The organism is Alkalimonas mucilaginosa (assembly GCF_036327005.1).
GTDB lineage: Bacteria > Pseudomonadota > Gammaproteobacteria > Enterobacterales > Alteromonadaceae > Alkalimonas > Alkalimonas mucilaginosa.
Genome location: NZ_JAUGZK010000004.1, coordinates 1 through 55744 on the forward strand (window position 1 = coordinate 1; position 55744 = coordinate 55744).

General features: G+C 50.8%; 62 protein-coding genes and 1 riboswitch (1 of these 63 cut by a window edge). Of the genes, 30 read left to right on the top strand and 32 right to left on the bottom strand.

The genetic code is table 11. The annotated features are described in order from the left end of the window. The coding region (locus QWF21_RS06280; protein ID WP_330087201.1) for a hypothetical protein at positions 1 to 204 on the top strand (204 nt) is incomplete at its 5' end. 125 nt (positions 205 to 329) lie between these two features. Here the strand turns inward: QWF21_RS06280 and QWF21_RS06285 are convergent. Together QWF21_RS06285 and recQ are read right to left on the bottom strand one after the other, a co-directional pair. After that, positions 330 to 3173 (bottom strand): EAL domain-containing protein, encoded by a 2844-nt coding sequence (locus QWF21_RS06285; protein ID WP_330087202.1) that lies wholly within the window; start codon positions 3171 to 3173, stop codon positions 330 to 332. 90 nt (positions 3174 to 3263) lie between these two features. Then, positions 3264 to 5078 carry a DNA helicase RecQ gene (gene recQ / locus QWF21_RS06290; RefSeq protein ID WP_330087558.1) on the bottom strand — a complete coding sequence of 605 codons (1815 nt, stop codon included), beginning with the start codon at positions 5076 to 5078 and terminating at the stop codon, positions 3264 to 3266. A gap of 128 nt (positions 5079 to 5206) precedes the next feature. Here recQ and QWF21_RS06295 point away from each other — a divergent pair, with 128 nt between their 5' ends. Then, positions 5207 to 5659 (top strand): thioesterase family protein, encoded by a 453-nt coding sequence (locus QWF21_RS06295; protein WP_330087203.1) that lies wholly within the window; start codon positions 5207 to 5209, stop codon positions 5657 to 5659. A gap of 63 nt (positions 5660 to 5722) precedes the next feature. After that, on the top strand, positions 5723 to 6628 hold the full coding sequence (gene rarD, locus QWF21_RS06300) for an EamA family transporter RarD (protein ID WP_330087204.1): 906 nt from the start codon (positions 5723 to 5725) through the stop codon (positions 6626 to 6628). Here the strand turns inward: rarD and recG are convergent. The 6 genes from recG to QWF21_RS06330 all read right to left on the bottom strand — a co-directional run bounded on the left by recG (position 6625) and on the right by QWF21_RS06330 (position 13003). Then, positions 6625 to 8706 carry an ATP-dependent DNA helicase RecG gene (gene recG, locus QWF21_RS06305; RefSeq protein ID WP_330087205.1) on the bottom strand — a complete coding sequence of 694 codons (2082 nt, stop codon included), beginning with the start codon at positions 8704 to 8706 and terminating at the stop codon, positions 6625 to 6627. The genes rarD and recG overlap by 4 nt on opposite strands. A gap of 130 nt (positions 8707 to 8836) precedes the next feature. Continuing rightward, positions 8837 to 9229: a RidA family protein gene (locus QWF21_RS06310; protein ID WP_330087206.1), complete on the bottom strand. Its 393-nt coding sequence runs from the start codon at positions 9227 to 9229 to the stop codon at positions 8837 to 8839. 1 nt (position 9230) lies between these two features. Then, positions 9231 to 11348 carry a bifunctional GTP diphosphokinase/guanosine-3',5'-bis pyrophosphate 3'-pyrophosphohydrolase gene (gene spoT / locus QWF21_RS06315; protein ID WP_330087207.1) on the bottom strand — a complete coding sequence of 706 codons (2118 nt, stop codon included), beginning with the start codon at positions 11346 to 11348 and terminating at the stop codon, positions 9231 to 9233. A 128-nt stretch (positions 11349 to 11476) separates the two neighbouring features. After that, complete coding sequence (rpoZ, locus tag QWF21_RS06320) at positions 11477 to 11752, bottom strand: DNA-directed RNA polymerase subunit omega (RefSeq protein WP_330087208.1); 276 nt, start codon at positions 11750 to 11752, stop codon at positions 11477 to 11479. A 45-nt stretch (positions 11753 to 11797) separates the two neighbouring features. After that, positions 11798 to 12430, bottom strand: coding sequence for a guanylate kinase (gmk, locus tag QWF21_RS06325; protein ID WP_330087209.1), 633 nt, complete (start codon positions 12428 to 12430; stop codon positions 11798 to 11800). Between the two features lie 87 nt (positions 12431 to 12517). After that, positions 12518 to 13003, bottom strand: a complete 486-nt coding sequence (locus tag QWF21_RS06330) for a PaaI family thioesterase (RefSeq protein WP_330087210.1) — start codon at positions 13001 to 13003, stop codon at positions 12518 to 12520. A gap of 47 nt (positions 13004 to 13050) precedes the next feature. Here QWF21_RS06330 and QWF21_RS06335 point away from each other — a divergent pair, with 47 nt between their 5' ends. Beyond that, the gene (locus QWF21_RS06335) at positions 13051 to 13392 is read left to right on the top strand and encodes a winged helix-turn-helix transcriptional regulator (protein ID WP_330087211.1); all 342 of its coding nucleotides are present in this window, start codon (positions 13051 to 13053) and stop codon (positions 13390 to 13392) included. A 456-nt stretch (positions 13393 to 13848) separates the two neighbouring features. Here the strand turns inward: QWF21_RS06335 and QWF21_RS06340 are convergent, their stop codons facing one another. Further along, on the bottom strand, positions 13849 to 14709 hold the full coding sequence (locus QWF21_RS06340; RefSeq protein WP_330087212.1) for a YicC/YloC family endoribonuclease: 861 nt from the start codon (positions 14707 to 14709) through the stop codon (positions 13849 to 13851). A gap of 138 nt (positions 14710 to 14847) precedes the next feature. Here QWF21_RS06340 and rph point away from each other — a divergent pair, with 138 nt between their 5' ends. The 3 genes from rph to QWF21_RS06355 all read left to right on the top strand — a co-directional run bounded on the left by rph (position 14848) and on the right by QWF21_RS06355 (position 16694). Continuing rightward, positions 14848 to 15561 carry a ribonuclease PH gene (gene rph, locus QWF21_RS06345; protein WP_330087213.1) on the top strand — a complete coding sequence of 238 codons (714 nt, stop codon included), beginning with the start codon at positions 14848 to 14850 and terminating at the stop codon, positions 15559 to 15561. Between the two features lie 10 nt (positions 15562 to 15571). Then, positions 15572 to 16216 carry an orotate phosphoribosyltransferase gene (gene pyrE / locus QWF21_RS06350; RefSeq protein ID WP_330087214.1) on the top strand — a complete coding sequence of 215 codons (645 nt, stop codon included), beginning with the start codon at positions 15572 to 15574 and terminating at the stop codon, positions 16214 to 16216. Positions 16217 to 16319: 103 nt separating this feature from the next. Next, on the top strand, positions 16320 to 16694 hold the full coding sequence (locus tag QWF21_RS06355; RefSeq protein ID WP_330087215.1) for a diacylglycerol kinase: 375 nt from the start codon (positions 16320 to 16322) through the stop codon (positions 16692 to 16694). A 55-nt stretch (positions 16695 to 16749) separates the two neighbouring features. Here the strand turns inward: QWF21_RS06355 and dut are convergent, their stop codons facing one another. Both dut and coaBC read right to left on the bottom strand, forming a co-directional pair. Next, positions 16750 to 17208, bottom strand: coding sequence for a dUTP diphosphatase (gene dut / locus QWF21_RS06360; protein ID WP_330087216.1), 459 nt, complete (start codon positions 17206 to 17208; stop codon positions 16750 to 16752). Between the two features lie 18 nt (positions 17209 to 17226). Then, positions 17227 to 18456, bottom strand: a complete 1230-nt coding sequence (coaBC, locus tag QWF21_RS06365; protein WP_330087217.1) for a bifunctional phosphopantothenoylcysteine decarboxylase/phosphopantothenate--cysteine ligase CoaBC — start codon at positions 18454 to 18456, stop codon at positions 17227 to 17229. Between the two features lie 94 nt (positions 18457 to 18550). On the opposite strand from coaBC, the gene radC reads away from it, so the two are divergent. The 5 genes from radC to mutM all read left to right on the top strand — a co-directional run bounded on the left by radC (position 18551) and on the right by mutM (position 21220). Next, positions 18551 to 19225 (top strand): RadC family protein, encoded by a 675-nt coding sequence (gene radC / locus QWF21_RS06370; protein ID WP_330087218.1) that lies wholly within the window; start codon positions 18551 to 18553, stop codon positions 19223 to 19225. A gap of 188 nt (positions 19226 to 19413) precedes the next feature. Then, a complete protein-coding gene (rpmB, locus tag QWF21_RS06375) occupies positions 19414 to 19650 on the top strand; it encodes a 50S ribosomal protein L28 (RefSeq protein WP_091339331.1) in 237 nt (78 codons plus the stop codon). A gap of 11 nt (positions 19651 to 19661) precedes the next feature. Then, positions 19662 to 19817, top strand: a complete 156-nt coding sequence (gene rpmG, locus QWF21_RS06380) for a 50S ribosomal protein L33 (protein WP_008219722.1) — start codon at positions 19662 to 19664, stop codon at positions 19815 to 19817. 123 nt (positions 19818 to 19940) lie between these two features. Further along, the gene (locus QWF21_RS06385; RefSeq protein WP_330087219.1) at positions 19941 to 20411 is read left to right on the top strand and encodes a hypothetical protein; all 471 of its coding nucleotides are present in this window, start codon (positions 19941 to 19943) and stop codon (positions 20409 to 20411) included. After that, on the top strand, positions 20411 to 21220 hold the full coding sequence (gene mutM / locus QWF21_RS06390; RefSeq protein ID WP_330087220.1) for a bifunctional DNA-formamidopyrimidine glycosylase/DNA-(apurinic or apyrimidinic site) lyase: 810 nt from the start codon (positions 20411 to 20413) through the stop codon (positions 21218 to 21220). Before QWF21_RS06385 ends, mutM begins: the two co-directional genes overlap by 1 nt. A 1-nt stretch (position 21221) precedes the next feature. Here mutM and QWF21_RS06395 read toward each other — a convergent pair whose 3' ends face one another. Genes QWF21_RS06395 through QWF21_RS06405 form a run of 3 tightly spaced genes read right to left on the bottom strand, consistent with a single transcriptional unit; the run spans position 21222 to position 24557 of the window. Then, positions 21222 to 22844 carry a BamA/TamA family outer membrane protein gene (locus QWF21_RS06395; protein WP_330087221.1) on the bottom strand — a complete coding sequence of 541 codons (1623 nt, stop codon included), beginning with the start codon at positions 22842 to 22844 and terminating at the stop codon, positions 21222 to 21224. 18 nt (positions 22845 to 22862) lie between these two features. Next, the gene (locus QWF21_RS06400; protein WP_330087222.1) at positions 22863 to 23726 is read right to left on the bottom strand and encodes a mechanosensitive ion channel family protein; all 864 of its coding nucleotides are present in this window, start codon (positions 23724 to 23726) and stop codon (positions 22863 to 22865) included. Between the two features lie 12 nt (positions 23727 to 23738). Then, on the bottom strand, positions 23739 to 24557 hold the full coding sequence (locus tag QWF21_RS06405) for a hypothetical protein (RefSeq protein WP_091339317.1): 819 nt from the start codon (positions 24555 to 24557) through the stop codon (positions 23739 to 23741). A 286-nt stretch (positions 24558 to 24843) separates the two neighbouring features. Here QWF21_RS06405 and mgtE point away from each other — a divergent pair, with 286 nt between their 5' ends. Continuing rightward, complete coding sequence (mgtE, locus tag QWF21_RS06410) at positions 24844 to 26187, top strand: magnesium transporter (RefSeq protein WP_330087223.1); 1344 nt, start codon at positions 24844 to 24846, stop codon at positions 26185 to 26187. Positions 26188 to 26192: 5 nt separating this feature from the next. Here mgtE and QWF21_RS06415 read toward each other — a convergent pair whose 3' ends face one another. From QWF21_RS06415 to QWF21_RS06425, 3 genes are all read right to left on the bottom strand, one after another. After that, entirely contained in the window at positions 26193 to 27449 is a 1257-nt protein-coding gene (locus QWF21_RS06415; RefSeq protein WP_330087224.1) for an alkaline phosphatase family protein, read from the bottom strand. 179 nt (positions 27450 to 27628) lie between these two features. Next, a complete protein-coding gene (locus QWF21_RS06420) occupies positions 27629 to 28882 on the bottom strand; it encodes a hypothetical protein (protein ID WP_330087225.1) in 1254 nt (417 codons plus the stop codon). 40 nt (positions 28883 to 28922) lie between these two features. Continuing rightward, positions 28923 to 29537 (bottom strand): hypothetical protein, encoded by a 615-nt coding sequence (locus tag QWF21_RS06425; protein WP_330087226.1) that lies wholly within the window; start codon positions 29535 to 29537, stop codon positions 28923 to 28925. Between the two features lie 162 nt (positions 29538 to 29699). Continuing rightward, positions 29700 to 29810: riboswitch (TPP riboswitch) on the top strand. On the opposite strand from QWF21_RS06425, the gene QWF21_RS06430 reads away from it, so the two are divergent. From QWF21_RS06430 to QWF21_RS06445, 4 genes are all read left to right on the top strand, one after another. Next, a complete protein-coding gene (locus tag QWF21_RS06430; protein ID WP_330087227.1) occupies positions 29793 to 31922 on the top strand; it encodes a TonB-dependent receptor in 2130 nt (709 codons plus the stop codon). Its footprint overlaps the riboswitch before it by 18 nt. Before the next feature lie 21 nt (positions 31923 to 31943). Further along, positions 31944 to 32192, top strand: a complete 249-nt coding sequence (locus QWF21_RS06435) for a hypothetical protein (RefSeq protein WP_330087228.1) — start codon at positions 31944 to 31946, stop codon at positions 32190 to 32192. After that, positions 32189 to 32836, top strand: coding sequence for a nicotinamide riboside transporter PnuC (gene pnuC, locus QWF21_RS06440; RefSeq protein ID WP_330087229.1), 648 nt, complete (start codon positions 32189 to 32191; stop codon positions 32834 to 32836). The genes QWF21_RS06435 and pnuC overlap by 4 nt, the downstream gene beginning before the upstream one ends. Then, on the top strand, positions 32776 to 33717 hold the full coding sequence (locus QWF21_RS06445) for a phosphotransferase (protein WP_330087230.1): 942 nt from the start codon (positions 32776 to 32778) through the stop codon (positions 33715 to 33717). Before pnuC ends, QWF21_RS06445 begins: the two co-directional genes overlap by 61 nt. Here the strand turns inward: QWF21_RS06445 and QWF21_RS06450 are convergent. Beyond that, the gene (locus tag QWF21_RS06450; protein WP_330087231.1) at positions 33703 to 33885 is read right to left on the bottom strand and encodes a helix-turn-helix domain-containing protein; all 183 of its coding nucleotides are present in this window, start codon (positions 33883 to 33885) and stop codon (positions 33703 to 33705) included. The two genes, QWF21_RS06445 and QWF21_RS06450, sit on opposite strands and share 15 nt — an antisense overlap. A gap of 209 nt (positions 33886 to 34094) precedes the next feature. On the opposite strand from QWF21_RS06450, the gene QWF21_RS06455 reads away from it, so the two are divergent. Beyond that, on the top strand, positions 34095 to 36218 hold the full coding sequence (locus QWF21_RS06455) for a S9 family peptidase (protein WP_330087232.1): 2124 nt from the start codon (positions 34095 to 34097) through the stop codon (positions 36216 to 36218). 44 nt (positions 36219 to 36262) lie between these two features. Here QWF21_RS06455 and QWF21_RS06460 read toward each other — a convergent pair whose 3' ends face one another. The 11 genes from QWF21_RS06460 to QWF21_RS06510 are packed head-to-tail and all read right to left on the bottom strand — an operon-like array spanning position 36263 to position 43988. Beyond that, positions 36263 to 36538 (bottom strand): HPr family phosphocarrier protein, encoded by a 276-nt coding sequence (locus tag QWF21_RS06460; RefSeq protein WP_330087233.1) that lies wholly within the window; start codon positions 36536 to 36538, stop codon positions 36263 to 36265. After that, a complete protein-coding gene (gene rapZ / locus QWF21_RS06465; protein ID WP_330087234.1) occupies positions 36522 to 37385 on the bottom strand; it encodes an RNase adapter RapZ in 864 nt (287 codons plus the stop codon). Before rapZ ends, QWF21_RS06460 begins: the two co-directional genes overlap by 17 nt. Further along, positions 37386 to 37856, bottom strand: a complete 471-nt coding sequence (ptsN, locus tag QWF21_RS06470; protein WP_330087235.1) for a PTS IIA-like nitrogen regulatory protein PtsN — start codon at positions 37854 to 37856, stop codon at positions 37386 to 37388. A 5-nt stretch (positions 37857 to 37861) separates the two neighbouring features. Continuing rightward, positions 37862 to 38149 carry a ribosome hibernation promoting factor gene (hpf, locus tag QWF21_RS06475; RefSeq protein ID WP_091339274.1) on the bottom strand — a complete coding sequence of 96 codons (288 nt, stop codon included), beginning with the start codon at positions 38147 to 38149 and terminating at the stop codon, positions 37862 to 37864. 25 nt (positions 38150 to 38174) lie between these two features. Further along, positions 38175 to 39659: an RNA polymerase factor sigma-54 gene (locus tag QWF21_RS06480; RefSeq protein ID WP_330087236.1), complete on the bottom strand. Its 1485-nt coding sequence runs from the start codon at positions 39657 to 39659 to the stop codon at positions 38175 to 38177. A 48-nt stretch (positions 39660 to 39707) separates the two neighbouring features. Then, positions 39708 to 40430 carry an LPS export ABC transporter ATP-binding protein gene (gene lptB / locus QWF21_RS06485; protein WP_330087237.1) on the bottom strand — a complete coding sequence of 241 codons (723 nt, stop codon included), beginning with the start codon at positions 40428 to 40430 and terminating at the stop codon, positions 39708 to 39710. Then, the gene (gene lptA / locus QWF21_RS06490; RefSeq protein ID WP_330087238.1) at positions 40427 to 40945 is read right to left on the bottom strand and encodes a lipopolysaccharide transport periplasmic protein LptA; all 519 of its coding nucleotides are present in this window, start codon (positions 40943 to 40945) and stop codon (positions 40427 to 40429) included. Before lptA ends, lptB begins: the two co-directional genes overlap by 4 nt. Beyond that, positions 40935 to 41489 carry an LPS export ABC transporter periplasmic protein LptC gene (gene lptC, locus QWF21_RS06495; protein ID WP_330087239.1) on the bottom strand — a complete coding sequence of 185 codons (555 nt, stop codon included), beginning with the start codon at positions 41487 to 41489 and terminating at the stop codon, positions 40935 to 40937. Before lptC ends, lptA begins: the two co-directional genes overlap by 11 nt. Continuing rightward, entirely contained in the window at positions 41486 to 42043 is a 558-nt protein-coding gene (gene kdsC, locus QWF21_RS06500; protein ID WP_330087240.1) for a 3-deoxy-manno-octulosonate-8-phosphatase KdsC, read from the bottom strand. Before kdsC ends, lptC begins: the two co-directional genes overlap by 4 nt. Continuing rightward, the gene (locus QWF21_RS06505) at positions 42044 to 43012 is read right to left on the bottom strand and encodes a KpsF/GutQ family sugar-phosphate isomerase (protein ID WP_330087241.1); all 969 of its coding nucleotides are present in this window, start codon (positions 43010 to 43012) and stop codon (positions 42044 to 42046) included. It lies immediately after the preceding gene. A 10-nt stretch (positions 43013 to 43022) separates the two neighbouring features. After that, positions 43023 to 43988, bottom strand: a complete 966-nt coding sequence (locus QWF21_RS06510; protein WP_330087559.1) for a calcium/sodium antiporter — start codon at positions 43986 to 43988, stop codon at positions 43023 to 43025. A 287-nt stretch (positions 43989 to 44275) separates the two neighbouring features. On the opposite strand from QWF21_RS06510, the gene mlaF reads away from it, so the two are divergent. From mlaF to murA, 7 genes are read left to right on the top strand one after another with little or no spacing between them, the layout of a single operon-like run. After that, positions 44276 to 45076: a phospholipid ABC transporter ATP-binding protein MlaF gene (gene mlaF / locus QWF21_RS06515; RefSeq protein WP_330087242.1), complete on the top strand. Its 801-nt coding sequence runs from the start codon at positions 44276 to 44278 to the stop codon at positions 45074 to 45076. Further along, on the top strand, positions 45076 to 45858 hold the full coding sequence (gene mlaE, locus QWF21_RS06520; RefSeq protein WP_330087243.1) for a lipid asymmetry maintenance ABC transporter permease subunit MlaE: 783 nt from the start codon (positions 45076 to 45078) through the stop codon (positions 45856 to 45858). The genes mlaF and mlaE overlap by 1 nt, the downstream gene beginning before the upstream one ends. 1 nt (position 45859) lies before the next feature. Next, positions 45860 to 46321, top strand: coding sequence for an outer membrane lipid asymmetry maintenance protein MlaD (gene mlaD / locus QWF21_RS06525; protein ID WP_330087244.1), 462 nt, complete (start codon positions 45860 to 45862; stop codon positions 46319 to 46321). Positions 46322 to 46323: 2 nt separating this feature from the next. Then, positions 46324 to 46974 carry an MlaC/ttg2D family ABC transporter substrate-binding protein gene (locus QWF21_RS06530; RefSeq protein ID WP_330087245.1) on the top strand — a complete coding sequence of 217 codons (651 nt, stop codon included), beginning with the start codon at positions 46324 to 46326 and terminating at the stop codon, positions 46972 to 46974. 3 nt (positions 46975 to 46977) lie between these two features. Beyond that, positions 46978 to 47268, top strand: coding sequence for an STAS domain-containing protein (locus QWF21_RS06535; RefSeq protein ID WP_330087246.1), 291 nt, complete (start codon positions 46978 to 46980; stop codon positions 47266 to 47268). Positions 47269 to 47279: 11 nt separating this feature from the next. Next, positions 47280 to 47537, top strand: coding sequence for a BolA family protein (locus QWF21_RS06540; protein ID WP_330087247.1), 258 nt, complete (start codon positions 47280 to 47282; stop codon positions 47535 to 47537). A gap of 6 nt (positions 47538 to 47543) precedes the next feature. Beyond that, on the top strand, positions 47544 to 48797 hold the full coding sequence (murA, locus tag QWF21_RS06545) for a UDP-N-acetylglucosamine 1-carboxyvinyltransferase (protein WP_330087248.1): 1254 nt from the start codon (positions 47544 to 47546) through the stop codon (positions 48795 to 48797). A gap of 32 nt (positions 48798 to 48829) precedes the next feature. On the opposite strand, the gene QWF21_RS06550 is transcribed toward murA, so the two are convergent. The 3 genes from QWF21_RS06550 to QWF21_RS06560 all read right to left on the bottom strand — a co-directional run bounded on the left by QWF21_RS06550 (position 48830) and on the right by QWF21_RS06560 (position 51980). Next, a complete protein-coding gene (locus QWF21_RS06550; RefSeq protein WP_330087249.1) occupies positions 48830 to 49915 on the bottom strand; it encodes a trypsin-like peptidase domain-containing protein in 1086 nt (361 codons plus the stop codon). Between the two features lie 108 nt (positions 49916 to 50023). Continuing rightward, complete coding sequence (locus QWF21_RS06555) at positions 50024 to 51385, bottom strand: Do family serine endopeptidase (RefSeq protein ID WP_330087250.1); 1362 nt, start codon at positions 51383 to 51385, stop codon at positions 50024 to 50026. 136 nt (positions 51386 to 51521) lie between these two features. Further along, a complete protein-coding gene (locus QWF21_RS06560) occupies positions 51522 to 51980 on the bottom strand; it encodes a YhcB family protein (RefSeq protein WP_330087251.1) in 459 nt (152 codons plus the stop codon). 134 nt (positions 51981 to 52114) lie between these two features. On the opposite strand from QWF21_RS06560, the gene zapE reads away from it, so the two are divergent. The 5 genes from zapE to QWF21_RS06585 all read left to right on the top strand — a co-directional run. Beyond that, complete coding sequence (gene zapE, locus QWF21_RS06565; RefSeq protein WP_330087252.1) at positions 52115 to 53206, top strand: cell division protein ZapE; 1092 nt, start codon at positions 52115 to 52117, stop codon at positions 53204 to 53206. A 208-nt stretch (positions 53207 to 53414) separates the two neighbouring features. Further along, the gene (rplM, locus tag QWF21_RS06570) at positions 53415 to 53843 is read left to right on the top strand and encodes a 50S ribosomal protein L13 (protein ID WP_228612410.1); all 429 of its coding nucleotides are present in this window, start codon (positions 53415 to 53417) and stop codon (positions 53841 to 53843) included. Between the two features lie 12 nt (positions 53844 to 53855). Then, entirely contained in the window at positions 53856 to 54248 is a 393-nt protein-coding gene (gene rpsI / locus QWF21_RS06575; protein ID WP_091339226.1) for a 30S ribosomal protein S9, read from the top strand. 183 nt (positions 54249 to 54431) lie between these two features. After that, a complete protein-coding gene (gene petA, locus QWF21_RS06580; protein ID WP_330087253.1) occupies positions 54432 to 55022 on the top strand; it encodes a ubiquinol-cytochrome c reductase iron-sulfur subunit in 591 nt (196 codons plus the stop codon). Then, positions 55022 to 55744: the 5' portion of a cytochrome b gene (locus tag QWF21_RS06585; protein ID WP_330087254.1), read on the top strand. Its footprint extends 546 nt past the window's final position; the window shows 723 of its 1269 coding nt (coding positions 1-723); the start codon lies at positions 55022 to 55024; its stop codon lies off the right edge, out of view. Before petA ends, QWF21_RS06585 begins: the two co-directional genes overlap by 1 nt.

Consider the following 55744-nt stretch of genomic DNA (forward strand, 5'->3'; position numbering starts at 1 on the left):
ATAAAGCCAAGAGCCCACTCATTCGAGTGGGCTTTTTGCGTTGAAGCGCCTGACGGCGCACAGCTCACCCACGGCAGCCACCGAGGTGGCATTGCGAAACACTTCCCTGTGTTTCGCCCTTCGGGCCTGCAGTTTGGTCGCCATGCCGGTTCGGTGCATCACCCATCTATCTGCGATAGCCTGAAGGAGCGTCTCTGCCTGTAACTTGTAACAAATGCAGTCTTCCCTGACCGGTGGGCCTTTTTACGTTGAAGCGGGAGCTGGGGTTTCGCTAAGCTAACTGTTTGGCATGGTGCCGGCTGAGCGCCCTGAGCTTTGCAATGTTGCATCTACTGCTGTAGATAAGCTTCAGTCAGCAAGCATGGTTTGCTAAGGTGGAAACCCTGGCAGAGGCTTAGCCCGTATGATCTGATCAGTTGATAAGCTTCTTCTGTCTCAATGTGAGTAGCTATCGGTTGAATTTTCATACTGCCTGCCAACTCAATAATACAGCGGAGCACTGCCTGATTAAGTGGATCTGTGGTAATATTTTTGGTGACGCTTCTGTCAATTTTTAACATGTCAATGGGCAGCTGTTTCAGGTAGCTGAAAACAGAAAGGCCACTGCCAAAGTTATCAAGGCAGACAAGACAACCTAGCTCGTGTACATGCTTGATAAAGGCAATGGTGTCATTTAAATACTCTACCGCAATGTATTCATCAAATTCGAAGCAGATCTTTGTTGTTGGGATCTTGTAGAGCCTTAGTTGTTCTGTGATAAAAAATTTGAAGTCTGGGTCCATGATTGAAGCAGCAGAGATGTTGATATGACACAGGCTGCTTTGTTCAAGATGTGCTGGATGTTGGTACAACCAGGCAAAATAGCGTTCGATAACCCAGCGATCAAGGCGTTGAGTAAGGTTCGCTCTGCGAGCTGCGTAGATAAAGTTAGCCGCTGGAATAAGGTGACCGGCCTCTGCTCTTAGGCGTAACAGTACCTCGTAACGAGATTGTACCGGCTGCTCTGGCTGATGAATAAACTGAATGTTTAGAATCAGCTGATTGTTGGTTAGTGCTGAGCGGAGCTTATGCTCCCATTCTTGCTGTGCAAATTCGCTCACGGAGTCTATCTGGTCCGCTGGATGGAAAAGGTGGATCCGATTGGAACCTTTATTCTTAGCCTGCTGACAACTCTGCTCAAGTATAATTAAAGCCTGCTCTGCGTTATCACTAAGGTGTTCTTTACTGACAACTCCGATAGATGCATTCATCCGGAAAATATGTTGCTGCCAAATAAATCGATATCCTCGTAACACATCAAGTAAACGATAAGACAGCACAAATATTTCCTGTGAGCTCTTACCTGGCAACAGAACCCCAAATTTGTCTGCAGATAACCGTGCAAGGGTGGCTTCGGGCAATTCGTGACGCAATTTTGTAGCTATCTGGCGAAGCAATGCATCTCCGGCGGCCTGATCACATTGTTCGTTTATCCGCTTAAAGTCGATTAAATCAATTTGTAAAAGGCAGCCAGGCTCGGCAGAATGCAGCCAGCTGTCCAGCTTATTATGAAATGCAGTCTGATTAAGTAAAGTTGTAAGATTATCAAGCTCATTCAATTGGCTTATTTTTGTCTTTGCAAAGTCTTCGTCACTCAGAGGCTGGATTTTAATGCAAAACATTTTCTCCAGAGCCGGCCCGAAAAACATATCCGTTGTTGCCGTGATGAAAAAGGAATCTCCGTATGTATTCTGCAACTCTAGAGTCAGAGCGGCTGTTGATTCCACTCCCTGTGTTTTAGGTAGAGGCCATTCTGGCAAAAGCTCATCAAGCTGAAGATCCAGCTTGGCTGTTGATTCGGTGGTGGCGCCGATGAGATTATAAAAGCTATCATTTGCTAGTAACAGTCGTCCAGTTTCTGATGCTATTACAACGGCTCCTTGCGATTGTGCAAATAGTGCTTCTCCACACAATTGTTTGATTTGTTGTGTTCGGGAGCTTGGCAGCAGCGCATCATGATTGTTCTGATGCCCGTAATGGTAGCTGATGCATGCGATGCTAAGAATCAGAGCGGCTAAAGCGACTTCATACCACATCATCGGCAGTTGCAGTAACCCAAACTCTGAAAGCATGATAAGACCACCGCTTATCAGCAAGAAAAGCCAAAGTAATGCAAAGAAACGTGCTTTGCCGTGGCCTTGCAGAAAATGGGCGAAGGATACAAAACAGTTGCTGATTAGTACGGTTAAAGCACAAGTAAGCAGCAGATGCACACGCAGTTGACCGCTTGCGTAGAGCGGGGTAAATAACAGGATCAGACTCAGCGCTTGATTCAGCAAAAAAAGTATATACCAGGGTTGTCGTTTGAATGAGGACAAAGCCTGGTAAGTAAATTGATTCAGACACAACAATGTTGAGCCTGCGAGAATATATAGAATGGCTGAATTAATTTCAGGTTGGTTGGGCCATATATAAGCGAACGCTTGCCCATTCAAGGTGGCGATGATTAAGCCAAAACTAAAATAGCAGCCAGCTTGATACAAATAAGAAATATGTCGGCGCCGGATCAGCAAGTAGAGGTTGTACAACACAACAGCAATCAATAATCCATAGATAATACCGGCAACAAGATTTAGTTGATTCTGAGCGGCTCTGAAACTGTCTTGTTGCCATAACTCTAACCGTAAAGGGACCAGGCCTGCATCCTGGATCTTAAGAAATACATCGATTTCCTGGCCTGGATTTAGATGAAGTGGAAACGCAAAGCTGGGGTAGGGCAATAGGCGTTCATCATAAGGGTAGTCGCTGCCAGTATGGTAATGGTGCTGGAAGCGATTTGATTGTCTATCCAGTAGCACCTTGGTCACTTGATCCGCGAGCGGAAAGTCATAATGGATGATAGTGTCCAAGGGGATTTCTCCATGGTATTGGAGCCGAACGAACAGCCAAACTGCTTGCCCAGTGTCAATTTGTAGCTTTTCTTTTTCCTCTACCAGTTGGAATGCGTGATGGCGGGCCGGATTTAGCAAGAACTCCTCAATCTCCAGCGTATCGTCTGTGATCTGATAATAAAGTGTCGGGCGCAGAGACAGGCTCTCAAGCTGCGGATCTACCTGAATACTTCGGGCATAATGCGCCTGGCTGGTAAAAGATATCCCGACGCAAAGCAGGAAAAGTACAATTCGTGCAATCACAGCATCCCTCACTGCTTACCTGGTAGTCACCGCGGAGTTTTATGGTATAGGCTGACAGGTCTATGGTTGCATAGCCTTATCACGTTTTTATTACTTTGCCAATGTATCATGACTGAGCGAACTTGTCAGATAGTCGCTTATCTCCAATAAAAATGTTGTTCCATAGCGACTTAGCTTGGTAAGGCCAACGCCACTGACTTGTAACATAGTCTGTTCATGTTCGGGAAGGCGTTGGCACATATCAATGAGTGTTGCATCACTGAACACCATATAGGGGGCGATATCTTCTTGCTCTGCCAATTGCTTGCGCAGTCGTTTTAAGCGAGCGAACAGTACTTTATCGTAGTTTTGTGGTTTGCGTTTATCTTTACTGCTACTGGCATGCAGCCGGGGGACAGCCAACTGCAAAGGTTGCTCTCCCTTCAATACTGGTCGTGCCGCAGGCTGTAACTTTAAGGCCGCATGTTGCGTGATGTCTTGCTGTAAAAAGCCAAAATGTACTAGCTGACGTAAGATACTAAGCCAGAAATCATGGCTGTAATCCTGACCTAAACCCCAGGTGGATAATCGATGGTGGCCGTATTGCTGTACTTTTTGGCTATTGCTACCGCGTAATACCTCGATGACATGGCCCATACCGAAACGCTGGCCAACCCGGTACACGCATGACAACGCTTTTTGTGCCAGCTCGGTACCATCAAATTGTTTGGGTGGAGACAGGCAAATATCACAGTTGCCACAGGGGGTTTGTCTTGCTTCGCCAAAGTAGTTCAGCAGTACCAACCTACGACAGGTCTGAGCTTCGGCAAAGGAGGCCATAGCAGAGAAACGCTGACGGGCAACCCGTGATCGCTGTTCGTTCTCTTCCTGATCAATCCAATGATAGATACGGGCAACATCAGCCGGATCAAACAGCGTTAATGCTTCTGCTGCTACGCCATCTCGCCCGGCTCTGCCAGTTTCCTGATAGTAAGCCTCAATCGTACGGGATAGCTCATAGTGCACAACGAAACGGATATTGGACTTATTGATGCCCATGCCAAAGGCTACGGTGGCAACTATGACCTGAATATCATCGCGTTGGAAGGCATCTTGCACCCGACTGCGGCTGTCAGAATCCATGCCTGCATGATAAGCGGCTGCACTGAAGCCTCTCTCAAGCAACTGGCTTGCCAGTTCATCCACTTTGCGTCTGGAGTTGCAGTATACTATGCCGCTTTGACCATCCTGCTGTTTCAAATAGCTGACCAGTTGCTCCAGCGGCCGGAACTTTTCCTGGATGGTATAGCGAATGTTGGGACGGTCAAAGCTGCCAACGTATTCCTGGTGTTGCTGCAAGCCAAGTTGTTGCACAATATCCTGTCGGGTGGCTGCATCGGCTGTCGCTGTTAGTGCCATTACAGGCACCGCAGGAAAGCGCTCTTTGATCAGTGCCAGTGCCATGTAATCCGGCCGGAAATCATGACCCCACTGTGAGATGCAATGAGCTTCATCAATGGCAAACAAACTGACGCCAAGTTCACTCAAACGTTCTAAAAATTGAGGCTGTAGCAAGCGTTCCGGTGCAACGTAGAGCAGCTTGAGTTGTTGTTGCCGCAGTTTGTTGTAAATAGCCAGTACTTCTTCGCGGCTCAGGCTACTATTTATAAACTCGGCGGCAATGCCGTTGGCTTTGAGTGCATCCACCTGATCTTTCATCAGTGACATCAGAGGGGATACTACGACAGTAACGTGCGATAGCATCAAGGCCGGCAACTGGTAACATAACGATTTGCCACCGCCAGTTGGCATCAGGACAAAGCTATCCCTGCCAGCCAGTGCTGCATCCATTACCTCCAACTGTCCGGGGCGGAAGCTGCTGTAGCCAAAGTAAGTTTTCAGATGCTGGAGTAGAGTATCGTGCACAGGTGATCGCAGCTCGCTGGTTAAAGTGGCATTGTAATCAAAACGGACGCTGCTGTCTGCCCCAGCCCCCTTGCTTAGTACGGCAAAGCCAGTTAGTCTTGACAGGTCCAACCAGAATGGTGTGCCTCATGAAACATGCTGATTTATTGCCGCTTATTGCTACAACCTTTGAGCAAATGCCGTTTAACCAATTGTTAGGCTTGCAGGTAACCCGCTTCGATCTGGAGCAGGCGGAGGTCTGTTTTAGCTGGTCTGAGCAATTGATTGGCAATCCAGTGCAAATGATTATGCACGGCGGTGTTATCGCCACCGTACTGGATGTGGTTGGCGGCATTATGGCAGTATCCAGTGCGCTCAGCAGGATGCAGAGCATTCAGCAGGATGAGTTGATGAGCCGCTTAGGAAAAATGAGTACCATTGACATTCGTACCGATTACCTGCGCCCCGGCCGGGGCGCGCATTTTACTGCCACGGCTCGCGTTATTCGAAGTGGTAACAAAGTGGCTGTGTGCCGGATGGAATTGCATAACGACAGTGGTGTACACATAGCACTGGGGACTGGTACCTACTTAGTTGGTTAAATGCTGTCGTACTACGTAGTGCTTTTGGTTAGAATACAGGCCTGATTTCCTACAGGCATAGTCATGTCACTGACGCGTGAACAAAAGCTGGGTGGTCTTGCCGCCATCTGTGCTTACACTCTTTGGGGCATAGCTCCGCTCTACTTTAAGCAAATTGCTGAAATCCCATCGCTGGAAATACTGGTGCACCGCATTGTTTGGTCCTGTCTGCTGCTGTTGCTTGTGGTGGTAGCAATAAGGCAGTGGTCGCAAGTGCTGGCTGTGGTGAGGCAACCCAAACTGATGAGCTTGCTGTTGCTAACCTCTTTGTTACTTGGCTTTAATTGGTGGTTGTTTATCTGGGCGGTGAATCAGAATCATATGTTGGATGCCAGCCTTGGCTATTACATCAATCCACTACTCAATGTGTTGTTGGGGATGGTGTTTTTAGGTGAGCGACTTCGAAAAATGCAGTGGTTTGCCCTGGGGCTGGCCGCTTGTGCTGTGCTCTATCAGGTACTCAGTTATGGTGCCTTCCCCTGGATAGCTCTGGCGCTGGCAGGCTCTTTTGCCGTCTATGGCTTGCTGCGTAAAAAGCTGGCGGTAAATGCCATCATTGGTTTGCTGCTCGAGTCCTTACTGCTGCTGCCACTGGCCGTCTGGTATTGGTGGTTTGTTGCAGACAGTTATGCCGTTAACCTGCTGCAAAACAGCTGGACGCTGAACCTGTTGCTGATGGCCGCCGCCTTGGTGACGACCGTGCCGTTACTGTGTTTTATAGCCGGTGCCCGGCGTCTGCAGTTATCGACCATGGGCTTCTTTCAGTACATCGGGCCCAGTCTGATGTTTGTGTTTGGCGTCTGGCTGTATCAGGAGCCTTTGGCTCAGGAGCGCTTGATCACCTTTGCTGTGATCTGGACTGCCTTGCTGATCTACAGCCTGGACGCCTTACATGCCAACCGAAAAGCCCACCCCAAACGCTTGGTTTAAGCATTGGCAAATTGTTCGCGATTGGGCAGCCAGCGCCTTAGTAATTGCTGGCAGGCTGGTTGATGGTGCTTCCACAGCTCAGTCGCCAGCTCACGGGCTACCGGCAACAGGTACTCATCCCGCTCTAAATCGGCGATTTTAAGCTGTGCCAGTCCGGTCTGGCGGGTACCCAGCAACTCACCCGGGCCGCGGATTTCCAGATCCCGCTGCGCAATCACAAAGCCATCGTTGCTGTCCCGAAGCACGGCCAGTCTGGCCTGAGCGGTTTGCGACAGGGGAGCGTGATACAGCAGTACACAATGTGAAGCAGTACTGCCACGACCAACCCTGCCACGCAATTGATGCAGTTGCGCCAGGCCAAGCCGCTCGGGGTTTTCAATAATCATCAGGCTGGCATTGGGGACATTGACGCCAACCTCAATCACTGTGGTGGCGACCAGTACATCCAGCTCACCCTGACTAAAAGCTTGCATCACCTGCTGCTTTTCCGCAGGTTTTAAGCGGCCATGCACCAAGCCAACACGTACATCCGGTAAGGCCTCCTGCAAGGCGGCACAGCTTTGTTCTGCGGCCTGGCATTGCAGTACATCCGACTCTTCAATCAGGGTGCAGACCCAATACACCTGTCGCTGTTCTTCGGTGACCGATGCTTGCACACGGTCAATCACCTGTTGTCGCCGTGTGTCCGGTATCGCAACCGTAGTGACTGGTGTCCTTCCCGGTGGCAGCTCATCGATGATTGATGTATCCAGATCGGCATAGGCCGTCATGGCAAGTGTGCGGGGAATCGGGGTGGCGGTCATTATCAACTGGTGCGGTGCGCGGTTGTCGATGCCGCCCTTTTCACGCAAGGCCAGCCGTTGGTGGACGCCAAAACGGTGTTGCTCATCAATAATCACCAGCGCCAACTGATGAAAGTGCACATCCTGTTGAAACAGCGCATGGGTACCTATCACCATGGCAGCCTCACCGCTTTGGATCAAGTGCAACTGCTGTTGTCTGACTTTGCCTTTGCTTTTGCCTCCCAGCCAGGCTACGGTGAGCCCTAAGGGATCGAACCATTGACGAAAGTTTTCGGCATGTTGCTCTGCCAGGAGTTCAGTCGGCGCCATCAAAGCTACCTGATACCCGGCAGCAATAACCTGCAAGGCAGCCAGTGCTGCCACCAGAGTTTTGCCTGAACCCACATCGCCCTGTACCAGCCGAAGCATTGGCACTGTATTGGCCAAATCGGTATGGATCTCCGCCACTACTCGTTGCTGCGCGCTCGTTGGTGCAAAGGGAAGTTGTTGTAAAAATTGGTGAATAAGCTTGCCATCAGGCTCTGCTACGGCAATCCCTTGTTGTGCCTGGCATTGCTGCCGAAGCTGGAACATACTGATTTGCTGGGTAGTCAGCTCTTCTAAGATCAGCCGCTGCTGCGCCGGGTGTTGGCCCTGCTCTAATTGCTCCAGGCTGGCATCTGGCGGTGGGCGGTGTAAGTAAAACAGCGCATCCGTTAGTGTCCAGCCTTGCTGACCACTGGCTGGCAGATACTCCTGTGGACTAAAGCGTTGCAGGTAACCAAGCGCCAGCTCGGTCAGATTGCGCCAGCTGGCTTGCTTTAATCCTTCTGTGCTGGGGTAAATGGGGGTCAGGCTTTCCGCCACCATGATGTTATCTGTACCCTGAACTAGTTTGTATTCAGGATGCATCATCTCGAGACCACGCAAGCCGCGCCGGGCTTCTCCGAAGCAGCGTAGTTCTACCCCTGGAGAAATAGCCTCTTTTTGTGCGGCACTAAAATGAAAAAAACGCAGTGTCAGACTGCCGCTGTGATCGCGCACTTTAACCAGCCAGGAGCGGCGTTTGCCAAACTGGATCTCGCTGCTTTGTACTGTACCGAGGATAGTGGTGTGCATGCCTGGTAGCAAATCGGCAATGGCGCAAACTCGGGTTCGGTCTTCATAGCGTAACGGCAAGTGAAACAACAGGTCCTGCACACTATGGATACCAAGCTTTTGCAGCCGCTCAGCCATTTTACTGCCAACGCCTTTTAATTGCGTAATGGCCAGGTTATCCAGTTGTGTTGCTGCCACGAAGCGATCTCTTATGCTTGCTGAATGTAGCCAGTGTACCCTGTTCAGCCAGGAAAATACCAGTGACTGAGGTGGTTGTAGCTGGCTAGCCCCTGAAACGATGACGGTGTCGTTTCAGGGAAGAGGTGGGTTAGTAGGTTGATGGAACTTCCATCACTCCATCAATTTCAATTTGGGCGCCGCGCGGTAAGGCACTGACCTGGACCGCAGCTCTGGCTGGGTAGGGCTCGTGAAAATACTGACTCATGATGCTGTTCACGGTAGCGAACTGGCTTAAGTCGGTCAGAAAAATATTCACCTTCACCATGTCATTCAGGCAGCCGCCGGCAGCATCGCAGACAGCTTGCAGGTTTTTGAATACCTGGTGCGTTTGTTCGCTAAAGTCTTCCGAGACCATCTCCATGCTGGTTGGTACCAGTGGGATTTGGCCGGATAAATAGACCGTAGTACCTATTTTTACGGCCTGGCTGTAGGTACCAATGGCTGCAGGAGCTGCATCGGTACGGATAATGACTTTGGACATCTTACTTCCTTCTGTAAATTTTCTGCACGTCCGGCATGACACGGATTTTCCGCATCACATTGGCCAGATGCACCCGGTCGCGAACCGACAGGGTAATGTTAATAATGTATTCACCGGTATCCCGATCATCGGTCGCTAAGTCCTGAATATTGGAATCCTGGGTTGCTATCAAAGCGGTCAGTTTCGCTAATACGCCCTGGCGATTGATAATATAGACTCGGATATCACACAGGAAGTGCTTATCCTGAGTTTGATCCCAGCGCACCGGGAAGTACTTGGCCGGATCTTTTTCCCAGCCTTTGATATTCCGGCAATCGCTGCGATGCACATTCAGGCCTTTACCGGGCGAAGCATTGGCAACAATAGGATCGCCCGGAATGGGGCGACAGCATTTGGCAAAGGTTAATAACATGCCTTCTGAGCCGACAATCACAGCTTTGCTATGGCTTTGCTCCTGGGTTGGAGCTGCATCATCTGGTGTATCGAAGTCGCCAAGCAAACGCCGGGCAATGGCAATGGGTAACTGGTTGCCCAGGCCAATCTCTACCGCCAGTTCATCCATCGATTTTTGCCGGGCACTTTGCAGTACTTGCTCCACACGATCGGTCGCGATATCTGCCAGCTTGACATCACCCAGTGCCGAGTTCAGCAGGCGATAACCCAAACTGGTTGCTTCACTTAACTGCTGTTTCTTCAAATAGTTGCGAATGCCCAAAATGGCCCGGCTGGTCACCACATAGTTTAGCCAGTTGGCGTTTGGTTTCCCGCCTGGGCTGGTGATGATTTCTACCGTCTGGCCGGTTTCCAGCGGCCGGCTCAGTGGGTAAGGCTTGCGATCGATCCGGGCACCGACACAGCGATTGCCAACATCGGTATGCACCGCATAGGCGAAATCGACGGCAGTGGCATCAATCGGCAGCTCAATAATTCGCCCCTTGGGGGTAAAGACATAGAGTTCATCCGGGTACAGCTCGGATTTGACGTTTTCGACAAACTCATGGGTGGAGCCTGCACTTTGCTGTAGCTCCAGCAGGCTTTGCATCCAGCGGCGGGCACGGATTTGTGCGGTGGTGCCGCTGTGCTCACTGCCGGCTTTGTACATCCAGTGGGCTGCAATACCCTTGTCGGCCATTTCATCCATCTCGGAGGTGCGGATCTGGATTTCGACCGGAATGCCGTGCGGGCCAATTAACGAGGTATGCAGTGATTGATAGCCATTTTGCTTCGGAATGGCGATGTAGTCTTTAAAACGAATCTCAATCGGTTTGTACAAATTGTGCACCACGCCTAAGGTGCGGTAACAGTTGTCGATGCTCTGTACAATGACCCGAAAAGCATAAATGTCCATCACATCGTTGAACATCCGCTCTTTGTTTTTCATTTTTTGGTAGATGCTGTACAGGTGCTTTTCACGGCCGGATACTTCAGCTTCAATGCCGGCATCGGCAATGCGGCTGCTGATTTCGCTTTTAACCTTCTCCAACAGTTCACGGCGATGGCCGCGCGCCTGTTGCACGGCCGATTGCAACGCGCGGTAGCGCATCGGGTACAAGGCCTTGAAGCCAGAGTCCTCCAGTTCGTTTTTGATGTTGTGAATGCCCAGACGATTGGCAATGGGGGCATAGAGTTCCAGCGTTTCGCGGGCGATGCGACGGCGTTTTTCCGGGCGCAGGGCACCAATGGTGCGCATATTGTGGGTGCGATCGGCCAGCTTGATCAGGATCACCCGGATATCCTGCGTCATGGCCATAAACATTTTTTGCAGGTTGGTAACTTCAAATTCCTGATAATCTTTGAATTTGACCTTATCCAGCTTGCTGACACCCTGCACCAGCTCAGCCACGGTATTACCAAAGCGTTCGGCTAGATCTTCTTTGCTGTAGGGCGTGTCTTCAATCACATCATGCAGCAGGGAGGCCATCAGAGTTTCATGATCCATCCGCATATCGGCGAGGATACTGGTCACGGCAACCGGGTGGGTGATGTAAGGTTCGCCACTGGAGCGCATTTGTGGGGCATGCGCCTCTCTGGCCAGCAAGTAGGCTTGCTGGATCTGCGCCACCTGGTCGGCGGGCAAGTACGCTTGAATTTGCTGCTTTAAACCTTCAAACAAATACACCTGAACCCCCCATACCGCATCAGGAAAAACCAGCGAAGATGCTGCTTACTGCATTTATATCAGAATCGGGCGGTGTTGAGTAGGTTACCAGCAGCAAAAACGCTGCTGGTCATCAAGAAAAGAGGGTTTTATTCGTCGCCGCCAATAATAGCTGCAACGGCGGCCATCTCGGTCGCTTCCTGCTTCATTTGGTCCTGACGCTCTTGCTGGTCCAGAATGGACTCAGTGATCAGACCTTGTTCAATTTCACGCAGGGCGATGACGGTACTTTTGTCATTTTCCCAGTCCACCAGTGGATCTTTACCTTCAACACTGATTTGACGGGCACGGCGGGCTGCGACCAGGATCAGGTCAAAGCGGTTGCCAATTTTATCCACTGCATCTTCAACGGTTACGCGAGCCATTCGCTACTCCAAGTCAACAAGTTGTGCAAGACCCGCTAGTATACGCTAATCCGCTGACTTCGCCAACAGTTGATCCAGCAGATCCTGTTGCCGCTGTTGTTGCCGGATAAGGCGGTTGCGCTGACACAGCACGATGGAGCGCAGCTCCAGCAAGGCTTGCTGAAAATCATCATTCACAATCAGATAGTCGTATTCATCGGCATGGCTCATTTCATCCTGTGCCTTGCTCATTCGGCCGGCAATAATGTCGGCGCTGTCCTGGCCACGACTTTGCAGTCGCTGCTGCAGCACATCCAGGCTGGGGGGCAAAATAAAGATGCCAATGGCGTCAGGCAATTGCTGCCGGATCTGACGAGCTCCCTGCCAGTCGATATCCAGAAACACATCAATACCCTGCTGCAGGGTGTGTTCCAGCGTGGTGCGTGAGGTACCGTAGTAATTGCCAAATACCTCGGCCCACTCCAGAAACTCACCGGCTGCAATACGGGCTTTAAAATCATCTACTTTGACGAAATGATAATGGACCCCGTTTTGCTCACCAGGGCGTGGTGCCCGCGTCGTGTGCGAAACGCTGACCTGCATATCGGCATGCTGCGCCAGCAGCGCCTGGATCAGGCTGGATTTACCAGCCCCGCTCGGGGCCGATACAATGAATAAATTTCCGGAAACCTGCGCCATCTGTCTGTCCTGTGGCCATAAAACCGCAATTTTACGTTGCCAAAGCGCTGGCTGCAAATACCGCGACAAATACAAGCCTAAGCGCCGCTACTTTTTCGTGGGTTTGGCTTTGACCGATAGCGTCAGGGTAAAAGTGGCCATTGGCTCATTCCCATGCAGGCTGGGGCAGGTCACCACCACCGACACCGGGCGGTTGATGCGCTCACCGCTGGCCAGGGATTCATCAATCATCTGGTCAATCACATCGCCATCGTGGCTGGTAAAATGCACTTTGGCTTCAGGGCGTTTTAAAAAGCTGCCCTGCACATCTTTAAAGGCAAAATTGGCATTCACGCCACGGGCTTTGGCTTTACTAAAGACCAAAAAAGCCCCCGCCAAATCCGCGCCAATCGCCAAAGCACCAAAATAAATGCTGCCCAAATGGTTTTTGGTGCGCCAGGTGTGCGGCATGGTGACTTCCAGCGTTTTGCTGTCCATTCGCACAATTTTTGGTGAGCAAAAACCAATCAGCGGAATGTACCGCCAGGCAAAGAATTTCAAGCCCCAGTTGGCTTTACGAAGGGAAATGGCCATCTTGCAACTCCAAATAGTGTATCGGGCCAGCTTATACTGGTCAGACCATGAAGGCAAGGGTGTTTGAGCAGGCAGATGAGCAAGCCGATAGCACCGTTTTTATTCATTTCATGCTCAGCACTATTGCGAAAACGCTAGCGCAAGCACTGGCACAAAACGCCTCTGTAAACGCCCCTGTAAATGCCCCTGTAAATATTGCTGGCTTAAAAACACATGAGGCGATTGTGTTATTGCTGCAACACAACCCGCACTTAACGCGCCAGCAGTTAGCCGATTTGATAGGTAAAGATCTGCGCACTATAGGCCGAGCCATTAGCAAGCTACAACAAGACAAGCAATTAAAGCGTATAGGCTCCGACAAAACTGGTTACTGGCAAGTTCCACCATAAAAAGCTTTTGGCATTAGCTGAATTTGTGGCTTTCGCTTGCTGTTATTTGGGCTCATTAATAGGCCAACCTTTTTTTGTATTCCTAAGTCTAATGTCGCTCACTGAGCTGATAACCTTGCTATTCGCCTCAAGAATAGAGAGGCATAGCCAATGTGGATCTGGCAACAAGCCGACTGGCCCAGCAGGCAGCAAGATGCATCGCAGGTGTTTCGTTATGATGCTGCGGTTTTGACAAACGATAAGCCGTTTCCGTCAGACGTTTTACTTGGACCACCTTTCGCAAGAGCTTCGACTTTCTTTACTGTTAAATTTGGCATTTTCTCACCCCATGCACTCACCACAATACTCACCAATTAGATAAAACAAAATGAAAAAATATGGAACTAGAAAAAACGAAACCTCGCCATAAGCGAGGTTTATCAGTTGGTTATGATGCTTTATGAACCGTGTTGAGCTTTATTCAATATTCTGGATCTGCTCCCGCATCTGCTCAATCAATACCTTAAGCTCCACCGCAGCATTGGTGATCTCGGTGCTGATGGATTTGGACGACAGGGTATTGGCCTCGCGGTTGAACTCCTGCATCATAAAATCCAAACGCCGGCCGCAGGCGCCGCCTTTTTTTAGCGTGTGGCGGCTTTCTTTGATGTGGGCTTCCAGTCTGTCCAACTCTTCGGCCACATCGGATTTTTGTGCCAAAAAGGCCATTTCCTGCTCCAGCCGACTTTGATCCAGCTCGCTTTGAATGTCTTTTAACCGGTTGGTGATGCGATCGCGCTGCCATTGCATGGCAACGGGCAGGTGGGCGCGCACAGTGGTAACGTGTTCGCTGATTTGGCTTAAGCGGTTTTCAATCAGCTCGGCCATGGCTTTGCCTTCGCGCGCCCGACTGGCGATAAAGTCATTCAGTGCCAGCTGAAAGCCTTCGAGCAAGTCACTTTGCACTGCATCCAAATCGGCCTGAGGGGTATCCATCACGCCTGGCCAGCGCAGTACGTCCATAATATTGAGCTGAGCACCGTTGGCCTGACTTTGCAGCGCATTGGCATGGTTAATCAATTGGCTGGCCAGTTGCTGGTTGATCTGCAGTTCGGTGACGGCTTCGTTGATGCTGTAGCGCAGGCTGACTTCGATTTTGCCGCGCTGCAGCTGCTGGCGCAGGGTTTCGCGCAATTTGGTTTCCAGACTGCGGAATTGTTCTGGCAAACGGAAAAAGGTTTCCAGGTAGCGCTGATTGACCGAGCGGATTTCCCACTGGGCATTGCCCCAGTTGGCTTGAATGTCGTGACGGGCGAAGGCGGTCATGCTGTGGATCATGGGCTGGTTTCCAATCGGAGCTGAAAACGTCAGTATACCTGAATGCAAGTCGTGCTGTCAGCTTAGGTGCAACTTGACCGGCATTCGGTATAATAGCACCACAACTTATCGACGATTACATCCAGCAGGAGAGATGCCATGCGTCCCAGCGGCCGAACCGCCAGTCAGATCCGCCCTTTAACCTTTACCCGCCAGTTTACCGCCCATGCCGAAGGCTCGGTGCTGGTGGAGTTTGGCCACACCAAAGTAATTTGTACTGCCAGTGTGGTGGAAGGGGTGCCGCGTTTTATGAAAGGCCAGGGCAAAGGCTGGGTAACGGCTGAGTATGGCATGTTGCCACGTGCGACCCATACCCGTAATGATCGTGAGGCCGCTCGTGGCAAGCAAGGTGGTCGCACCATGGAAATTCAGCGGCTGATTGGCCGTGCCCTGCGCACGGCGGTGGATTTAAAGCTGCTGGGTGAGAATACCATCACCATCGATTGTGATGTGATCCAGGCCGATGGCGGCACCCGCACGGCTTCAATTACCGGTGCTTGTGTCGCTCTGGTGGATGCGCTGAACTTTATGCGGGCTAAAGGCATCATCAAAACCAATCCACTAAAATACATGGTGGCTGCGGTCTCGGTTGGCGTTTATAAAGGCACCGCAGTGGCCGATCTGGATTACGACGAAGACTCCAATGCCGAAACCGATATGAATGTGGTGATGACGGAAACCGGCAAAATCATTGAAGTGCAGGGCACGGCGGAAGCCGAACCCTTTAGCTTTGACGAAATGCACGAAATGATGGAACTGGCGCGTCACGCTATCCGCGATATCGTTGATGAGCAAAAGCGGGTGTTGGCGTAAGGAGTTTGGGATGAAAGACTTTCAGCGTGAATTTATTGAGTTTGCCCTGTCGCGTCAGGTGCTGAAGTTTGGCCAGTTTACCTTAAAATCCGGTCGCATCAGCCCGTACTTTTTCAATGCCGGTTTGTTTAATACCGGCGGCGATCTGGCCAAGCTGGGCCGCTTTTATGCTGCGGCGCTGCAGGACAGTGGCATCGAATTCGATCTGCTGTTTGGCCCGGCCTACAAAGGCATTCCGATTGCCACCACCACGGCTGTGGCGCTGGCCGATCATTATCAGCGCGACCTGCCGTACTGCTTTAACCGCAAAGAAGCCAAAACCCATGGTGAAGGTGGCAGCCTGGTTGGCGCCCCTTTGCAGGGCCGGGTGATGCTGGTAGACGATGTCATCACCGCTGGTACCGCCATTCGTGAGTCGATGCAGATCATCGCCTCGGCTGGTGCGACCTTAACGGGCGTGCTGATTGCGCTGGACCGGCAAGAGCGCGGCAAGGCTGAGTTGTCGGCGATTCAGGAAGTAGAGCGCGACTTTACTACTAAGGTGATTTCCATCATTAACCTGACCGACTTGATCAGTTACCTGGCCGATCAACCGCAAATGGCAGAGCACCTGACCGCGGTACAGGCCTATCGCGCTGAATACGGTGTGGTGTAAGCGGTTGTTTGTACTGTCATTCGGCGTTCATCTGAGCGCTGTAAGCTGAGTCCGATTAAGGCTTACAGCACTGCGTCAGAGCAGACTTTTTCAAGGGAAAACCATGGAAAAACCAAATGGTCAGGGACTGGGCCGGGTGATCAAAGCGGCCAAATGCTCGATGCAGGGCTTTGCCGCCACCTGGCGGCATGAGGCGGCGTTTCGCCAGGAAGCCGTGCTGGCGATCCTGTCGGTACCCCTGGCAGCCTGGCTGGCGCAGAGCTTTCTGCAGTTTGTGCTGCTGATAGGCGTTTGGTGTCTGGTACTGATTGTTGAGCTGTTGAACTCGGCGGTTGAAACCCTGACCGACCGGGTCAGCCTGGAGCGGCACGAGTTATCGGGCCGGGCCAAGGATATGGGCTCGGCGGCGGTGTTTTTAAGCCTGGTATTGGTTGCTTTGGTGTGGGGCAGTGCGCTCTATAGCCGGTTTTGGGGCTGACACGAAGACCCAAAGCCGGCCTTCGTGTTCGTTCTATTTACTCGCTACGCCCTGACTAGCTACGCCCTGAGTGGCCAAAACCACCTTCGCCGCGTGCGCTTTCGTCAAAACTCTCCACCAGATTAAACTCTGCCTGCACTACCGGTACAAAGACCAGTTGCGCCATGCGCTCACCGGGCTCAATGGTGAAGCTGCTGTTGCCGCGGTTCCATACCGACACCATCAACTGGCCCTGATAATCCGAGTCAATCAAGCCCACCAGATTACCCAGCACAATGCCGTGCTTATGGCCAAGGCCAGAGCGTGGCAAAATGGTGGCACAAAGATTAGCATCGCCAATATGGATGGCAAGGCCGGTTGGGATGAGCTCGGTCTGGCCAGGCTCCAGCGTGATGGCGCTATCGAGCAAAGCGCGCAGATCCAGGCCGGCAGAGCCAGGCGTGGCATAAGTTGGTAGTGGAAACTCGCTGCCAATGCGCGGGTCGAGAATTTTCAAATCAATGGCTTTTTTCATGGTGCTAGTGTAGTTCCGTTAAGGTAAAGGCTGTTGTTGCTGAATACGCTGAGCAATCAGCTCCAGAATGGCTGCCGCCAACGCAGTTTTAGGCTGGCGCGCAAGCGCGAGTTCGCCCCCTTGCCAGTAGGCGGTGATGGCATTGTGTTCGCTGTGAAACCCCTGCTCTTTTGATGACACATCGTTGGCACAAATCAGATCCAGCTTTTTGCGCTGCAGTTTGTCTTTGGCATAACTGGCCAGATTTTCGGTTTCTGCGGCAAAGCCAACGGTGAAAGGGCGCTGATAGCTCAGGGCCGCCACATCGGCAATGATGTCTGGGTTTTTCACCAGTGTCAGTGTCAGCTCATCGTTGCTGCTGGTCTTTTTCATTTTCTGCTCGGCGACTTCGGCCACCCGGTAATCGGCAACGGCGGCGCAGCCAATAAAAATGTCGGCCGCACTGGCGCGCTGCATCACCGCTGTGTGCATCTGCTGCGCCGATTGTACGTCAATGCGCTCGACCCCGGCAGGGGTTGCCAGATTAACCGGCCCGGTGACCAGCTGCACTTTGGCGCCGGCTTTGGCGGCGGCTTCGGCTAGTGCAAAGCCCATCTTGCCGGAGCTGTGGTTGCTTAAAAAGCGCACCGGATCGATGGCCTCGCGGGTGGGGCCTGCAGTGATCAAAATCGTCTTTCCATGCAAGGCGGGTAGCACTGGCGCTTGCAGCTGCTCTAAAGCTGCGACCAGCTCTAATGGCTCCAACATCCGGCCCGGGCCGACATCACCACAGGCTTGCTCACCTGCCGCCGGACCTATGATGTGAAATTTTCGTTCTTTCAGTGTTGCTATGTTGTGCCTTGTTGCGCTATTTTTATACATCTGCTGGTTCATGGCTGGCGCAACCATGACTGGAGCACTGCTAGCCAGTACACAGGTGGTCAGTAAGTCATTGGCAAGGCCATGGGCCAGCCGGGCAATCAGATCGGCACTGGCCGGCGCTATCAGAATGCAGCTGGCCCATTTCGCCAGCTCAATATGGCCCATGGCTGCTTCTGCCGCTGGGTCCAGCAGGCTGGAGCTGACCGGGTTGCCAGACAGAGCCTGCAAAGTAAGCGGGGTAATAAAGTGGCTGCCGCCTTCGGTCAGGATCACCCGTACTTCGGCACCGCGCTCTTTTAAACGCCGGATCAGATCGGCACTTTTGTACGCGGCGATGCCGCCGCTGATGCCCAGTAAGATCCGCTGGCCGCTGAGAGTAGTTTGCATGCTGTGAAGTCCGTTGGCTGAAACTGGGCTAAAGATAGCATGAAACGACCCCTGACTTCAGCTGCTAAAGACGCATTTCACACAAGGAGGAAGCATGGCAATCAGGGACTGGCCAGCCGAAGAGCGGCCCAGAGAAAAGTTACTACAACGTGGAGCTACTGCCTTATCGGATGCCGAATTACTGGCGATCTTTTTGCGCACTGGCTTGCCGGGCATGTCGGCGGTAGAACTGGCGCGCAGCTTACTGGCAGATTTTGGCTCGCTGAAAGCCCTGATGCAGGCACCGCTGCCGCGTTTTTGTGAAGGCAAAGGGCTGGGCATGGCCAAGTACGTACAGCTGCAGGCGGTGATGGAGCTAAGCCAGCGCTGTTTGCAGCAGAGCCTGCAGCACGAAGCCGTCTTTACCGAGCCTTCGTTGGTGAAACGCTATCTAAGCCAGCAACTTCATCACGAGAGCAGGGAAGTTTTTCAGGTGCTGTATCTGGACAACCAGCACCGCTTGCTTAAATCCGAGCCATTGTTTTATGGCACCATCGATGCCTCGCCGGTGTATCCGCGGGTGGTGGTGCAACAGGCATTGAAGTACAATGCCGCCGCGCTGATCCTGGCTCACAACCACCCATCCGGCGTGGCTGAACCGAGCAGGGCGGATCGCAGCATTACCAGCCGGATCCAGCAGGCGCTGCAGTTGGTGGATATCCGGGTGCTCGATCATCTGGTGGTTGGTGATGGCGAGGTGGTGTCCTTTGCTGAGCGGGGTTGGATCTAGCTGGATCCTCTAAAGGATCTGCGATCGTACTAAATTGCTGCAAACGAGCGGTTCACGGATGAATTTGCTTGAATTCGGACCACCTTTCGTGTATAAATTGCGCCCTCTTACGTTTTCAGAGCCGCCTTCCTTGGCCAGAAGGCAGATAAAACGCTCGAGCAAGCAGTTATTTTTTGGAGAGATACGACATGTCAAAAGTATGCCAAGTGACCGGCAAACGACCTATTACTGGTAATAACAGGTCTCATGCCAACAACGCAACCAAGCGCCGTTTCCTGCCTAACCTGCAAACGCACCGTTTCTGGGTTGAAAGTGAAAATCGTTTCGTCAAACTGCGCCTGTCTACCAAAGGCATGCGTATTATTGATAAGAATGGCATCGATTCAGTTTTGGCTGATCTGCGTGCCAAAGGTCTGAAAGTTTAAGGATTACGACGATGCGCGATAAAATTCGTTTAGTATCATCTGCTGGCACTGGTTTCTTCTACACCACCACGAAGAACAAGCGTACCATGCCTGAGAAGATGGAAATCAAAAAGTTTGATCCTAAAGTGCGTAAGCACGTGATTTTCAAAGAAGCGAAAATCAAGTAATCAAACGTTCTGAAAGAACCCGGCCTGGCCGGGTTTTTTTCTGCCTGCAATTTGTTGCTGTTAGCTGAAGTATGATTGGCTGTGGTAGACTTTTCGTTATTCACCATCAGGCAGGTTTTTTTCATGTTGCCAAAACTTTCCCGTCGTGCCTGGAATAATGTACTGATTTTTGCCGTGCTATTGCTGATGTTTTTGCTGTATGGCACACCACAGCGGTTGGCGGATTTAAAGCACCGCAATACCAGCTTACTGGGCGAGCAACAACTGCTGAGCATTGAGTTTGCCAGTGTGCGTATCAGCCGTTCACCACAAGGTTGGCAGCTGGTGCCGGCCCGGTCGGATCTGCAGCCTTTGGTGGATCGCACTATAGCCATCTGGCAGCAGCAATTGCTGGCCGATGGTGAGCGCAGCGTGTCACCCTTACCGGAGCCGTTAACCCAGGCTCAACTGGTGCTTGCTGGTCAGGGGGAACCGATAATCTGGGTCCTGTCTTTGTCCGATCAGCAGTTTTATTTAAGCCCTTCGCATCGTCGTTTGTATTATCCCATTCGTGCGGCTGAAGCCGAGTTGTTATTTCCGGCGGAGTTTCGTTAATGCCTGAATTGCCTGAAGTAGAAGTCTCCTGTCTTGGTATTCGCCCCCATTTAGCTGGTCAACTGTTGCAGCGGGTGGTGGTACGTCAGCGTCAGCTGCGCTGGCCGATACCGGATGATGTATTGGCACTAAAGGATGAACCCATCCTGGGTGTGACACGCCGTGCTAAGTATTTGCTGATTGAACTGCCACAAGGCAGTATCTTGCTGCATCTTGGTATGTCCGGGCACTTGAAAGTGCTGCCGCAAAGCACGGTCGCCGGTAAGCATGATCATGTTGACTTTGTGCTCGGCAGTGGTCAGTTGCTGCGACTCAATGATACCCGGCGTTTTGGTGCTGTGCTGTGGCAAGCCAAGGATGAACCGCACCCAATGCTGCAGGCACTTGGCCCAGAACCGCTGACCGAGCTCTTTGATGCACAGCTGCTGTGGCAGCAGGCACAAAAGCGCAGCAGCGCCATCAAGCTGGTGCTGATGGACAACAAAGTGGTGGTTGGGGTGGGCAATATCTACGCCAATGAAGCCTTGTTCAAAGCGGGTATTTTGCCAAGCCGTCCGGCTAAGTCTTTGTCTATACACGAATGCGAGCGTCTGGTGCAGGAGGTTAAGCAAACCCTGGCACAAGCCATTGCGCAGGGCGGCACTACGCTGCGTGATTTTAGCCAGTCCGATGGCAAGCCTGGCTACTTTAAACAGGAGTTGTTGGTGTATGGCCGGGGCGGCCTGCCGTGTTTGCGTTGTGGCGCAGAGTTAGCGGAGATCCGGTTAGGACAACGCAGTACGGTGTTTTGCCAAAGTTGTCAGAGCTGACTTAAAAACGACGCTTGGCCATAGCGCGAAACTGCCAGCTATCCAGCCCTGGCTCGCTACGCAGCGGTTTGGCCAAATCCAGATGCACCATGGTACCGCGGCTGGAGTATTTGGAGAGCAGTCGAACACCTCCCCCAACGCCAAACAGCAGTTGATCGCTGGCTTCACTGCTTTGCCAGGGATCGTCCCAGGCCCGGCCTGCATCGACAAAGCCGGCAAAACCAACATCAAACAACCGTAAAATAGACCAGGGTGTGTAGTAACGGTATTCGCCGCTGGCTACCCAAAGCTTTTGGCCACGTTGAAAATAAAGCGGATAGGCCCGCATGCCATTATCACCGCCCAATTGATGCAGTTCATCCCGATACATTTCCCGGCCAAGCTCCAGATGAAAGCGAGCTGCCAGGCTGCTTTGGTCGGTCAGGTGGTGCACCACTAACCAGTGACTGCTAAGCTCGCGACGGGAAGGCTCATCACTTTGCCATTGCTGCTTGAAGTGATGTTCTGTCAGCAGCCAGCTGCCAGGTTTGATGGTCCAGTTTTTCTCCAGCCGACTGCTTAGTTGCCAGCCATTGGCATCAGCACCCAGCCAATCGGTGAGGCGTGCCAGCTGCAGCGTCCATTGCCAGCCAAAATTAATGTCTTCGGTCCGGTTGAACTGATTGATTTGATACAGCTTTTGGTAATCGGACTGCAGCCATTGATACTCCAGCCAGAGCGCGGATAAATCCCGATCAAGCGGTAAGCCATTCTGGGTATCCAGATTGCTGGCAAATTGCTGCTCATGCAGCCGAAGTCCCAGCAGCAGCCGTTGTGCGCTGTAGGTGCTGGCATACAAGCTAAAACCAAGATAGCTTTGTAGCCAGTTCCGTTTGCTGTCGTAGCGGTTGCTTTCTTCTCCTCGCTGGTATTCCCGTAGTTCTTCTTTGTGTTTTTCCAGCTCAAAGCCCATGGCCCAGGGGGAGCTGATACGATAAAAGGGGCGTTCAACCGCTAACAAATAGCTTTCGCCATCGGAATTATCTGCGTACTGCAGCGCGCTGCTCCAATGGCTGCCAAACATATTGGGGGAAGCGAAGCTTAGCAAATAGCCGGTTCGCTCACTGTCTTTGGCGTAATCGAGCTGCAACTGATTACCGGTACCCAGCAGATTATCCTCGGCAATACCGATGGAGTATTGGGAGACTCCGCCTTCGTGTTTGAAATCAATTTTTGGTAATAAGGACCAGTTGTCCCAGCTTTCAACCAGCACATCCACCTGATGCGATTCGCTGCAGTAATGGCTGATACTGACTTTGGCTTCACGTAGATAGCGCCGGCTTCGCAATAAGCGCTCGGTCTCTTCAAGCTCGGCCAGGCTAAGTTTATCGCCCTCAGCAAATAATAAGTCCTGTTGCAGCGTATCTTCCCGGGTGATGATGTGGCTGTAGTTGGCAAAGCGATGCAGCCAGAAGGTGCCCGGCTCGTTCAGATCGAACACATTGCTGGCATCAAAATCAATGGAGCGGATACGAATATCGCCCCGCTCGGGCAATGCATCGGTATTTTCCAGCAGTTGGCAGTCACTGGCCTGCAACGCAGTGCTAAGCAGGCAAGCACCGCCAAGCAGCATCAAGCCACGCATGCTGGCGCCTTTACAGACTTAGGGGCTGATATCGGCATCGTCGCCTGCTTTCTCTGTTTTGGCCGAAACAATAGTGATAGGAAAAGGCGCGCTTTCACTACCGGCATACAAGGAGCGGTGTGGGAATGGAATTTCAATACCGGCGGCATCAAATGCATTTTTTACCTCTTCCTGCAGGCTGTTGCGCAAATCGCGAAAGTTTTCCCGCTTGGTCCAGACTGAGAATTGAATATCCAGGCTGGAATCGCCAAAGCCATTGAAGACAAATAAGGGCGATGGTTCGTCCAGACACAGTGGATTGGCATCTGCCACTGTCATCAACAGCTCTCGAACCTGTTTGATACTTTCTTTATAGGCGACACCCAGCTGTAAATCAAAGCGCCGGATGGGAAAGCGGGTCAGATTGGTCATCTGGGTCTTTATCAAGCTCTCATTCGGGATCCGGACAAACAGATTATCAAAGGTGCGCAGTTTGACCGAGAGTAAATCGATGGACAGTACTTCGCCGGTGGTTTCGCCTACCTTGATCACATCTCCCAGCTGAAATGGCTTTTCGCCGATCAAAAATAAACCGCTAATCAGGTTTGATGCCGAGGTTTGCGAGGCAAAGCCAATGGCCACTGTTAGCACGCCAGCTGCTCCCAGCAAGACCCCTAAGCTAAAGCCGAGCTCTTTTAGCACCGAGGCCAGAAACAGCGACAGCACCAGCCAGTACACCAGGCGCTTTAACAACACCTGATGATGAGGGGACATGCCTTTACTAAGCCGAACGGTGACTCTGGCCAGCAGGTGCGCTACCAATAAGCCACTGAAAAAAAGTAAGGAGGCGCGCAGAAAAGTCGCGACATGATGGTGTTCCAGCAATTGCAAAAAAGTTTCCATAACAAGCTCCGCTTAGTCGCTGAATATACCGGCAAAGGCACGCACCAGGGCATTTTTTTCTGCCTGCTGCCTTGGTTCGGTCACACGTTGCGCAGCGGTAATACCTACAGGTAGTTTACGCTCGATTTTGAGTTTAGCCAGTAGTTGATCGGCCTGGTGTACCAGCGTCACGGCTTCTGTCCAGAGCGTATGATCGCTGCGGGCAAATACCGACAGCAGAGGCACGGGTAAACTCACTTTATCAATACTTAAAATGGCCTTGCTCTGATTGCTGATGGTCAGGGGGGTGACGGCCCGGTGCGGGCGAAGTGGTACTTCGTCCAGACTATGGCGGGCATGGGTTTTGGCGGCATAGCAGAGCTCCCCTACCCGGGTGGACGGTCCAAACCAGGTATCGGACAAACGCAGTATGGGCCATTCTTGCAGTAGGGTATCGTTGCCGAGCAATAAACGCAGGCAAAGAGGCGTGCTGATGTAAAAGTCGATGCTCTCCCCTGGCGGGATTAAGACCGGCTGTCGGGTTTTCACCACCACGGGCCTGTCCATCAGGCAAGGCTGTAGCCGAAAATCCAGCGGTGCTTTTTGAAACACGTAGCGTTGCACGGTCAGGCTTTCAGGACATGCTTCGATCGGCTCCTGCAACACACGGTGCAGGGGTTCATCATCGCTGTGGCGTTGGTGGCTCACCAGCCACTCACCGGCTGTGCGCTCCAAATACAATGAAAAGGGGCCTATGGCGATATGCCAGCAACCTTGTTCGGTCAGGCGGCGTGATTGCCACCAGTCCGCCAGCGGTTGGGCGTCGGATGCCTGCAACTCTGTCTGTGCCATCGCCATCTCCTTGTGAACGTTTTCCTATCTTAGCAAGGTGCCGGTAGAAAAAGAATAGGTTGCTCAACAACTTCAGCCCTTTGGTGGTTGTGCTGGCGCGGGATAGGCACTAAAATACAGAGGTATGAATTAACCTTGTGCGGAGCACATTCCAGCTATGGACGTACCCAGTTGCAGGCCTAGCCTGATGACATATCCAAATTTTCATCGCACCTGTCTGGTAAGCTGATTCTGCCCACTGGCAACCCCTTACCAGATCATACCAATGACGCTGTAAGGGGGCATCATGGAACTGCCGGTTCTGATAAATACCATTCGTCTGGCGCTGGAGTCAGACGCCTTGTACGAGCTGCGCGAGCAGTTTGAAGACATTCACCCGGCTGACCTGGCCGCTGCCTTCAGTGAATTTGAACCTCAGTCGGTCTGGGAGCTGTTATCGACCTTGCCACGGGCTGAGCAGGCGGAAGTCTTTGGTTACTTGCCTCCGGAAACGCAGGTCACGCTGGCAATCTCGATCAGCCGGCGCAAACTCTCGCCTATTATCCGGCAGATGTCATCGGATGAACGGGCTGATTTATTCAATCGCTTAACCGAAGAGCAGCAGGAAACCTTACTGCCTGCTCTAGCGCAGGCCGAGCGCGAGGATCTGCGCTTGCTGTCGTCGTACGAAGAAGGCACGGCCGGGGCGGTGATGACCTCCGATTATGCCTCGCTTGCCCCTGATCTGACGGTGCGGGAAGCCATTGAGGTACTGCGTAAAGAAGCGCCGGATAAAGAAACCATTTATCAGTCCTATGTGGTGGATAAAGAGCGCCGTTTAATTGGGGTCATTTCATTAAAAGAGCTGATCCTGGCCCCTGTGGGCATGCAAATTCACGAGCTGATGACCTACGAGCCGATTTTTGGCCAGGTCGATATGCCGCAGGAAGAAGTCTCAGTGCTGATTTCAAAGTACGACTTGCTGGCCCTGCCAATCGTGAATCACGACATGCAATTGGTTGGTATCGTCACCTACGACGATGCGATGGATGTGGCGGCCGAAGAAGCCACCGAAGATTTCCACAAAACCGCCACCATCGGTAAGCTGGATAGCAGCGTGAAAGATGCGGCCATCAACCTGCTTTACCGTAAGCGGGTCGGTTGGCTGGTGCTGCTGGTATTTGGTAATCTGTTTTCAGGAGAAGGGATCGCTTACTTTGAAGAAACCATCGCCAATTATATGGTGTTGTTGTTCTTTTTGCCGCTGTTGATTGCCAGTAGCGGTAACGCCGGTGCCCAGTCTGGTACGCTTATGGTGCGGGCGCTCGCCACTGGTGATGTGGCATTAAAAGACTGGGGCAAAATGTTGGGGCGGGAAATCATTGTTTCTACCCTATTAGGGGTGACTATGGCGGTAGCCGTCGCTGCAATCGGTTGGTGGCGTGGTGGCTACGATATTGCCTTGGTGGTGGCCGCCACCATGACCTTAGTGGTCATTGCTGGCAGCCTGGTAGGGATGTCGCTGCCCTTTCTGCTTAGCCGTTTTAAAATGGACCCGGCTACAGCCAGCGGCCCATTGATTACCTCGATTGCCGATGTCGCTGGTGTGATGATTTATTTCTCCATCGCTACCTGGTATCTGGGACTGTAGCGAGCCTATTCGCTTCGTAGCAGCAAAGGGATCACGGCCGGGTCGCCATCGTGCGGTGCCGGCTTAAGCCCTAAAATCTCTGTCATCACTTGGTACAAATCCACCATTCGAACTTGTTCTATTCGGGTTTGCGTTCTAAAGCTGGGGCCATGAGCGATGAGCAGGGCTTGCATCGCCGGTTCTTCATTGTCGTAGCCATGACTGCCGCGTGGCTCACGGTAGGTAGGGGCCTTGATCATATCGGGCAGCCAACTGCGTCGTACCAGGATCCAGTCAATCTCGGCCAGTACATGCAAGGGAGCAATGCGGCGATGGTTTTGAAAATGAAAACGCTCCGGCATCTCCGATTTACGCAGCAAGCGGGCCTGCGGTGGCAGGTTTGCTTTCAGTTGCTGGTAAATCACCTCTTTTTGCCCGTCTTTTGGAAATATACTCACCAACTCGCGGGAATAGCGTACATAGTGAGCCAACTCCGGGTCTAAGGCCTGATCAATGACAATATGCCGGGTTTGATCCACTTCAGCCATGCCGTGATCCGAGGTGATGAGCAAATCCACCTGCTCAAGCAGCCCCAGTTCGGTCAGTCCAGCCACCAGATAGCCAATTTCTGCATCAATGTCCTGCATGGCCTGACGTACCTGATTGGAGTTGGGACCATGCATATGGCCCATAGAGTCGACATCGCTAAAGTACAGCGTGATGATGCGCGGTCGCTCGGCAACTGGTAATTGCAGCCACTCTAATACGGTCTCTACCCGCTGTCGGTTGGAAACATCACCATCGTAGGGGAACCAGTAGCTTGGACGTACCCCTTTAATTGCGGCCTCAGAGCCAGGGAAAAAGTAGGTGGCGGCTACCTGGCCTTGTTGTTCAGCGGTGACCCAAATCGGCTCACCGCCCCACCAGCGGGCGTTACCGACTTCCTCTTTATCGCTCATGGTAAAGCGGGCATCAAATTCAGGATCGTACATGCCATTATCAATCACGCCATGATTCTCAGGGTGCAGGCCTGTCACCAGCGAGTAATGGTTTGGAAAGGTTTTACTGGGAAACACCGGCTGCAGCGCATCCGCCACCAGGCCTGCCTGGGCCAGCGCATTCAGATGCGGGCTGGGGTAACGCTGCAGATAGCTGGGATGGGCGCCATCGATAGAGATCAAGATAATGGTGGGAGCTAGCCCATTAGCCTGGTCGGTGGCGGGGATGCTGCTACAGGCACTTACAAAGAGCAGTGCGATTAGTGATAAAAAGTAGTTTTTCAAAACAATATCCAATGGGTGTGCCAGGTTTCACCCTGGCAAAAAAACCAGTTGGATTGATTTTAGTCGGGCTGTATGAAAGTTGTAAGACAAAAGCGCTGAGTTGTCAGAAGTGACAGATTGTTCACCATTTGAAAAGTATACACAGCTGGCCTATTTTCCGTGGCCAGCTGATTTACTAACTAATTGTATGAAAGCCTGGATTTTATCAGTGAATAGTATCTCGGGTTATTCTTGCGTAAGTCACGTTCTATCCACTCTTTGGTATCCTCTGTCACGACTGCTCCCCTGTCGATTAACATTTGCGTGTAATTAATAGATCGGTTTAGTTCAATTGAGCGTGTAAGCACTTCTTTAACGACATCAAAGTCATCTGAAAAAAGTAAACTGTCTTTAGTCAAGAGATATTCAAATACAGCTGGCCCTTTGCGATTATGTAATGAAGCGACAAGTGCATTGCTTCCAATGGAAGTTGTTTGGGACAAATCGACCCCATAATTATCCAGTTGACGAAATTCCTCTACACTTAAATACGTTGCAAGTGAGGAAATATGAGTGCCATTGAGCTGATGGCCTCTATTTAATATATCAACGATAACATTAAATGGCGCTTTGTTGTGTATTCCAGTGAGGATCTCAATAGCTGCATATGCTGCACCTTCTTCACTTACCACATGGTCTAATTCAATTAAGAAATTTTCCCAATCTGTATTTTTATCGTCTGGATAAAGGCTAATGCTTCCAAACGTCTTAGTGATTTGACTTACTCGGGCTTCAGCATTAAAGTCGTGAAAATTATACCGCTCAAGTAGCTCGTCAAGCTCTTCGGCGGTCATATTTTTGAAATCTATGTGTTCCAATCCATCTTTTAAAGGCTTATGCTTTTGGTTATCATTTGCTCCTGCCGAAGCGTCACCATGCCCATTTGAACTATTTGCTGAGTTGACTGCTTTTTGAGTACACTCTTCACAAATACTTATTAGTTCTTGGGATCGAATTTTATCGTCGTACCTGGAAAATGGGTGCGAAGAGAAATACATCCATAAAATCAGACAAATAAGTGGTAGCGTAATCAAATGAAAAATAAACGAAATGAATGTTTCATAGTGTTTATGTTGATCTGTTAAGCTTTCTTTCCATTCACCGGCTAGATTAAGCAATAAAGCCACCAGGAAGACGAATGAGAAAGATACACAAAATGTAAAAACTGCATTTGCAGCTATTCCACCCAAGTGTGATAATCCAAATCGCAACAGCAGCAGCACGGCTTCTAATATAGAGAGGAAAAAGCCAATCAGAACCCCATTGCCAATAGCGTCCGCTAAATTGAGCTTAAATCCTGTTAGTTTTTTACCTGAAACACGTTCGATTAAACGAATAACAAATGAATCTTTTTTATCTTTGAAGCTAGGAAATAATTTAGAAACTCTAGCCATTTTCCCCTCCGGCTTGATTTAGATGCATATCCTGCGATGCTTAATCACAGGTTGCCAAAGCTGCATTGTACTCTGCTTGTAAACGATTCCTAGCCGAACTTGAAAGCATTTGTAGTCCTTGGTCCATTACAATCCTGTAAGCACCTCCCATAGCAGAACCAGCACGATAGCCATAAACCTGTGATAAGTATACTGTCAGGGTCATCGCTTCTAAGTTAAGATAGCTTCTCCAAGCTCCTTCCGCTTCTGACAGTTGCACAATAGAATCAATCATATGTTGTTGTGTCTCTGTTCGGGTATACCCATTACCGCAGACCTTTTCTGGGGTAGGAGATGAGTCACCATGATCGCCGTCATCATCACCACATAGAGATATGTTGGTACACTCATCGTCCTCGTCATACCAATCATCATCATCCCAATCATCCCAATCCCAATCCCCTGGTGGTGTGCCGATTACACCAATTCGCTCCCAATCATCCTCCTCCTCATCTTCTTCTTCATTCCTGGCTGCAGATGCAGTATTTAACACAAGTCTAAACTCCAGCAAATTAAGAGGCTCGTTGAGTTGCAGATAGGAATTATCATTTGGTTTATGCTCCAAATTTAGCATTAATAATGGAAGGCAAAAAACGATCTTACTAAGTCGCTTCATTGGAATAACCCTTAATAAACAAAGTTAATAGCTTGGCTGTTTGGTGCGTGTTCAGTTTTGCAAGGTAGCATGTTTTTTGTGTTTATCAAGTTAAACTTTAGTTTCACTGCCACTAGCAACTCTTAGCAGGATTGCCAGCTGGTGCGAAAATCGTTACACTGCCGGCCTACCAGGGGGTGTGCTCTATTTGTACAGAGTGCTGAGATGCTTAATGGCGAACCCTAAGAACCTGATCCGGATCATGCCGGCGGAGGGATGGTGTTACTGACTCCTTTTGCGCGGATGATCCCTTTACCGGAGACCACCATGCGCTGTCGTTATTCCGTTGTTGCTGCCTGTATCCTTGCCTCCTTTGGTGGTGTTGCTGAAGAATTCATTGAACGCCTGGAAGTGCAGGGTGATTTTCGGCGTTTATCGGTACAAAACATTGCCGGCAGCATTGCGGTGCTCTCAACCGACGATATGCAGCGTAGCTCGGCGCAACATCTTGATGACGTACTGAATCAGTTAGCCAATGTGAACTTTGCTGCTGGCGCATCACGCGGCCGCTTTGTGCAAATGCGCGGCATCGGCGAGCGCAGCGAGTTTATTGATGTGATCAACCCGTCGGTTGGTGTGCTGATTGATGGCATTGATTACTCTGGCCTGGGCATCAGCAGCATCGCTCATGCCGAGCAACTGGAAGTGTTTCGTGGCCCGGAGGCCACCCGCTTTGGAACCAATGCCATGGCAGGCATGCTAAACCTGACTTCGAAACAGCCGGATTTTCGCCGCGATGGCGCGGTCAGTGCTACTTTGGCCAATTACAACAGCTGGCAGCTAAGCGGTATGGTCAGCGATGCCATCAGCGAGCAGCTGGCCTTTAGCCTGACGCTGGACAAACAAGTCTCAGATGGCTTTATCGAAAATACCTATTTAAACCGCAAAGATACCAACGACATCGATGAGCTGACTGCCCGCGGCCGGCTGTTGTATCGCCACAGCGACCAGCTGCAGTGGCAACTGATTGCCCACGTCATAGAGCAGAACAATGGCTACGATGCGTTTTCGCTTGATAGAAACCGTACCACCTTATCGGATGAACCCGGCAAAGATAAGCTCAGCAGCAAGGCGCTGGCGCTGCGCTCGGATTACAACGGTTTAAGCGGAGTGGATCTGATGTGGCAGCTAAGCTGGTTATCAGCCGATTCGGATTACAGTTTTGATGAAGACTGGTCTTTCGTGGGGATTCGTCCGGGGTGGGAATACTCTTATTTTGACCGTTATCTGCGTTCCCGCGAGCAGTGGACGCTGGATTACCGTCTGGTATCGGATGATGAAGGGCGTATTGGCGAGCACACCGACTGGGTGCTGGGGTTCTATGCCAGCGGCCGTGAGCTGGATTTGCAGCGTTTGCGCCGGGCCGGCTCTGAATTCCGTCAGTTCGACAGCAGTTTGTACCGCGATAATTTGGCACTCTATGGTGAAACCAGCACTGCGTTATCTGAGCAAGTCACTCTGATTGTGGGTGGTCGTGTCGAGCGGTATAAAGATGAGTACACAGATAGTGGTGAGCTAGGCATTAAACAACAGCATACCATGTGGGGTGGCAAGCTCAGCCTGAACTTCCAGGCCAGTGAGCAGGCGATGATCTATACCTTGTTGTCACGTGGCTACAAGGTGGGAGGGGTGAACGGTGAGGCCCTGTCCCGTGCTGGTGATGATGGCTTTTCGTCCTTGCTGCAGCAGGCAACATTCGAGCCGGAAACTCTGGTGAACGCCGAGTTTGGTGTGAAAGGGGCGGCTATTGATGGCAGTCTGGTTACCCGGGTGGCAGCTTTTCATATGTGGCGGGATGCTATGCAGGTGAAAGGTTGGCTGAACCCGGACCTGGGCCCGGAGTTTGCCGGTTTTATCGACAATGCTGGTCGTGGCCGCAACTACGGTATTGAGATGGAAAACCGCATTGTGCTGCATCCAAGCTTTACCCTGCATGTCAATGCAGGGCTATTGAAATCTAAGCTGGGCCCTTATGTGACGCAAAGTGGTCTGGATATGACCGGGCGGGATCAGGCGCATGCGCCGCGCTTTACTTATCAGCTGGCAGGTGACTGGTTCCTGAGTGAGCAACTAACACTGCAGGCCAGTGTGCAGGGCAAAAGCGGCTTCTATTACTCCGATGGCCACAATGCCCGCTCGACCAGCTCAGAGCTGGTGAATCTTCGCCTGACCTATCAGCTGGAGCAGTGGCAGTTTGCACTTTGGTCGCGCAATGCCTTGGATAAAGATCAGGCGGTCCGTGGTTTTTACTTTGGCAATGATCCACGTGATGAATACGCCCCCCATACCTATGAGCAATGGGGGGAGCCGCGCCGCTTTGGTGTGACTGCCAGTTATCAATTTTAACAGCACTCTCAGGAGGTAATGATGCAACTGTCGGTTGAAATCAGCAAGTACCCACTGGCCGATGAGTACATTGGCCCCATCAAGGCTTTTATTGCTGAGCTGCAGCAAGAGCCTCAGCTGCATATAATCACCAACACCATGAGTACCCAGTTGTTTGGTGACTACGATGTGGTGATGGCGGCATTGCAGCGCTGCATGAAATGGTCGTTTGAGCGGTACGGTAAACTGGTATTTGTCTGCAAGTTTATTCCCGGTGATCTGCGACCATGACGGCGGCTTTGCAGCAATTCTGGCAAGAGTGGCAGTTGCTAACCAGCCTGGAGCTGGTCGCCATGTTGCTGGCGCTGGCTTATTTGCTGCTGGCGATGCGCCATAGTTTATGGTGCTGGCCCGCGGCCTTAGCCAGCACGCTTATCTACACTTATGTAATGTGGCAACATCAGCTGTATTCAGAAACCTTGCTGCAGCTCTACTATGCCGCTATGGCGGTATACGGATTGGTGCACTGGCAACAGTTGCAGCAACAACTGCAGCAGCCTGAAACCGTGAAGCCAGTGATTGAATGGCGTTTAAAGCAGCACCTTGGCTGGATAGGCATGGCCGCTGGCACTGGCCTGGTGCTGGGCTATTATATGGCCAATCATACAGCGGCTGACTTTGCCTGGCTGGATGCCCAGACTACTACCTTTAGCATTATGACCACGGTACTGGTGGTGCGCAAAGTGTTATCGAACTGGCTGTACTGGGTGGTGATTGATGCGGTTTGCATCTATGTTTATTTTCAGAAAGGCCTGTACTTCACTACCGGCCTCTTTGTACTCTACACCTTCTTGGCAGTGATAGGATACCTGGCATGGCGCAGCCATTACCGGCAACAACAACATACCAGCGGGCAGGTGCTGCAGCCGGCCTGAGCGAAGATGAAGCGGAGCAGCGTATTCGTCAGCTATGTCTGCATCTGGAGTTTTTTGCCAGTCATCCACCTTTGGCCATGAGACCTCTGTCGCAGGGCAGCACCAATTTAAGTTACTGGGTACAAACCATTCGCGGTGAATACGTGGTGCGGCATTATTCACCGGATGTAACCGGAGTCTGTCGTCAGCAGGAGTTGCGGTGTCAGCATGCTGCTGCAGTGGCTGAGCTGGCGCCAGCGCCCTTGTGTCTGAATAACCATCAGCAAGTGCTTATTTCCGAGTTTTTACCGGCGGGGCAGCCTTTGCAATTGACTTCCGTCCGAATCGATGCGATGGCATCTCAGCTGGTGCGTTTGCACCGGTTGCAAGTTCAAACGCCTTTATTGCATCCAGGACGCTATTTGCAAGAGCTAAAGTCTCATGCTTCGGGCCCCTGGCTGGAAGCACAGGCTACAGTCTTCAAACAATTAGTGGCGGTGGTGCTTGCTTTTGAACAGATGCCGCAGGATCAGGTATTGTGTCATCTGGATTTGCATGCCGGTAACTTGCTGTGGCAAGAGGGGCGGATCTGGTTGCTGGACTTTGAGTATGCTCAGTTAGCCGACAGCAGTCTGGATTTGGCTTCGCTGCTGGAAAACTTCCCGCTACCCTCTGAGCAGAGTCAGCAGTTACTGACCAGGTATTATCAGCAGCGTAATGTTGGTATTCATCCAGCTCTGTTGCGGAAAAAGCTGGCTGCGGCCAGGGTATTGTATCAGGGGTTTTGCTGGCTTTGGTACCTGGCTTTGCCAGAAGGCAGACTGCAAGCACAGTCTCATCTGCAACGGCTGCAGCAGGTGCTGCAGCTCTGGCAGGCTGAGAGCAAGTTAAAGACCACCTAACCGTTCGGCCAGTATTTTGTATCGCTCTACATCTTCCTTTTTAAACAAGGGTTTACCTTGTTCGTCTTTATCCGTTGTCACCAGCAGGTTTTCCCGCGCCAGTCGTTCTACCCGAATACCCTGAACGCCAAGATACTCCGCTACTTCATCCACGGTCATCAGTGCCATGATGGTTTCCTTTTGTTGGCTTCATTGCCTTTTCTGAACTAGTTAATTGTTTAGGCTTAAGTAAAGCGCAAAATTTGTGATTTGTGAATCAAAATTTTTCCGTTGGGTTGAAACACCTCGTTACACCTTGCCATAAACCTGGCCGTAGCTTTAAACGAAATGTCATGGTAATTTTCGCAGGTTAACAAAAGGATAAGAAAGGAAAAAGAATGAAGTTATTAACATTGTTCATGGGAATGCAGCTCGGGCTTAGCGCCCAGGCCCTGGCAAATACACCGCCACAGCCCCCGATAGCAGAGGTACGACCTTATACCGTCAGTTCGGCACATGGTGAACGACAGGATCCGTATTATTGGTTGCGCGATGACAGTCGGAGTAATCCTGAAGTGATTGCCTATCTGGAGGCAGAGAATAGCTATTATCAGGCCTATCAGGAGCCTTACAGTGCGTTGGTGGAGGAGTTGACTGCTGAGCTTATTGGCCGGATCCAGCAGGATGACAGCACTGTGCCGTATGTGATAGGAGATTATCTGTACAGCAGTCGTGTGGAAGCTGGTAAAGAATATGCTATCTATGTCCGAACCCCAGTTGCTGGTGGTGAGGAAGAGATTATCCTGGATGTGAACACCTTGGCAGCAGGCCATGCGTATTTTCAGGTTGCTAACTGGTCCGTTAGCCCGGATCAGAACAAGCTGGCCTATTTGGAAGATACCAGTGGCCGTCGCCAGTATCAGCTGCGTGTGAAAGATCTGACCACCGGGGCCTTGCTGCCGGACACCATGACTGGCCTGTCTTCTTCGTTGGCCTGGAGTGCTGACAGTCAGCATCTCTTTGTGGTGGAAAATGATCCTGTCACGCTGCTAAGTACCAAGGTCTATCGCCATCAACTGGGCTCTGCACCAGAGCAACGGGCGCTGGTGTATCAGGAGCAGGATAACAGTTTCTACATGGGGGTTGGCAACACCCGTGATCGTAACTTTGTGGTGATCGGGGTAAGCAGTACGGTTTCCGACGAAGTACGGGTGCTGGATGCCAGGCAACCCAAGGGGGAGTTTCAGTTAATCGCACCACGCCAGCGCGATTTCAAATACTCAGTGGATCATAATGCCGGGCGTTGGATCATCAATACCGATTGGGATGCACCCAACTATCGGCTGATGACAGTAGCGCACACTAAAATTGGCAACAGGGAGCATTGGCAAGAATTGCTTGCTCATGATGAACAGGTGTTTGTGCAAAGCTTTGTGGCTTTTGATAACTACCTTGCGATTAATGAGCGCAGCAATGGTTTGCGTCGTATCCGTTTTTTATCCTGGGATAAGCCAGAAGAAAGCCACTTTGTGGAGTCGGATGAGCCTGCCTATGTGATGTGGTTTTCAGCCAACCCGGAAACAAACAGCAACTGGTTGCGTTATGGTTACACCTCGCTTTCTACCCCGGCCAGTGTGTACGAGGTGCATATGGCAACCGGGGAGCGACGCTTACTGAAAGAAGCAGAAATCCCCGGAGGTTTTGATCGCAGCAATTATCGGACCGAGCGGGTCTGGGTGCCGGTAGCCGGTGAGGTGACGATCCCCGTAAGCTTGCTGTATCACAAAGATTTTAAGCAAAATGGCAGTGCGGCCTTGTATCAGATGGCGTACGGCTCTTATGGTATCTCGATGGATCCTGGCTTTAATGCAAATATTTTATCCTTAGTCGATCGGGGGTTTGTGTACGCGATAGCACACATACGGGGTGGCCAGGAAATGGGGCGGCAGTGGTACGAAGATGGCAAGCTGCTGAACAAACACAACACCTTTACTGATTACATTGCAGTGACAGATTACCTGGTGAAACAGCAATACGTTGCTGGTGATAAGGTGTTTGGTATGGGCGGGAGTGCTGGTGGCTTACTGATGGGGGCTGTCGCCAATATGGCACCAGAGAAGTACCTTGGCCTGGTAGCTCATGTGCCTTTTGTGGATGTAGTTACCACCATGCTGGATGAGAGCTTACCGCTAACCACCAACGAATACGATGAGTGGGGCAACCCGAATGAGAAGCAGTATTACGACTACATGCTCTCGTACTCGCCCTATGATCAGGTCCGTAAACAAGCTTACCCAGCGCTTTTTGTGACCACAGGCTTTCACGACTCTCAGGTACAGTATTTTGAGCCGGCGAAGTGGGTTGCAAAATTACGGACAATGAATACATCAAATCAGCCAATCCTGTTTCGTACAACCATGGAGGCAGGTCATGGGGGGCGTTCCGGCCGCTTTGCCAGGGTAGGGCAAACTGCGGAAGAATATGCTTTTATTCTTGATCTGCTGCAACGGCAACAACCGTAAGGATTGTTCAGTCGCACCACACCGTAGTTATTTACGGTGTGGTATCAGGATTCTTCGAAGCCACTGGCAATCAAGTGCACCACCGCCTGTAAGGCCTGACAGGCATCATCACCTTCAGCTACGATTTCAAGCAATTTACCTTTACTGCTGGCGAGCATAAGCAATGCCAGCACACTGCTGGCATCAGCGGTTTTTCCATCCTGAATTAATTCGATTTTACTGTGAAATTGCTGGCACAACTGAGCCAGTTTGGCGGCCGGCCTGGCATGCAGGCCGAGCGGATTAACGATGGTTACTTCGGCGCTATACTTTGTGGCCATGGTGACGTACCAGCTCGCGATGACGAATTTGTATATCGCTGCGTTGTTCGCGCAATAACGTAGCCAATTGCTCTGCAATAAAGACCGAACGGTGTTGTCCGCCTGTGCAGCCAATGGCAATGGTTAGATAACTGCGGTTATTTTTTTCCAGCTGCGGCAACCAGTGATTGACGAACTGATGGATCTGTTGAATGTAATCGTGCACTACTGTTTTGGATGCCAGGTACTGTTGTACTGGTTGATCCAACCCGGTTTGAGGCTTTAACTCTGGTTCCCAGTGAGGATTGGGTAAAAAGCGGGCATCAAACACAAAGTCGGCATCTTTGGGAATGCCATATTTGAACCCAAAGGACTCAAACAGAATCACCAGCCTGCCAGATTGCTGACCCAGCAAGCGTTCACGCAGTTGATCGGCCAACTGATAGACATTGAGCTCTGTGGTATCAATATACAGATCGGCCCGGCTGGCGATAGGATCGAGCAGCTGCTGTTCCCGTAAAATAGCATCTTCCAGCGACATGGCCTGGTGAGATAAAGGGTGTAGCCGTCTGGTTTCACTAAAGCGCTTGATCAGGCTGCTGTGATCCGCATCCAAATAGAGGATGGTCAGCTCCAGTTTGCGGGGGAGGTAGGAAAGAATTTCTGCCAGTTCGTCTGGATCTTCCGGCAGGTTACGCACATCAATGCTGATAGCGACCCGCTCGTATTTATCCGTCACTGCATTTGCCAGGGTCGGTAATAAATTCACCGGGATGTTATCGACACAGTAATAACCAAGGTCCTCCAGCACCCGTAAGGCGACGGATTTTCCTGAGCCTGAACGACCACTGACAACCAAGAGTTTCATTTACGATTCCGCCTCTTGTTGCGCATCAATTAAGATCTGATACAGCTGACTATCGGATTCTGCATGCCGTATTTTGCGAGTCAGCTCTTTTTTCGATAGTAATCTGGCAATGGATGCCAGAGTATTCAGATGCATTTGACACTGGTTTTCCGGGATCAGGATGGCACAAAAAATATCCACCGCCTGGTTATCGATAGCATCGAATTGGATCGGCTCTTTACTGACCACAAAGATCAGCACCGGCTGTTCAACATCTTTCAGTTTGCCGTGAGGGATGGCGATGCCGCCACCAATGCCTGTTGAGCCTAATCGTTCTCTGGTCATCAAAGATTCAAGAATGACGTACTCGGATGTCTCGGGCAATTGCTTGTGCGCCAGCTCGGCGATGTATTCAAGAATGCGTTTTTTGCTGTTAAAAAGGACTGCACTTTTGGTGCAGTCCTGAGCTAGCATGGTGCTTAAAGTTGTCATGTTGGTCAGTGTCGGGCTAATTTCTCTTTATGCTTGATGACCTGCCTGTCCAGTTTATCAATCAGTTGGTCAATCGCTGCATACATGTTTTCACTTTCTGATACGGCAAAAACTTCACCGCCGTTCAGGTTGAGCTTGGCTTCTGCAATCTGCTGTAATTTTTCCACGTTTAGCACCACATGTACATTGTTTATATGCTCAAAGTGGCGTTCGAGTTTGGCAAACTTATTGTCCACATAGTCTTTCAAGGCTTCGGTGATTTCAACATGACGACCAGTTAGATTGATTTGCATAGCCTGTTTCCTTCTAGTTAAGTACTCAGAGTAAGGTCTTGCGTTGATTTGACGGCGGAATCAGCAAGGCCTCGCGGTACTTGGCAATGGTTCTGCGGGCAACATTGATGCCCTGGTCCGACAAAATTTCCACCATTTTACTGTCACTCAGTGGTTTTGCCGGGTTTTCCGCCGCCACTAACTTTTTAATCAGTGCCCGGATGGCTGTCGATGAGCACTCCCCACCATTTTCGGTACTGACATGGCTGGAGAAAAAGAATTTCAGCTCAAAAATGCCTCTGGGTGTATGCATGTACTTTTGTGTCGTTACCCGCGAAATGGTGGACTCATGCATACCAACCATTTCGGCAACATCGTTCAACACCATGGGCTTCATGGCTTCTTCGCCATGCTCAAAAAAACCCTGTTGCTGTTGCACAATGCAGTTTGAAACTTTGAGCAAGGTGTCGTTTCTACTTTCAATGCTTTTCAAAAACCATTTGGCTTCTTGCAGGTGCGAGCGAATAAACTGACTGTCTGCCGAGTTTCTGGCGGTTCTGGTCATGGCTGCATACTGCTGGTTAATACGTATTTTGGGCATGGAATCCGGGTTTAGTTCCACCTGCCAGCGGCCTTTTACTTTTTTTACTGTCACATCCGGAATAATGTAGCTTTGTTCTTCCCGAATCACAGTGGTACCCGGGCGCGGGTTCAGGCTGTGGATGAGCCGCATCGCATCGCGCAGCTCATCTTCTTTCAGTCGGGTCAGTTTCATCAGGGTACGGAAATCCCGATTGGCGAGCAAGTCGGTATGCTCACTAATCAGTTGCCTGGCTGCTGCGAGATGGGGAGTATCCGGGCTGAATTGCCGTAACTGTACCAGCAAGGATTCTTGTACATTGCGTGAGCCTACCCCGATGGGATCAAACAACTGAATGCGCTTGAGCACGGCTTCAACTTCATCTTCCTCTACATCGGCAAGGCCAAGCGACTCCAGGATGTCCTGGCAGCTGATGGTAAGAAAGCCACTTTCGTCAATGGCTTCGATAATAATTTCGGCGATAGCGCGATCGGTATCGGAGAAAGGTGTTAGCTCCATCTGCCAGCGTAAATAGCTTTGCAGCGTTTCGGTGGTTTCTCCCTGATAGGCGGTATCGTCTTCACCATTGTAGTTGCCGGAGGTAACCGGGGCGGCACTGACTAAATCATCCCAGTGGTTATCAAGGGGCAAATCCTCACTAATGTCCTGACTGGTCATGGCTTCGCCGGTATCAGGTTCATTTGGCTCGTCATTACCACTGTCGTCCGCGGCATCGTTGCGATCACGGGCTAATTCACCTAACCCATGTTCCTCACTGTGGTTCAGTTGCTCGTAATCGTCCTCAGATTCCAGCAGAGGATTGGCATCCAGAGCTTCCTGGATCTCCTGTTGCAGCTCAATGGTCGACAGCTGCAGCAGCCGGATAGCCTGCTGCAGTTGAGGAGTCATGGTAAGTTGCTGGCCAAGGCGAAGTTGTAAAGATGGCTTCATTAGCGTGTATTGTGCTCCTGCATAAGAATAGAAAGCCTGTCGCTATAACTATAGCCTGAATTGTTCACCAAGGTATACATCCCTGACCTGCTGATTGGCAAGTACATCCGCCGGAGTGCCTGTTGCAATTAACTCCCCATGACTAACAATATAGGCGGTTTCACAGACATCAAGGGTTTCGCGCACATTGTGATCGGTAATTAGCACGCCAATGCCTCTTTGGCTCAGATGCTGAATAATTTTTTTTATATCCAGCACTGAGATTGGGTCTACACCGGCAAAAGGTTCATCCAACAACACAAAGCGCGGATCAGCCGCCAATGCCCGCGCTATTTCTACCCGTCTGCGCTCTCCTCCGGATAAACTCATACCCAGGCTTTGGCTGATATGGCCAATATGGAACTCTTCCAGCAAATCATCGGCTGTCTCTTCCTGCTGGGCGGGGGTTAAATCCTTACGGGTTTGTAGAATTGCCATCAGGTTGTCACGAACCGTTAGCTTACGAAAAATAGAGCTTTCCTGTGGCAAATAACCAATACCAAGACGGGCACGTTGATGAATAGGTTGGTCGGTTAAATCATGCTCACCAAGTTGAATGCTGCCCTTATCACTGGGTACCAAGCCAACAATCATATAAAATGTTGTTGTTTTGCCGGCTCCATTGGGCCCCAACAAGCCGACGATCTGGCCCGAGCGAACTTCCAGACTTACGTCTTTGACAACCTGCCGCCCTTTGTAGCTTTTTGCCAGATGCGATGCAGTTAACTTCATGGTTGTTGGTTCTCTTCATTGGTAGCTGATGGTTGTTGATTTTCTGGGGCAAAAATAGTCCGCACCCGCTCATTCTCCCCACGTTCGGCCTGCAACTGCTGAGTTTCCATGTTGTACTCAATTTTTGCAGCCTGTACCAGGCTACCGCTTTGTTTTAACTCAGCGTCTCCGACCATCAACAGGATGCGACTAGCACGGTCGTATCGGATCTCAAAAGCTTCTGCCTCTACCAGCGAGTTATCTTCCATGCGTTGACTGTAGGTCGCCGGAGAGCCTGTGGCAATAAAGACTTCCATGCCTTTGCCTGCGGAGCCATCGACTTCCAGCCGCTCTGCCCGGATAGTCAGGCTGCCTTGCTGCACCAGCACATTGCGCTCGTAGACGACATTAGAGCTTTGTAAATCGGTGAAAAAAGCCTCGGAGTCAATGCTCAGTGGCTGCTGAAAATCTTGCTGGGTTGAAGCCAGTGCTGGTGTTGTCAGCAAGAAAGCTACCAATACGATCTTAAGGTTCATTGTGATAATCCGTTCTGTAGTGCTGCTCAATGTGAATGGTTTGCTCTGCAATGCTGGCCTGCATGCCCCGGCCGGAAATGGTGAAGCCGGCACCAAAGATATCTACATTTTCTTCGGTAGATAATATCTCGGATGCCAGTGACATTTCCAGATAACTGGTTTGTACCCGATCAATCAGTGCTTCTGTGACCAGGTTCTGCAACAAGACGTCACCATCCAGAATCAATTTATCATCCGGGTAGAGTACTGCCGTGCGACTGGATGCTTGCCAGCTAAGATTATGAGCTCGATCCAATAAGGTAAAGATGGGTCGATCGAGCTGGGTAAAGCCAAGCAAGTCGTAGTGCTCCATGCGCTCAGCCTGCACCAGTTCACTCAGTTGTCCCTGTTCATCATACACAATACGCGTAAGCTGCTCAGCGATAAAATCAGGTATCAGCTCGCGCTCAGTCAGGATTTGCCGGCTGTCATCGCTGCTGCTGAACCACCGATACAGCAAAGTAAACAGCACAACACCGAGCAACAGGTAAGCGACAGGTTTCATGTGCTGCTGCCCCGGAACTGCTGGAAGGCGCCGATACTCATCAGCAACAGATCGGCTACTTCCCGTACAGCACCGAAGCCGCCGGGGCAACTGGTCACGTAATGGCTGTGCAGTCGCAGGTAGGGGTGCGCGTCCTGCACGGCAATACTAAGACCGACCTGCTGCATCACTTCCCAATCACTGAGATCATCGCCAATGTAAGCGACCTGGTGTGGCTCCAGCTGCTCTATGGTGAGCACTTCTTCAAAGGCAGGTATTTTATGCTCCTGGCCTTGGTAAATATGAGGCACCGTCAGGGATTGCATACGTTGTTGCACAATTCTGGACTGTCGCCCGGTAATAATGGCGACTTCGATCCCGGCTTTGCGCAAGGCTTTAATGCCGTACCCATCCCGGGTATGAAAAGCCTTTAATTCTTCGCCAGAGTTCCCCAAATAAATACGACCATCCGAAAAAACACCATCGACATCGCAAATCAGCAAGCGGATTTGTTGGGCCTGTTGCCAAAGCTTGGCCGGGACTGCCTGGTAGCACTGTTGAAAGAGTTGTTGCATTCAAAGCACTCCTGCTTTTAATAAATCATGCATGTTCATGGCGCCAATAGGCTGTTGTTGTTGGTTAACAATCACCAAGCCATTGATTTTACGCTGTTCCATTAGTTTTAGTGCTTCTGCAGCCAGCATCTGTGGCTTGGCGGTGATGCAGTTTGGTGTCATCACGGCAGCAATGCTGGTGTCGTGAATATCAAAGCGCTGATCTAAAATGCGACGTAGATCGCCATCGGTGAAAATCCCCTGCATGATGCCAGCATCATCTACCACCGCCGTCATCCCCAGGCCTTTGGTGCTCATTTCCAGCAAAGCAGTTTTAATGGTGGCGGTGATGGGAACTACTGGCATGTTGCTGCCCGTATGCATTACATCCTCTAACCGCAACAATAAACGGCGCCCCAGGCTTCCGCCCGGATGCGACAGGGCAAAGTCATCGGCCGAGAAGCCTCTGGCATTGAGCAAAGCAACCGCCATAGCATCCCCCATTGCCAGTGTGGCTGTGGTGCTGGCTGTAGGGGCCAACCCAAGCGGGCAAGCCTCTTGTTCTACCTGTACACAGACATGAACATCCGACAAGCGGGCCAGGGTTGACGCTGGATTACCACTCATACCGATCAGGTGGGCACCTATACGCTTTAGTACCGGAATAATGGTGAGTACCTCACCGGTTTCACCGGAGTTTGATATGGCAATCACCACATCGTCTTTGGTTACCATGCCTAAGTCACCATGGCTGGCTTCACCCGGGTGGACAAAAAAGGCCGGAGTACCGGTTGAAGCAAAGGTGGCCGCAATTTTATTGGCAATGTGGCCGGATTTGCCCATACCGGAGACAATCACCCGGCCAGGGCTGTCCATAATCAACTGGCAAGCCCGATTAAAGTCATCGTTAATAAAGCGCGCCAGTTGCTGAATAGCGCTTGCTTCAATTTGTAATACCTGTAACGCCTGTTGCTTGAAATCTGTGGTCATGCTGTACCTGTTAATTCATGCTGGAAAATAATAAGTACTGATAGCCGACAAAAGCTGCCAGCAGAATAAAACCTTCGACCCGATTTATCCGCCGAAGTTTGCCAAGACGCAAACTCATCAGCAACAAGGCCAGTGTAGCAGCCATCATGACATAACTATCTCGTCCGGCAGCAGCAGGATCGAGCATACCGGGAGCTATAACAGCACCAACGCCAAGCACTGCCAGAATGTTAAAGATATTTGAGCCAATAATGTTGCCCAGTGCCAGGTCATCTTCACCTTTGAGCACACCAATCAGACTGGCGGCAAGCTCTGGCAGGCTGGTACCAATGGCAATAATGGTCAGGCCAATCATCAAATCACTCATGCCAAAGTGACTGGCAATAGTGACTGCACCATGCACCAGCAGTTGTGAGCTGGCCAGCAGCAATGTTAAGCCAAGCAATACCCAGACAACAGCTTGCCAGGTAGGCTTAACGGGGGGCAATTCAGCCTCGTACTCTGTGCGTAATGGATCATCGGGAGTAGCATGTTTGCCCCAATACACCATAAGCATCAGGAATAATGCAAAGCCAGCCAAAAACAGGACCCCTTCAGCGCGGGTTAAGCTTTGGTCGGCTAAAAACAGGTAGCCAAGCAGGGTGACCAGAATGAGCAACGGAAACTCGCGCTTAATGGTCATGGAAGCCACTGCGATGGGTTTCAGTAACGCGGTTGCACCTATCACTAAAAGAATATTGGTGATATTCGAGCCCAGCGCATTGCCAACCGCGGTGTCCAGCCTACCTTGCCAGGCCGCGGTGGCGGAGACCATGATTTCTGGCGCTGACGAACCCATGGCCACAATCGTCAGGCCGATGATCATGGGAGAAATATTGAGGTTACGTGCGATGGACGAAGCCCCGTAGACAAAACGATCGGCGCTCCAGATGAGTAGCACCAGGCCAACCAGAACGAAAATGGTGGCAACAATCAGTGGAGACACTGGGTGTTCCTTATGGGTCAATTGGTCCGAAAGTCGTATTTTCCCGTTTATTGTCAGGAAAAGCAAAACTTATGCATGCTGGTACTGTTCGACTTTTTGCAATGACTTGTTACGAATAATAACCAGGTAGTGCCGCAGTAATTTTGTTACAATCGGCGGATCGGAGCTGGACTTGCACAGGGTTATCCGGCGTTGCCCGATTGAATTGGCGGCATGAGGTCGTTATAGTTCGCCCGCACTGCTGCGGCAGTAAGCTTAATTATGCTATGGAGAGAACCTTGTCCGATTTGTTGGTGGATATTAAAAATCTGACATTCAGTCGTGGTGAGCGGTTGATTTACGACGATATGAGCATGCAGGTGAAACGTGGTCAGGTGACTGCTATTATGGGGCCCAGTGGCATCGGTAAAACGACGTTACTCAAGTTGATCGGTGGCCAGTTGCGGCCTGATCGCGGTGATATTTTGTTTAAAGGCTGCTCCATTCCGAAAATGAGCCGCTCAGAGCTGTATCAAACCCGTAAATCGATGAGCATGTTGTTTCAAAGTGGCGCTTTGTTTAGTGAGTTGTCGGTGTTTGATAACGTTGCTTTTCCTATTCGCGAGCATACCAAGCTGCCTGAGACGTTGATCCGAACCATCGTTTTGATGAAGTTGGAGTCGGTTGGGTTGCGAGGAGCAAGAGACCTGATGCCATCAGAGTTATCCGGCGGTATGGCTCGCCGGGCTGCGCTGGCCAGAGCCATTGCCTTGGATCCGGAACTAATTATGTATGACGAGCCTTTTGCCGGCCAGGATCCGATTTCGATGGGGATTGTGGTCAAACTGATTCGTGAGCTGAATAATGCGCTGGGGCTGACCTCCATCGTAGTTTCTCATGACGTGCCGGAAGTGATGAGCATTGCGGACTATGTGTACGTGGTGGCGGAAAAGCATGTGATTGGCCAGGGAACACCAGAACAGCTGCGACAAGATCCATCCCCTTTAGTGCAACAATTCTTAAAGGGTGAAGCAGACGGCGCTGTCCCCTTTCACTACAAAGCGGCACCTTATGCCGATGAATTGATGGAGCTGTTGTAATGTTAGTGGATCGCATACAGCGCCTGGGTGCCAATACCATCCAAACTGTGGCTGGTTTAGGCCGGGCTGCTCTGATGCTGCTTGGGGCAGTTGTTGGGAAGCCGGATGTTCGTAAAGGCTTTCCTTTACTCATCAAGCAACTCTACGTGGTTGGGGTGTTGTCTTTGCTGATTATTCTGGTATCTGGCCTCTTTATTGGCATGGTACTTGGACTGCAAGGCTACACCGTACTGGTGAAATTTGGTGCCGAAGGTATGTTAGGCCCATTAGTTGCGCTGAGTCTGCTGCGCGAGCTGGGACCCGTTGTAACCGCTTTGCTGTTCGCTGGCCGTGCAGGCAGTGCTTTAACGGCTGAGATTGGTTTAATGAAAGCCACTGAACAAATTTCCAGCATGGAAATGATGGCGGTAGACCCATTACGGCGAATAATCGCGCCGCGTTTTTGGGCTGGTGTTATCAGCATGCCGCTATTGGCGATCATTTTTACTGCTGTTGGCATTTTAGGTGGTCATCTGGTAGGGGTCGACTGGCTGGGCGTGGATGCTGGCAGTTACTGGTCAGCGATGCAGGCCAACGTCGATTTGTACCAAGATGTTTTTAACGGCGTGATAAAAAGTGTGGTGTTTGCTTTTGTCGTGATGGCGATCGCCTTGCATAAAGGCTTTGATGCAGTGCCAACCTCAGAGGGCATTGCCCGGGCAACCACAGAAACAGTAGTTACTGCGTCTTTGGCGGTGCTGGCATTTGATTTTGTACTAACCGCTTTAATGTTTGGTGGATAAGATGAATACACGGAAAATTGAAATCTTTGTGGGTGTTTTTGTAGCTTTAGCAATTGCCGCCTTTCTGGTGCTGGCGTTGAAAGTAGCCAATACCGGTTTTGCCGGCTCTGGCGATACCTATACCTTGTACGCTGATTTTGAAAATATTGGCGGCTTAAAAGCCCGCTCACCGATTAAGGTAGGCGGTGTGGTGGTAGGACGGGTGGCATCGATTGAGTTGGATAAAACCTACTACACACCAAGAGTACGCCTGGAAATTAGTCGGCAATACGATAATTTCCCGGAAACAAGCTCCGTGGTTATTTTGACGTCAGGCCTGCTTGGTGAACAATACCTGGGTATTCAACCGGGCTTTATCGATGACACTGTACATATTCTGCAAGATGGGGATGTCATTGAAGACACGCGTTCAGCCATGGTGCTGGAAGAGTTGATTGGTCAGTTTCTATTTAACCGGAATTAATTATGAATATAGTGAACACAGTAAGCCGACTGTTGTTGGCAGCAACCTTTCTCATCAGTGGCTTTGTTGTGGCAGAAGTGCCGCGCTACACCGATCCGTATCAGATGATATCCACTGTTGCAGATCACGCTTTTAGCCGTTTAGCCGAAGAAAAAGACAATATTCAACAAAACCCTGAAATTCTTCGTACCTTGGTACACGATGAGTTATTGCCTTACATCGATGTACGCTATGCTGCCTTTCGGGTAATTGGTAACCATATTCGCAACACCACGGAAGAAGAGCGGGATGCTTTTGTCGCCGCATTTCAGGAATACATGATTTCTACTTATGCCGGCACTTTTACGCTGTACAGAGATCAGCGTGTGATCATAGAGCCTGGTCAGGATGTTGGTAATCGCCGGGTTGCCACTGTACGTACCCGGGTGATTGACCCGGGCAAGCCGGATATCAATATTGAATTTAAGCTGATCCGTCATCGTGACAGTGAATACTGGCAGGTTTTTGATATGGTTGCTGAAGGTATTTCCTTGCTGGATAGCAAGCGTGCAGAGCTGGGAGGCATGATTCGCCAGCAAGGCCTGTCCCGGGTAACCGAACTCTTGCAAGAGCGGGCAAAACAGCCCATTGAGCTGTCAGAGCCAGAGGAATAAGGCGTGTTAAAGATTGAGCTGCAGCAACAGCGGCTAATGATTGAAGGGGTGCTTGATCGCAACACCTTACTGAATTATTGGCCCTTAACACTACTTAAAGATGTATCCGGCGAAGTGACTTTTGACTTCAGTCAGTTGGAAAGTATTGATACTGCAGGCCTTGCCTGGTTACTAAAGCAAGTAGCGCTTGCCAAACAGGCTGGCTTAATGGTCCAATTGCAGCATGTACCACCGCAACTGCGTTCTTTGGCTCAAGTCAGTGATGTACTTGAGCTGTTGCCAATCAACGAATAATCAGGTTAGTGATGGAAATTCAACAGATAGAAAGCCTTCTTAAGGAACAATTGCAGTTATCTGAAGTCAAAGTCAGCGCTGATGGCTCGCATTATTCGGTCCTGGCTGTTGGCGACTGTTTTGCTGATGTTAGCCGCGTGCGGCAGCAGCAAATGATCTATGGCCCTCTGATGGCTGCTATTCAAGATGGCAGCATTCATGCGGTGTCCATTCGTACCTTTACACCAGAGCAATGGCGTAGAGAAAAATTACTTAACCCATCGATGTAATTACTTATGCAGCAATTCCTTGTGACCGGCGGTGCTGAACTACGTGGCGAGGTAACCATTTCCGGTGCCAAGAACGCAGCCCTCCCTATTTTATTTGCCAGTATTCTGTCCGAAGGGCAGGTGCTGATCGACAATGTCCCTGAATTAAAAGATATTGACACCACCTTTAAATTACTGCGCCAATTTGGTGCAACTGTTGAGCGGCAAGGGCACCAGGTCCAAATTCATGCTGCGGCCATTAACAGTTACCAGGCTTCGTACGATTTGGTAAAAACCATGCGCGCCTCTATTTTGGCGTTAGGGCCGCTGCTTAGCCGTTTTGGCCAGGCCGAGGTCTCTTTACCTGGTGGTTGCGCCATAGGGGCACGCCCGGTGAATTTGCATATTGATGGCTTACGGAAAATGGGTGCCGAGATCACGGTGGAAAATGGCTATATTAAAGCCCGCTCCAGCCGGTTGAAAGGAGCACACATCGTGATGGATATGGTGAGTGTCACTGGTACTGAGAATTTGATGGCTGCGGCAGTGCTTGCCAGTGGAACCACCATTATCGAGAATGCAGCCAGAGAACCCGAAGTAACCGATCTGGCCAATTTCCTCATTGCTCTGGGGGCTCGTATTGAAGGTGCTGGCACCGATACCATTCGTATTGAGGGCATCGAGCGGCTGGGTGGCGGCCAGTACCGTGTGCTTCCCGATCGGATAGAGACCGGCACTTTTCTGGTAGCGGCAGCTGTTACCGGGGGAGATGTGACCTGTCGTAATACACAGCCTGGTGAGCTGGAAGTGGTGCTGGACAAGTTGCGCGAAGCTGGCGCTGATATCAGCACTGGTGAGGATTGGATCCGCTTGTCTATGGCTGGTCGTACTCTAAAAGCAGTTCAGGTGAAAACTGTGCCACACCCGGGATTTCCTACCGATATGCAGGCGCAGTTTACGGTGTTGAATGTGGTGGCACAAGGCGTAGGTACGGTGACGGAAACCATTTTTGAAAACCGCTTTATGCATGTGCCTGAGTTGCAGCGGATGGGGGCCCGTATCCAGTTAGAGGGTAATACTGCGGTTTGTCAGCACACGGAGCATTTAACAGCCGCTCAGGTGATGGCAACGGATCTGCGTGCTTCAGCCAGCCTGGTGATTGCAGGCCTGGTGGCTGACGGTACCACTGTGGTGGACAGGATTTACCATATTGATCGTGGCTACGAGCAGATTGAACACAAACTGGCAGGGCTGGGAGCCCGGATCGAGCGGGTTGGCTGAGTCCAACCCTGTGTTGAGTTGTCAGACGTGAACTAGCGGAACTCGCGTATCATGGTAGGTATCACCATTCGCTCATTGTTGCGGCTGATGGTGAGATCCACCAGAGTATCAGGTGGTGTTTCTGCAATCACATTCAAGGCATGTTGTGTACTTCTGAGTGGCATGCCATCAATTTCCAATAAAATATCATTCACCTGCAGTCCAGCTTCCGCAGCCGGGCTGTGTGGCGCAATGGAAGTAAGCTGAACACCGTACAAAGGCTGTCCACTTGAAATGAGTCGATCGCCCGCAGCATTAATCACCGGCTCACCATTAACACCAAGATGGCCGCGGATCACCCGACCATGTTGGATCAGCTTTTCCATCACTCTATAGGCTAGCTGATAGGGAACTGCGAAAAAAATGCCTTGCACATCCTGGCTTTGGCGCTGAAAAGTGCCTGCATTAATCCCTACCAGAGTCCCATTGCTGTTCACCAGGGCTCCACCGGAATTGCCGGCATTAATGGCTGCATCCATCCTCATAAAATCAATATAACCACGCGAACTTAAACCATTATTGCCATTGGCACTGATAATGCCTTGGGTGACGGTTTGACCCAGATTAAGCGGGTTACCAATGGCCAGAACTACATCACCGACCTGAGGTTGCAACTCAGGATCTTGGGGGATGGCTGGTAAGTTATCGGTCTCTACGTACAAAAGTGCTAAGTCGGTAATTTCATCGTGGCCAATCAGCAAGGCTTCAAGCCAGCGACCATCTTGTAATGCAACTTCGATATGATCGGCACCATAGACCACATGGTGATTGGTTAAAATGTAGCCTTCAGGGCTCATGATAACACCTGAACCAAGCTCCTGGCGTTCAATGGTGCGAGCTCGTAATGAGCGCGGGTGGCTAATGGTGGTGCGGGTATAGACATTCACCACCGAAGGGGCTGCCTGTCTTACCGCTCGGGCATAAGACACGGGTGCAGCTTTTTGCACCGCATCGGCTGTGGTATGGGCTGGTCCAGCTAAGCGAAGCTGCCCAGGGAACAGCAGCAATAGAATAAGCGCCAGCGCCAGGCCGTAAGCAATACTACGTAATAAAAAAAACAGGATCTTAAGCACTGACATCGGTTTAGCTGAGGGTTGAATCTGCAAAGGATATCATTATTTACAGCAAAGCAGTAGCATGTTGATACTACTGCTCTGCTGGTCATGATTGAAAAGTGCACTGACTCCCTAACGGATCAGCACATAAAGGGTTTGATTGCCGCGTTGTATATTCAGTGCGACCACACCACGCTGCTCTTGCAGAGCCTTACGTAGCTCCGCCAGATTATGAACACGTTGACGGTTCACCCCAATAATCACATCGCCTTTCTCCAAACCAAGGCGGGCTGCAGGCGCTGTGCGCTCCAGTTCACTAATCAGCACCCCGGCTTTGCCATCCTGGGTTTGGTCATTTAACAAGGTGGCACCTTCCAGCATTGGATGCAGTACATTAGCGGCTACCTGAGCTTGCTCTGCCCGGCGCAGAGTGACATCAATATCCAGAGTGCGGCCATCACGCAGTACCGCTAGCCGCACCTCACGACCTGCGCCTAAAGTGGCGATCTTGGCTCTGAGTTCACGGAAGTTAATAATGCGGTTGCCATTCATGCCAACAATGACATCACCAGAGCGTAAACCTGCTGCTTCTGCTGCAGAGTCTGGTAAAACTTCGTTGACAAAAGCCCCCTGAGTGACGGACAAGTTCATAGCCTCAGTAAGCTCGGAGGTCACATCAATCCCCCGGATCCCGAGACTTCCCCGGCGAATTTCACCAAATTCAATCATTTGATCTACCAGGTTTTTCATCATATTCGACGGAATCGCAAAGCCAATACCGACATTGCCACCATGGGGTCCCAGGATGGCGGTATTAATACCGATCAGCTCTCCCCGTAAATTGACCAGAGCTCCGCCTGAATTACCACTATTAATAGCTGCGTCGGTTTGAATAAAGTCCTCATAGCCTTCCATGCCAAGATTGCCGCGCCCCAGGGCGCTGACAATGCCGGAAGTCACGGTTTGGCCAAGCCCGAATGGGTTGCCAATAGCGATGGCAAAATCGCCCACCCGCAGTCGGTCTGAGTCTGCGATGGATAACGCAATCAGATTGTCGGCTTCAATTTGCAGTAAGGCGATATCACTTTCAGGATCGTCACCAATCTTTTTAGCGGCAAAGGTGCGGCCATCTTGCAGGTTGATGATGATATCCGTAGCATCACGAATAACATGGGCATTGGTGACAATGTAGCCTCGTTCTGCATCAATAATGACGCCGGAGCCTAAGCCACGGAAAGGGCGTTCTTCACGAAACTCTCCCGGGCCTCTTGGACCAAAAAAATGACGGAATGCATCGGGCATGCGTTGCCGAACTTCACGGCTGCCTTGCACTGAAATATTCACCACGGCAGGTGTAGCCTGTTCCAACATGGGCGCCAGGGTTGGTATTTCGCCCTGGCTTAGTTGGGCTAACGGGAGGTTTGCCTGTGCCAGCCCAACCGTTAAGAACAGGCTGGCAAGCAGACCACTCAAAGTAAGGATGCTTCTTTTCATACACGCAGATCTCCATTAAACACGCTGAGCATAAAATTTATGAGTCAGGATGTTGCTAAAGACGCTCAGCATTCAAAAAAGTTCATCGTCCCGAGGGGAGGAAAATCCTGAAACAGAGTTTCAGGATTGCTATGGATTAACTCTCGGCGGCAGCCGCTTTCTTAGCGCTATCTTTCAAGAGACCACTGGCTCCACCAGCGTAATCTTTCGGTTGCTCAAAAGATTCAGAAAAGGTTGGCTTGCGTTCATCCAACTGGTGGATGGATTCACGGATCTGGCTGGCAGTATCGGCCGATAAATAAGATATAGGTTCGGATTTTTTCTCCAGCATCGGTTTTTCTACCAGCTCCATCTTGCTTTGCTGCAGGTGGCTGGCAATTTTACCGTAGTTTTGCTGCAACTGGGTAATAAGCTGGTTGGTGGTTTCCAGATGGTTGGATACATCTGCCCGGTACTTTTTTAGCTGCTCGCGGGTATCGGTCAGTTCCTGCTGCAACTGGCTTTGATTATGCTGTCGCAGGGCAAGAAACCATGCCACCAGACCTCCACAAACGAAGCCAACTGCCAGCCACACTAAAGTCATTGTTAGGGTCATATCTGCTCCTGCATTTACATCAATGGGTTCCACTCTAAGTGTAACCGATTTTTTTAGTTACAGTGGTAAGGCATGTTAAGATAACAGCCCTGGTTTAATTGTGGCTGAACAGCCTTATTTCAAGTAGAGCCATTATGCCTTCACCACAGGAAAAATATCAGCTGGATTTAATGCGTGCGGATTTCCAGCCCGATGCGGCGCAAGCGGAAGCGGTCCGTCATCTGCAACGTTTGTACGATGATTTACTACAGCAATACCATTGCCCGGTGGGTTTCTGGCAGAAGTTATTCAGCACCAAGCCAAAACCTGATGTCATTGGTTTGTATTTATGGGGGGGGGTTGGCCGGGGCAAGACCTACCTGATGGATACCTTTTATGAATGTCTGCCGCTTGAGCGCAAAATGCGGGTGCATTTTCACCGTTTTATGCATCGGGTACATGAAGAGCTAAAAAGTTTGCACAACCAGGCGAACCCACTTGAAATAGTGGCCGATCGTTTTAAACAACAGGCTGATATTATTTGTTTTGATGAGTTCTTTGTCTCTGATATTACCGATGCCATGTTGTTAGGTACCTTGATGCAGGCGTTGTTTAGCAGAGGCATCACCCTGGTTGCAACCTCAAACATTGAACCGGATGGTTTGTATCGCAACGGGCTGCAGCGGGCGCGCTTTTTGCCGGCGATTGAGTTGATTAAACGACACACTGTGGTGGTGAATGTCGATAGTGGTATTGATTACCGGCTGCGCACACTGGAGCAGGCTGAGATTTTCCATGCGCCGCTCGATCAACAGGCTGAGCTGAATCTGGCACAGTATTTCCAGGCATTATCGGATGAACCCAGGCAGCAGAATGTAGCCATTGAAGTGGCTAACCGGAGCATTCAGGCCCGGTATGAGGCCGATGGCGTGGTCTGGTTTGGCTTTAGCGAGCTGTGTGAAAGTGCCCGCAGTCAATACGATTACATGGAGCTGAGCCGTTGTTACCACACCGTACTGGTATCCGGGGTCAAGGTGATGGGGCAGCACAACGACGATGTGGCGCGGCGTTTTATTGCGCTGGTTGATGAATTTTATGAGCGCAATGTCACCCTGATTCTGTCGGCTGAAGTCGAACTGGAGGCCTTGTACCAAGGTGGCTTACTGAGTTTTGAGTTCAAACGTTGCATCAGTCGTTTGCAGGAAATGCAGTCGCATGAGTATCTGGCGCGGGCGCACCTACCCTAAATAAAGTATTTCGGTAGAAAAATTGATATTTTTTAACCAGAAGGGCTGATCTTTTGCTTTGGATGAATTATAATCCGCGCCCGGCCTACGTTACAGCCTCTACTGCCCTTTAGCCAGGCAGTAATTGTACTCGAAGGGGTACGGTCACGATACTGCGCAATAGCCCTGCGGGTATCAGGTGTAACTATGTAAGTTTTGGACTATATAAATGAAAACTTTTACTGCTAAACCAGAAAGCGTACAACGCGACTGGTATGTTGTGGATGCTGCTGGTAAGACACTGGGACGTATCTCAACTGAAATCGCTGCGCGCTTGCGCGGTAAACACAAGCCTGAGTTTACACCACACGTGGACACCGGTGATTACATCATCGTGGTTAATGCGGACAAAGTGGTTGTCACTGGCAACAAAGCCAAAGACAAGATGTACTACTCGCACAGTGGTTTCCCAGGTGGCATCAAAGAAATTAACTTTGAAAAGCTGCTGGCGAAAAAACCTGAGATGGTGCTTGAAAAAGCCATCAAGGGCATGTTGCCAAAAGGCCCATTGGGTCGTGCTATGTTCCGTAAGTTAAAAGTGTATGCCGGCGCCGAGCATCAGCATGCTGCTCAGCAACCGCAAGTTTTAGACATCTAATCGGAGCATCACATGGCACAGAATCAATACTATGGAACTGGTCGTCGTAAAAGCTCAACGGCCCGTGTATTTTTAAAAGCCGGCTCAGGCAACATCGTGATCAACAAGCGCTCTATCACTGAGTACTTTGGTCGTGAAACTGCCCGCATGGTGGTGATGCAGCCACTGGAGCTGGTTGATATGGTTGGCAAATTCGACATGCATATCACCGTGAAAGGCGGTGGTATCAGCGGTCAGGCCGGCGCTATCCGTCATGGCATCACCCGTGCTTTGATGGAGTTTGACGAGACACTGCGTCCGGAACTGCGTAAAGCAGGTTTCGTAACCCGTGACGCTCGTCAGGTTGAACGGAAGAAAGTGGGTCTGCGTAAAGCACGTAAACGTCCACAGTACTCCAAGCGTTAAGCTTGTTTTGTACCTGCAAACCCGGCCTTGTGTCGGGTTTTTTATTGCGATTCAGCGGCGGTTAATCCTTGTGTAAAGCGCGGCTTTTCATTATGATCGTCGATATTTATTCATTTATAATAATTGCTGGCAAACAGCCGCTTAAATCAAGTTGTGTTTAAGTGTTAATGTGGAGATGAGTGGATGAGCAACGCGCCTGTCGATCATGGCCGCCGCCGATTCCTGACCATTGCAACATCGGTCGTGGGCGGGGTCGGAGCCATTGGAGCCGCTGTTCCCTTTATTGCGTCCTGGAGCCCAAGTGAGCGGGCTCGCCAGGCTGGCGCTGCAGTAACTGCGGATGTCAGCAAAATGGAAGAAGGGCAGCTGATACGGGTAGAGTGGCGTGGGAAACCGGTTTGGATTGTAAAACGCACCCAGGAAATGATTGATTCGTTACCGAATCATGAAGAGCGGTTACGGGATCCTGACTCGAAAGAACCACAACAGCCGCATTACGCTCAGAACCGCCATCGTTCGGTGCGTCCTGAGTTTTTCGTTGCCGTTGGTATCTGCACCCACTTTGGTTGCTCCCCAACCTATTTGCCCAATGATTTTGCTGCCCAGGCAGAGGGTGTGCGCTCTGGCTTCTTCTGCCCTTGTCATGGTTCACGCTTCGATATTGCCGGTCGGGTATTTCAAAACGTACCTGCCCCAACCAACCTGGAAGTTCCTCCGTACATGTTTACAGATGAATTCACCATTTTGGTCGGTGAAGACGAGGAGACGGCCTGATGAAAAATCTGATGAACTGGATAGAGTACCGTCTGCCGGTTGTGGAAAAAATGAAAATCCACATGACGCAGTATCCGGCACCGAAAAACTTTAACTTCTGGTACTTCTTTGGCTCTTTGGCCATCGTGGTGCTGGTAAACCAAATTCTGACCGGCATCTGGCTGACCATGAATTATGAGCCTTCGGCTGAAGGTGCTTTCCGTTCGATTGAATACATCATGCGGGATGTCGAATACGGCTGGTTGCTGCGTTACATGCACTCCACCGGTGCTTCGGCATTTTTTGTGGTGGTGTATCTGCATATGCTGCGTGGCATGATGTATGGCTCCTACCAGAAACCACGGGAATTGCTGTGGATTTTCGGTATGCTAATTTACCTGGTGCTGATGGCTGAAGCTTTTATGGGCTACATGCTGCCTTGGGGCCAGATGTCGTTCTGGGGAGCTCAGGTGATTATCTCCATCTTCGGGGTGATTCCGTTTATTGGTGATGACTTAACGCTGTGGATCCGCGGTGATTATGTTATCTCAGGTGCAACCTTAAACCGCTTCTTTGCGCTGCATGTTATTGCGCTGCCGTTGGTGCTGGTGATTCTGGTCTTCCTGCACATTATGGCATTGCACGAAGTCGGTTCGAACAACCCGGACGGTATTGAAACCAAACGCGATAACGATGGCACTGTGCCAGCGGATGCGGTTAGTAAGTTTGAGTTTCATAACAAC

Coding starts and splice junctions, on each gene's coding strand:
- murA (WP_330087248.1), top strand. CDS start 47,544: ATGCAGCAATTCCTTGTGACCGGCGGTGCTGAACTACGTGGCGAGGTA.
- QWF21_RS06540 (WP_330087247.1), top strand. CDS start 47,280: ATGGAAATTCAACAGATAGAAAGCCTTCTTAAGGAACAATTGCAGTTA.
- QWF21_RS06450 (WP_330087231.1), bottom strand. CDS start 33,885: ATGGCACTGATGACCGTGGATGAAGTAGCGGAGTATCTTGGCGTTCAG.
- zapE (WP_330087252.1), top strand. CDS start 52,115: ATGCCTTCACCACAGGAAAAATATCAGCTGGATTTAATGCGTGCGGAT.
- QWF21_RS06505 (WP_330087241.1), bottom strand. CDS start 43,012: ATGACCACAGATTTCAAGCAACAGGCGTTACAGGTATTACAAATTGAA.
- mutM (WP_330087220.1), top strand. CDS start 20,411: ATGCCTGAATTGCCTGAAGTAGAAGTCTCCTGTCTTGGTATTCGCCCC.
- hpf (WP_091339274.1), bottom strand. CDS start 38,149: ATGCAAATCAATCTAACTGGTCGTCATGTTGAAATCACCGAAGCCTTG.
- radC (WP_330087218.1), top strand. CDS start 18,551: ATGGCAATCAGGGACTGGCCAGCCGAAGAGCGGCCCAGAGAAAAGTTA.
- dut (WP_330087216.1), bottom strand. CDS start 17,208: ATGAAAAAAGCCATTGATTTGAAAATTCTCGACCCGCGCATTGGCAGC.
- lptB (WP_330087237.1), bottom strand. CDS start 40,430: ATGAAGTTAACTGCATCGCATCTGGCAAAAAGCTACAAAGGGCGGCAG.
- QWF21_RS06420 (WP_330087225.1), bottom strand. CDS start 28,882: ATGGCTAGAGTTTCTAAATTATTTCCTAGCTTCAAAGATAAAAAAGAT.
- kdsC (WP_330087240.1), bottom strand. CDS start 42,043: ATGCAACAACTCTTTCAACAGTGCTACCAGGCAGTCCCGGCCAAGCTT.
- ptsN (WP_330087235.1), bottom strand. CDS start 37,856: ATGACAACTTTAAGCACCATGCTAGCTCAGGACTGCACCAAAAGTGCA.
- rpmG (WP_008219722.1), top strand. CDS start 19,662: ATGCGCGATAAAATTCGTTTAGTATCATCTGCTGGCACTGGTTTCTTC.
- QWF21_RS06435 (WP_330087228.1), top strand. CDS start 31,944: ATGCAACTGTCGGTTGAAATCAGCAAGTACCCACTGGCCGATGAGTAC.
- rph (WP_330087213.1), top strand. CDS start 14,848: ATGCGTCCCAGCGGCCGAACCGCCAGTCAGATCCGCCCTTTAACCTTT.
- rpsI (WP_091339226.1), top strand. CDS start 53,856: ATGGCACAGAATCAATACTATGGAACTGGTCGTCGTAAAAGCTCAACG.
- lptC (WP_330087239.1), bottom strand. CDS start 41,489: ATGAAACCTGTCGCTTACCTGTTGCTCGGTGTTGTGCTGTTTACTTTG.
- rpmB (WP_091339331.1), top strand. CDS start 19,414: ATGTCAAAAGTATGCCAAGTGACCGGCAAACGACCTATTACTGGTAAT.
- QWF21_RS06400 (WP_330087222.1), bottom strand. CDS start 23,726: ATGGAAACTTTTTTGCAATTGCTGGAACACCATCATGTCGCGACTTTT.
- rarD (WP_330087204.1), top strand. CDS start 5,723: ATGTCACTGACGCGTGAACAAAAGCTGGGTGGTCTTGCCGCCATCTGT.
- QWF21_RS06340 (WP_330087212.1), bottom strand. CDS start 14,709: ATGATCCACAGCATGACCGCCTTCGCCCGTCACGACATTCAAGCCAAC.
- QWF21_RS06455 (WP_330087232.1), top strand. CDS start 34,095: ATGAAGTTATTAACATTGTTCATGGGAATGCAGCTCGGGCTTAGCGCC.
- petA (WP_330087253.1), top strand. CDS start 54,432: ATGAGCAACGCGCCTGTCGATCATGGCCGCCGCCGATTCCTGACCATT.
- mlaD (WP_330087244.1), top strand. CDS start 45,860: ATGAATACACGGAAAATTGAAATCTTTGTGGGTGTTTTTGTAGCTTTA.
- lptA (WP_330087238.1), bottom strand. CDS start 40,945: ATGAACCTTAAGATCGTATTGGTAGCTTTCTTGCTGACAACACCAGCA.
- QWF21_RS06480 (WP_330087236.1), bottom strand. CDS start 39,659: ATGAAGCCATCTTTACAACTTCGCCTTGGCCAGCAACTTACCATGACT.
- QWF21_RS06555 (WP_330087250.1), bottom strand. CDS start 51,385: ATGAAAAGAAGCATCCTTACTTTGAGTGGTCTGCTTGCCAGCCTGTTC.
- rapZ (WP_330087234.1), bottom strand. CDS start 37,385: ATGAAACTCTTGGTTGTCAGTGGTCGTTCAGGCTCAGGAAAATCCGTC.
- pyrE (WP_330087214.1), top strand. CDS start 15,572: ATGAAAGACTTTCAGCGTGAATTTATTGAGTTTGCCCTGTCGCGTCAG.
- gmk (WP_330087209.1), bottom strand. CDS start 12,430: ATGGCGCAGGTTTCCGGAAATTTATTCATTGTATCGGCCCCGAGCGGG.
- QWF21_RS06445 (WP_330087230.1), top strand. CDS start 32,776: ATGGCGCAGCCATTACCGGCAACAACAACATACCAGCGGGCAGGTGCT.
- QWF21_RS06425 (WP_330087226.1), bottom strand. CDS start 29,537: ATGAAGCGACTTAGTAAGATCGTTTTTTGCCTTCCATTATTAATGCTA.
- QWF21_RS06530 (WP_330087245.1), top strand. CDS start 46,324: ATGAATATAGTGAACACAGTAAGCCGACTGTTGTTGGCAGCAACCTTT.
- QWF21_RS06405 (WP_091339317.1), bottom strand. CDS start 24,557: ATGGCACAGACAGAGTTGCAGGCATCCGACGCCCAACCGCTGGCGGAC.
- pnuC (WP_330087229.1), top strand. CDS start 32,189: ATGACGGCGGCTTTGCAGCAATTCTGGCAAGAGTGGCAGTTGCTAACC.
- QWF21_RS06550 (WP_330087249.1), bottom strand. CDS start 49,915: ATGTCAGTGCTTAAGATCCTGTTTTTTTTATTACGTAGTATTGCTTAC.
- mlaE (WP_330087243.1), top strand. CDS start 45,076: ATGTTAGTGGATCGCATACAGCGCCTGGGTGCCAATACCATCCAAACT.
- coaBC (WP_330087217.1), bottom strand. CDS start 18,456: ATGCAAACTACTCTCAGCGGCCAGCGGATCTTACTGGGCATCAGCGGC.
- QWF21_RS06460 (WP_330087233.1), bottom strand. CDS start 36,538: ATGGCCACAAAGTATAGCGCCGAAGTAACCATCGTTAATCCGCTCGGC.
- QWF21_RS06330 (WP_330087210.1), bottom strand. CDS start 13,003: ATGGCCATTTCCCTTCGTAAAGCCAACTGGGGCTTGAAATTCTTTGCC.
- QWF21_RS06430 (WP_330087227.1), top strand. CDS start 29,793: ATGGTGTTACTGACTCCTTTTGCGCGGATGATCCCTTTACCGGAGACC.
- QWF21_RS06385 (WP_330087219.1), top strand. CDS start 19,941: ATGTTGCCAAAACTTTCCCGTCGTGCCTGGAATAATGTACTGATTTTT.
- QWF21_RS06335 (WP_330087211.1), top strand. CDS start 13,051: ATGAAGGCAAGGGTGTTTGAGCAGGCAGATGAGCAAGCCGATAGCACC.
- rplM (WP_228612410.1), top strand. CDS start 53,415: ATGAAAACTTTTACTGCTAAACCAGAAAGCGTACAACGCGACTGGTAT.
- QWF21_RS06310 (WP_330087206.1), bottom strand. CDS start 9,229: ATGTCCAAAGTCATTATCCGTACCGATGCAGCTCCTGCAGCCATTGGT.
- QWF21_RS06395 (WP_330087221.1), bottom strand. CDS start 22,844: ATGCGTGGCTTGATGCTGCTTGGCGGTGCTTGCCTGCTTAGCACTGCG.
- mgtE (WP_330087223.1), top strand. CDS start 24,844: ATGGAACTGCCGGTTCTGATAAATACCATTCGTCTGGCGCTGGAGTCA.
- QWF21_RS06355 (WP_330087215.1), top strand. CDS start 16,320: ATGGAAAAACCAAATGGTCAGGGACTGGGCCGGGTGATCAAAGCGGCC.
- QWF21_RS06560 (WP_330087251.1), bottom strand. CDS start 51,980: ATGACCCTAACAATGACTTTAGTGTGGCTGGCAGTTGGCTTCGTTTGT.
- QWF21_RS06295 (WP_330087203.1), top strand. CDS start 5,207: ATGAAACATGCTGATTTATTGCCGCTTATTGCTACAACCTTTGAGCAA.
- rpoZ (WP_330087208.1), bottom strand. CDS start 11,752: ATGGCTCGCGTAACCGTTGAAGATGCAGTGGATAAAATTGGCAACCGC.